This is a genomic window from Pseudomonas sp. TH31, from assembly GCF_016650815.1.
Classification (GTDB): domain Bacteria; phylum Pseudomonadota; class Gammaproteobacteria; order Pseudomonadales; family Pseudomonadaceae; genus Aquipseudomonas.
Window position 1 is genome coordinate 1 of sequence record NZ_JAEKEZ010000035.1, and the last position, 57,011, is coordinate 57,011.

Here is a 57,011-nt window from a genome sequence, read left to right on the forward strand (position 1 = left end):
GATTGTCTTTTCCGCTGCCGGAAAAGGTACGTTTACGGTCGATGGGTCGAGATGAACAAGGCGGATCGCTACCTGCAGGCTGGCACCTGGAAAACACCCGGCGCAGCTACCGCGCCGCGGTGGAGCACTTCGAAGTGACCTGGGGTGGATTTCTGCCGGCAACCGGGGATGGCATCGTGCGCTACCTCGCCGAGTACGCGGACAAGCACGCTATCAATACGCTGAAGCAGCGCCTGGCCGCACTGGCCCAGTGGCATATCGCGCAGGGCTTTCCTGATCCGACAAAGACGCCGACCGTTAAGCAGATGATCAAGGGCATCCGGACATTACATCCGACCCAGGAGAAACAAGCGGCCCCTCTCCTACTACTCCACCTGGAACAAGCAGTGGGCTGGCTTGAGCGGGAGGCGACCTTAGCGGCAGAGCGCGACGACTACAAAAGCGTGATGAGACATCGCCGAGACATCGCTCTGGTGCTGATCGGATTCTGGCGAGGTTTCCGAAGTGATGAACTGGCACGCTTGCAAGTCGAACACACCCAAGCGGAATCAGGGATAGGTATCACCTTCTATCTGCCCCACACAAAAGGCGATCGACAACACCTGGGGACGACATTCCACACCCCTGCCCTTAGGACGCTGTGCCCCGTTCAGGCTTACCTCAACTGGATCACCGTCGCCGGCATTGCGCGTGGGCCCGTGTTCAGAAAAGTCGATCGGTGGGGCAATCTTGCCGAGGGCGGTATCAACTCGAATAGCCTGATACCCCTGCTTCGCCGTATCTTCGAGCAGGCCGGCGTTCCGGCTGACCTCTATAGCAGTCACTCCATGCGTCGCGGATTCGCGACCTGGCATCGGCGAATGGCTGGGACATTAAGAGTTTGATGAGCTATGTCGGCTGGAAAGATGTGAAGTCAGCGTTGCGGTATGTCGATTCCGGAACGTCGTTTGGAGGATTGGCGATTCAGGCACCCAAACCAATAGAACTGGTTACAGGCTAACCACAGACTACGCCAAGACTTCCTTTGCGTTACCGATAGGCCTCTTAAGCTTACGGGCAGCTGCGACGCACCAATTGTCGATAGCGAAGTCTGCGGCCGTTCGGTCAGAGAGGTGCTCGAGCGGTATCGACATGACAAAACAGCGGTACCCTGCTACATCTTGCGAGTTAATTTCGCCCTCTGCGGGATACCGGACGGCGCACCAGATGTTTTCAATCCAGTCGAATGGCTGGGGTGCGGGAACGTCGCAAACCACCACGGAAAGTACCAATAAGCTATGCGTGTTCTCTGGGGCATCACCATCGAATTGACCAGAGTATTTATCATACCCAGTGTCGCTTCGAACCCATGCGCCGAACAGCTGATCCCCCACCACATGCTCAGCACCGCGGACGTTTCCGTTTGTGCTTTTCAGCCAGATCGCTGACAGATCATAAAAGGCAAATAGCGCAGACCACCATCCCGGCAGTTGCGGTGGTCAGCGGGGAGGAACCTTCATCGGCCAACTCCTTGGCCCGCTTCTGGTTGGATACGCCCGGTCCCTCTCTTCGGACTACCGCACATCGCTGTTACTGTTGGGGGGCTGTTGCCGGAGGTTTCGTGATTTTGATGGCAAAAACAGCCGCCGAGAAGAAAGCGGACCCAAAGCAGGTCGCGGATACTCAGCTCAGTGACCCTGAAGCTAGCCAGCGATGATCCCTCTGGCGTCCCGTGAGCTCGTACTTAAAGGTAGACCAGGACGCCTCCGTTCACCCAGTAATACTACCAAATGGTAACCACTTCGACTCAAGTCGACCTGGGAACCCAAACAAGGCTTCCAGGGGCTCCTTGGTAAAGCACTCAGAAGTTACAAACTCGGAAACGCAAATTGTGTGGCTTCACGGCTCGAGCCTTTCGGCCAGCGTTGAGTGATGGCCTTGCGCCGAGTGTAAAAACGCACGCCGTCAGGGCCGTAGGCATGCAGGTCGCCGAACAGTGAACGTTTCCAACCACCAAAACTGTGGTAAGCCACGGGAACTGGCAGTGCCACGTTAATCCCGACCATTCCAACCTCGATCTGATCAGCGAACACTCGCGCCGACTCTCCGTCGCGGGTGAAGATGCAGGTGCCATTTCCATACTCGTGGGCATTGATCAAGGCAATTCCCTGCTCCAGGCTGTCGACCCGCATCACGCACAACACCGGGCCGAAGATCTCGTCGGTATAAATGCTCATCTGCGGCGTAACCCGGTCGAAAAGACAACCGCCGAGAAAGAAGCCCTGCTCATGCCCAGGCACTTGCAGCCCGCGCCCGTCGGCCAGCAGCTCCGCACCCTCTGCCACGCCGGCGGCGACATAACCGCTAACCTTGGCCTGGTGCGCAGCGGTGACCAGCGGCCCCATGTCCAAGCCCGCAGAGGTGCCCGGCCCGATTTTCAGCGCGGCAATTTGCGGCAGCAGGCGCTGGACCAAAGCATTGGCTACTTGATCGCCGACACACACAGCCACCGAAATCGCCATGCAGCGCTCACCACAGGAACCGAACGCCGCGCCCATCAGGGCGTTGACCGCGTTGTCCAGATCCGCGTCAGGCATCACAACCGCATGGTTCTTGGCGCCGCCCAGGGCCTGTACACGTTTGCCGCGCTTGGTGCCTTCGGCATAGATGTACTCAGCGACCGGAGTCGAGCCAACAAAGCTCAGGGCCCTGACCTCCGGCGCCTGAATCAGCGTATCCACCGCCTCCTTGTCTCCGTGCACCACGTTGAGCACACCCTTGGGCAGCCCGGCCTCGTTGAACAACTGAGCGATCAGCAGGGTCGAGCTGGGGTCGCGTTCCGAGGGTTTGAGGATGAAGCAGTTGCCACAGGCGATCGCCAGCGGATACATCCACAGTGGCACCATGGCCGGGAAGTTGAACGGGGTGATCCCGGCCACCACGCCCAAGGGTTGGAAGTCCGACCAGCAATCGATGGCCGGGCCGGCATTGCGGCTGTACTCGCCCTTGAGCAGCTCCGGCGCGGCGCAGGCGTATTCGACGTTCTCGATGCCGCGCTTGAGTTCGCCCAGGGCGTCCTCCAGTGTCTTACCGTGTTCCAGACTGATCAGTTGGGCGATGCGCTCCTGGTTTCGCTCCAGCAGTTGCTTGAAGCGGAACAACACTTGGGTGCGCTTGGCTGGCGGTGTATTGCGCCACGCCGGAAAAGCCGCAGTAGCGGCGTCGATGGCCAACTGCACGGTGGCGCTGTCAGCCAGGGTCAGTTGACATAGGGTGGCACCCGTGGACGGATTGAAGACCGCAACCTGGCGTGTGCCCCCAGCCTGAAATTGGCCATTGATCAAATGTTCGATGCTCATGCTGTTTTCAACCTCGGTAGCGCGGGCGCCGTGGCGCCCGGAAAATTAACGGCTGAGAGCTGCCTGAATGGCGATCTCGACCAGGATGTTCTCGGCGGCCAGGCTCGACTCCACCGTGGCCCGGGCCGGCAGCGCATCTTCCGGCACCCAGGCGTCCCAGGCGGCGTTCATCTGGGCAAAATCCTTGACCGCGTGCTTGAGCCAAACCTGGGCAAAGAGGATCCGGCTCTTGTCACTGCCGGCCTCGGCCAGCAGCTCGTCGATGCGCGCCAGCACTTGCTGGGTCTGGCCGTGAACGTCCTGGCTGCGGTCGCTGGCCACCTGACCGGTGACGTAGACAATGCCGTTGTATTCCACAGCGTGGCTCAGGCGTTTGCCATTGGGTTGATAGCGTTTGATGGTCATGCATACCTCTCTTCAAGGGACGGTGCGGGCCGAAGCATTCGGCCGGTTTCAAGGAATCGCGGGCAAGCGAAGCCCGTGGAGGCGAAAATTCGCCTCCGCAGATCAAACTCGGGTCACAGGTTCATACAACGCGGCCCCGTGCGGGCCGCAGGTTCAACCGGTTATACGGCGCAGGCTGCGGGCCGCGCTGGAAATGGCCCGGCGGCATTGATCACCTTGGGCGCCAGCTCACGTCGGGCATCCTCCAGGCTCCAGCGACTGAACGGCACCGCCACGTTGACCGAGCCCAAAGGGTATCCGGCGGCATTCACCACCGCTGCCGAGACGCTGATATCGCCAGCGTAGTATTCCTCGTTGGCGTAGGCGTATCCCTCGTTGCGGGCCTGCTCGATCACCCCGCGCAGTTGCTCAAGGTCGGTGACGGTGTTGGCGGTATAGGCCTGGCGATTGGACTGTTCGAGTATCGAGTTGGACTCCGTCGCCGGCAGTGCCGATAGGTAAGCGCGCCCTGCCGCGGTGCAGTACATGGGCAAGCGCCGGCCCAGGGGGATATGCAGAGAGATCTGCTTGTGACTGGGAAAGCGCGCCACGTAGAGCATGTCCAGGCCGCAGGGCTCCAGGAGGTTGCAGCTCTCCTCGATATCGCGGTTGAGCTCATGCAGATAAGGGTTGGCGCGCTCTATCAGGTCGCTAGTCTGCAAATAGCCGGTGCCCAAGTCCAGGGACATGGGTGTCAACCGATAGCGCTTGGTGTCCGGTTCCTTGCACACGTAGCCCAGGGTTTCGAGGGTGAACAGCGAACGCTGCACCGTGCTTTTGTTAAGCCCGGTGGCTTCGGCGATTTCCGCCGGGCTCATGCTCGGCTGTCCGGCACGAAAGATCGCGATAATGGCCAGCCCCTTGGACAGCGCAGTGACGAACAGCGGAGATTCTTCAGGTGTGGTCATCGGGCAACAAATCCTTGATTGAGTAAGACTGCCGCGCCTGGAGCACGGGCAAAAGCCGGACAGTGTGCAGGATACTGGCTGTCGCTGTTCATTCGAAGTGGCTCAGTACGATTCCCGGCTCCACCACCGGGCAATTGCGTTGAAAACGGTCGACCGCAAATGGCTGCATGCGCTCATCCACCACGCCACTGACGAGGGCCTTGGCCAACAACTCCCCGGCCGCCGGCGCACCGGCGTGGCCATAGCACCAGCCGGCGCTCAAGTGCAAGCCGCGCAACTGCGGATGGGCGCCGAGCAAAGGCCCGAAGTCCTTGGAGATATGCACCAACCCGGCCCACTGGCGGAGGATACGCGCCGCCCCCAGTTGCGGGAACATTTCGGCATAGGCCTTGGCCGTCGCGGCCATCACCGGCACATCGGCGCCCAGGCTTACTTGCGGGCGCTCGGCGACTTCGGCGCCACCCACAACTTCGCCACGGGCTGTCTGGTGCATGTAGCAAAGACGATCAAGCAAGGCAACGGCCGGGCCGATCAGCGCGCGGGTAGGCTCCAGTGCCATGGCCTCCAGGCGCATGGGGTAGCCCTCCAGCGGTACGCCGGCCATATCCGCCAGGGCATTGCTCTGGGCACCGCCAGCCAGGACCAGGGTGTCGCAGGCAAGGTGCGGCTTTGCTTCCGCCAGAGGCACTGAAATGATGCCAAGTCCCGCCAGTCCGGCCGTTATGTAAGCGCCGCCATTTGCGCAGTTCTTCGCCACTGGGCTGATCGGCCTGACGGGCAACAACAATACGCCAGCGCTGTACGTGATGTTGTGCCTGTGCCTCACGCTGACAGGTCTGGTGATGGTGATGGTGAAGGAGACTGGCGGAGCAACCCCTCGTCTAACTCGCTGGCCGAGGGGTTGCTCCGGGCTACGAAAAAATGAGCCTCAGTTCAAATACCAACCCCAAGGTGCGCCGTTGTATCGGGTGATTTGTTTGGTTTCCAGGTAGTTGTTGTAGCCCCACTCCCCCAGTTCGCGCCCGATGCCACTCTGCTTGTAACCGCCCCAAGGTGCTTCAACGAAAGTCGGTTGCGAGCAGTTGATCCAGACGATCCCGGCGCGAAAACGTCGAGCGACCCGTTCGCAGCGTGGGATATCTCGGGACATGACCGCCGCTGCCAAACCGAACGGCGAGTCATTGGCCAGGCACACCACCGGGCCGAAGATCTCCTCGCGCCACACCGAACTGTGTTCAGGTACATCAGCAAAAATCGCCGGACTCAGGTAATAGCCCTTCTGCAGATGAGCGGGACGAGTGCCGCCCGAGACAAGTCGCGCGCCCTCTTGCTGACCGGACGCAATGGTCGCGAGGACTTTGTCCAGTTGCCCCTGGCTGACCAAAGGACCGAGTTTCACGCCATCCTCGAAGCCCTGTCCGATCTGAATCTGCTCGGAGGCTTCGATCAAACGTTCCAGCAGTGCCGGGTACAAAGCGCGCTCCACCAATACTCGCGAAGTGGCCGAACAGACCTGGCCCTGATTCCAGAATATCCCGAACAGAATCCATTCCACCGCAGCGTCGAGGTCACTGTCGGCGAAGATCACGAAGGGCGATTTACCGCCCAGCTCCAAGCTGATGTTTTTGATCTCGGCCGCTGCCGCTTGCATGATCTTGCGCCCGGTTGGCACGCTGCCGGTGAAGGCGATCTTATCCACATTCTGGTGTTCCGCCAGCGGCGCACCAGCCTCGCGACCCAAACCGCTGACGACGTTCAGCACCCCTGCCGGCAAGCCCGCCTGATCGGCAATACCCGCCAGCTCAAGGGCTGTCAGCGGCGTCAGCTCCGAGGGTTTGAGCACTACGGTGCAGCCAGCTGCCAGTGCCGGAGCGACTTTCCAGGAAGCCTACGCCCGGAAAGGTCGATGAGCATCAAAGCTAAGGGCTAATTGGATGATGGAGGCAATGCTGGATGGATCGGATGGCATCGCCGGGGATAAAGAAACGATGATGCGGTAAGAAGATGAGTTCAGGAGCTCACAGGGCTGGGAGCAGAGGATGCCTTTGACAAAAAACAGGATTTTTTTGGTGTAAATGGCAAAACTCTACGCCAGAAAAAATACACTGGGTAATGTCCGTGAGGCATTGCCCCTTAACCGCAGTCCCGCTACAGCTAATCCCGCCTCGAGGCGAACGAAGCGACCACGCTATCTATCTCGGCCAGTGCGCGTGAGCAATGTTCGTAGAACAACTGGCCATCCTCGGTCAAGGCAAAGCTGCGAGTAGTACGCTGAAACAGCCTGACGCCCAGGCGTTTCTCAAGCCTTGCCACGGCATTACTTACGGCGGCGCGGGTCAAGTGAAGCTGTTCACCGGCTGCGGAAAAACTACCCGCTTCGGCGGCGATCATGAAGGTTGAAATACCAGCCAATTTGTCGCTCACCACCGCCCCTATTTTTGTAAATCCAAGGAAACCTGATGCAGAAAATCATCCTTGGCTGATGCTCAGTGCAAAGGTGAAAACGTCGCGGGCAAGTAAACCGAAGACTGCATCTCTAGCAATTGCGGCGCGGAGTTTTCAGGCGGCCACACACCATCGCTCACGGCCCGGTGCGCACCTGCAAGCGTTGTTCGAGACTCAAATACGGCCAGATATGCAGATAGCGCGGCAGCTTCCCACTCGTGGCGTAGAACGCCGCATACACAGATGAATAGCCGTCACCGGTGCGCGGCCCCACCGCCTTGCGCCAGCCAGCAAGCGTCGGAGCCAACCCCGAAGGCACCAGGTCGTATTCACGTAGCTCGTAGAACGGCCCATGAGCTCCTGGTGGTAAAGGTTCAAGGAACGGGAAAAGCCGATAGTCGTCAATCTGTTGACTCAACACGAACTCGCCGATGCCGAACGCGTCGCTGGCCAGCAGACAGCGCTCACGTTCCTGCTGGCGGATTTGGGTATCGGTAAATCCACGAAGGACTGCAATACGGTTCTGCTGGCCGATTTCGGACAGCCAACAGCCCATCAGGCTAACCCCCTCCGGCGCCTCCTCAAGGGCTTGTTGCAGACGAGGCAACGCTTGCGCCGACGTGCGCACACGCAGCGTGAAGGTGATCAGTTCGTACAGTTCCATGACCTCATCCCCGGCAGATCGATTGAGCGTGGATGTCTGCCAGCCAGTCGGGGCTTAGGTCCGCGATATCGGCGCAGCCCATCAGGCTGAGCGTACGGATGAACTCTTCGTGGAGCAGGTCCAACGCGCGACCGACACCCTGCTCTGCGGCCACGGTGACGCCATAGAGGGTGGCGCGGCCCAGCAACACCGCATCAGCCCCAAGGGCCAAGGCTTTGGCAATGTCACTGCCACGACGGATACCACTGTCGAGTAACAGCGCCATCTTGCCTTTAACCACAGGCGCGATGAGCCGTAGCGCATCCAGACTCCCGAGTGCCCCCTCAAGCTGGCGACCGCCATGGTTGCTCACCACTAATCCATCGAGCCCCAGCGTCATGGCTTTTTCGGCATCTGCCGGGTGCAGCACGCCCTTGAGCAGTAAACGCCCGGACCACTGATCGCGCAGGCGAGCGAGCATGGACCAGTCCAGGCGTGTGTCCATCTGCTCGCCAATGAACTTCATCGAACCCAGAGCATTGCGCTCAGCGGGGGCAAGTACGGTTCAAGGTTTCCCATGGACGGCAAGCCGTTCGGCCACATGACCTGACTTAGCCAGCTGGGATGGCGCAGCACATCGAGTTTGTTGCCCAGACTCAATTCGCGCGGACGAACGAAATTACGGCGGTCCCACTCACGATTACCCAGCACCATCGCGTCACTGGTCAACAGCAACGTGTCGACGCCAGCCTCATGTGCTCGAGACAGCAGACTGGCCTGTATTTCGGGGTCGCGCATGGCGTATAGCTGGAACCAGAGATTAACGTCCGGCACTTGCGCCTTGATCGCTTCCATCGATACGTTGGACACGGTACTGAGGCAAAACGGCAACCCACGTGCGGTCGCGGCCCGAGCCAGGTGAAGGTCAGCATCGCGGTGCAACATGCCGTTGTAGCCGGTAGGTCCGATCAGCATCGGTTCGGCCAGTTCACGCCCTAGCAATCGGCGCCGGATCACCGGTGGATGACACGGAACCAGCGCGCGCGAATGCAAATGTACTTCGCTAAATGACGCGCGGTTACGGGCCAGGGTCAACTCGTCCTCGGCGCCGCCAGACAAGTATTCCCAGGCAAAATGCGGTAACCGATGGCGAGCCAGTTCCGCCAGTTCGGCGATGCTGTGAACGCGACTCAGGTCCCGACCGCGGTAGAAGCTACGCATACAGACTCCTCGAAGAAAAAACCCGGCGAGCAACCGGGAAAAGGGAACAGTGAAAATAAACGGGTCAGCGACTCAGTCCTGCCACGATGGTCGGACTTTGAGCGGGTAAAGGCGCTCGAATAGTCAACAATGTCAGCGTGGTCAGGACCCCAAACAGCACCAGCATCAAGGAGACGGGCCAAACGCCGTGGTAGCTGGCGAATAGCGCGGTGGCAATCAGTGGAGCGAAACCACCGGCGAAGATTGACGCGATTTCATGCCCCATGGCCAAGCCTGTATAGCGAACATGGGTGGGAAACAGCTCCCCCATCATTGCTGGCTGGGTGCCGATCATTGCGCCATGGCTCACCGGCAAACCCAAGATCAGCGCCAGGTACACCAGCGTCGGTTCATGGGTATCGAGCATCCAAAAGAAGGGAAACGCCAGCAGGACAAGGGAAATGGAACCGAACGCATAAACAGGACGACGACCGATTCGATCAGACAACCAGCCCCAGAACAAAATGCTGAATGCTTCCAGCACCATGGCAAGCATCACACCGAGCAACAGCAATTGGGTCGACAACCCCGAGAACTTGGCATAGGCCATGGAAAACGATAAAAAGATGTAGGCGCCGCCGTTTTCTGCCAGCCGCAAGCCCATGGCTTGCAATACCGCCTTGGGATGCTCGCGCAGTACCTGAAGCGCCGGTAGATGAGGAGTTGCTTCCCTGGCTTGCCTGGCGTTATTGAAGTCACGGCTTTCCGGAAGCTTGCGCCGGATGTACAGGCCCACGCCGAAGATCGCGACGCTGGCCAGGAACGGCAAACGCCAGCCCCAACTCATGAAGTCCTCGGCAGGCAGCTTCTGCACCAGATAAAACACTGCCGCCGACAACACAAAACCTCCCGACACCCCGAGCTGGCTCCACGCCGCGTAGAAACCGGTACGGTTAGGCGGCGCGTTTTCGCTGAGCATCAGCACGCCACCACCCCACTCGCCTCCCGTGGCGATACCTTGCACCAGACGCAAAATGACCAGGCACAGTGGCGCTAGATAACCCGCCTGTTCGAATGTCGGCAGCAGGCCGATCAGAAAAGTAGCAATGCCCATCATCGCCAGCGTGATTACTAGCGCCTGCTTGCGCCCATGGCGATCACCGATGTGGCCAAACACGATGCCACCCAGCGGACGCGCGACAAAGCCGACGGCAAAGCCGGCAAATGCGCCCATCGTAGCAATGACCGGATCCGTACCGGCTGGAAAAAACAGCGGGCCGAAGACCAGAGCGGCCGCGGTACCGTAGAGAAAAAAGTCATACCACTCCAGAGCATTGCCGATCACCGAAGCGAAGACAATTCGACCCAGAGGGGGCGAAGCTTGAGTCGTACCAGCCATAGAACACTCCTGCACCGCACGAAACCCTCCGTGCGATGGCTTGCACCAGTAGCGGATAAGGACAAGGCACCATTCACATGGACCTTGTCCGATGGGCCTTACCAGATTTTCCAGGTGTAGGTTGTGATCAGACGGTTCTCGTCGAAATCATTGCCATAACGCTGCTTGACCATGTAGTTCTTCCATTCCAGCCCCAAGCCCTTGAGCGCCCCGCTCTGCACCACATACCGCAGTGCCAGGTCCCGTTCGTTCTCGGTCTCGTCGGTCAGCGTGTCACCGCGCTTGATGTCAGTCCCCTTGATGTATCGGGTATTGAACGTCAGACCGGGGACCCCCATCGCAGCGAAGTCATAACCGTAACCCACACCCCATGAGCGCTCCTGAGGACGCATGAACGGCTGGTTGGCCCAGTTCAGCAGGTAAAACTGCGGGATATAACCGTTAAGCGTGGGAAATATGCTCTCGCCGAACATGCGCTGATAAACCACGGTGGCACGGTGCGGGCCCTTGGTCAGGGTCAGCCCGGTAGACAGAGCGCGGTTATCGATATCGCCGTCGAGAGCCTCGCCATCTTCCTTGTTGTCGAACCAGCGCACGTCGGCACGCAGGCCGTAGCCATTGCCCAAGTCGGAGGTGTGCGCGAGACCGTAGTACTGCTGACGGTAAATATCGTGCACAACACCGTAGAAGTAAGTGGCCTGAAGTTGCGGGGTGGCATTCCAGACAGCCCCACCGAAATCCATCCCCTTGTCACTGTCCAGGCTGTCCTTGGTGCCGAATTTGTAGAACTTCTCGTGATCGGACGATTCCCGGGTGACGGCTGACCAGAAACGGCCACCCGTCAGAGTCAGGTTGTCAATTTCCTTCGACTCAACGACGGCGCCCTGAAAAATGGTGTCCAGCTGACGGCTTGGATCATGCCAGGCAACCGGTAACTCGGGACGCATGTCACCGATTTTCAGCTCGGTCTTGGAGTACTTCATCTTGAAAGTAGCTCCGGCCCGACTGTAATCCTTGCTCGTCATTCCTTTGTCGGCATCGTAGGGCAACGAACCATCATTGCCGGTAGAGTCCAGGCGCAAGGCATACTGCGCGTCCACATCCAGCCCGAACGCCACCGGCGTGTCGGTGTAACCCGATGTGAACTGCAAATCAAAACCCTGGGACCAGTTACCTACCTGCGGAACTGGCGCCCCGCTCTTGGTGAAGTTGCGGTCGAGGTAAAAGTTACGCATATCAACCTTCAGATGACTGTCATCCAATAGATCGGCATACGCCACCACCGGGGAAGCCACGGCTCCCACCAGGCCCAAATACGTAAAGCTGCGCGCAAAAGATGAGTACTGCATGTGACGCCCCCATTCATCCCGGTCAAGCCGGGGTATTCGGTATGAGCAGATCAACAAATCGGTAACTCGGCAGTGAATTCGCGGTGTGCATTCTGAGGCACGTCTATCCGCGAAAAATGGGCACGGGAGTGCCCGTTCGCCTGGTTTTGAAACCAGGTTCTGGGTATGTAAAACGAGTCTTAACGCAGGGTTTTAGAGGTCTCACCAAGGCGGTGATAAGCGCGATTAAAGTACACAAGCCCCTCCTGCTCACCGCCCTGCCTGATCGCCAGGATTTCGCAATAGAAGATGCTGTGCGAACCGACTTCATGAACCTGTGCGATCCGGCAATCGAAGTTCACCAAGCCTTCATCCATCGCGGGTGCACCGCTCTCCAGGATTGACCAGGCGGTTGTGGCAAATCGCTCGTCCATGCTCAGGTTTTTGTCGGCAAACGCACCGGACAGGGCCTGATGACTGGCGGCCAGAACGTTGACGCACACCGCCCCGTTGGATTTGAAATGCACATTGGAATGCGAAGCACGATTCATGCACACCAATAGCGTGGGCGGTGAATCGGTGACGCTGCAGACCGCCGAGGCGGTGAAACCAAAGCGGCCGGCAGGGCCATCCGTGGTGATGACTGATACGGCCCCGCCGAGCAGGGCCATGGCGTTACGAAATCCGTTAATATCGACCATTGCCATTACTCCTCAGATGTCCAGAACCAGTTTTTGGGATTTCGCACGTGAGCAGCAGACCAGAATCTGGTCGTTGTCGGCCTTCTCGTCGTCCGTCAGGTAGACGTCGCGATGATCCGGTTCGCCCTCGATCACGTCGCACACGCAGGTACCGCACACACCTTGCTCGCAGGAAATCTCGATCTTGATACCCACACCCGCCAGCGCCTCAAGGATGGTCTGCCCCGCTGCGACCTGAACGGTCTTGCCACTACGGGCGGCCACGACTTCAAAGCTCTCGCCACTGACATCGACCTTCACCTGGAAATACTCGCGGTGGATCTGCGCGTCGGCGTAACCGGATTTCAGCGCCGTGGCGATGACCCAATCCATGAACCCGGCAGGGCCGCAGGTGTAGATATGCACACCGGCTTTGGGAGTGCCGAGCACCGCATTCAGGTCGAGCTTCTGCGCCACCGCCTCGTCATCAAAATGGACGCTGACCCGCGAGGCGTAATCGGCATTCTGCAACTCATCGAGGAATGCCGTACTGCAGCGGGAGCGGGCGCAATAGTGCAACTCGAAATCCTGCCCATCGGCCTGCAACGCATAGGCCATGGCAATCATCGGGGTAATACCGATGCCGCCGCCGATCAGGATCGAACGAGTGACCTGGGAGGCCAGCGGAAAATGATTACGCGGCGTACTGATGGTCACCTCGGTGCCTTCAAGGAGTACCTCATGCACGCCGGTCGAACCGCCGCGGGACGCCGGATCCTTGAGCACACCCAGGCGATAAACCGCGGCATTGGATGGATCACCGCACAGGGAATACTGACGGATAAGGCCTGGAGCGACATGGATGTCGACATGCGCGCCGGCCTCGAACACCGGCAACGGGCCTCCGTCCGGGCGCGTCAGGTCGAGTACGACGACGCCATCGCCCTGGATTTGGCGTTTGCTTACGATGACTTTCAACAATTCTTCATTCATGACCGGTGTACCGTTGTAGATCGAGTGGGCCCCGACGGCTGCCCTCACGCGAGGGAAAGGGGCGTGCTTAACGCATGAACAAACCGCCGTTCACATCCCATGTGGCACCGGTGGTGAAATAGGCTTCGGGGCGCGCCAACTGGACAATCAGATCGCCGAGGAACCCGGCATCGCCCAGGCGCTTGACCGGGATGTTGCCGATCAGGCTTTCCATGCGTTCGGCGGGTACCGCCGCCCTAACGGCCGATGATTCGATCGGGCCTGGTGCGATGGCGTTAACCGTCACCCCCTGGGCCGCGAACTCCTTGGCGAAGATCTTGGTCAGGGTGACGATGCCACCTTTGGACGCGGCGTAATGCGCTCCAGTGGCGGTGCCGCCGTTTTGTCCGGCCAGCGAGGCCATGTTGATGATCCGGCCATAACCGGCACCAGCCATATGCGCACCGACCACCTGGCAGCCGACGAAGACACTGCGTAAATTCAGGCTGACGACAGCGTCGAACTCTTCAGGGCTGATCTGCATCAGCGGTGTGGTCATGGTGACCGCTGCATTGTTGACCAGCACATGCAGCGCGCCCCATTGTTCGAGCACCTGCGCGAGTGCCGCTTCGAAGTCGGTTTTGATACCGACATCGAGCTTGATCGCGACAGTGTTCTCCCCGGTGCTGTCCAGTTGAGCGGCGGCCATCGTGGCCGCCTCCAGTGAACGGTCGGTGACCACCACTTTGTAGCCCGCCTGCAACAGTCGGGCGCAAAGGGTGTAGCCCAGCCCTTGCGCGGCGCCGGTGACCAGTGCGATATGGTTCATGTGACGCCCCCCTTACAGGATGTAGCCGATACCGGCCAAGGTATCGTCGGAGTTAATCAGCCGGATCAGCTTGCGTTGGATCTTGAAGCTCTCGTCGTAGCGTTCCAGCTCATAAACGATGTCGGCGCTGTAGTGCTTGAGCGCGTCCTTACGGAACTCCCGCAGGTTCTGCGCACAGCGCACCGTGACTTGAATACCGTCGTCGTACAGCACGCGAAAGCGCGACAGCGTCCGAATGGTGCGTGGCAGCGGAGTGGTGGAAATCGACTCACCGCCAGTCAGGCGCTGCACCCTTAGCTCGCGCATATGGTGGTCGTCGTAGGCATAATTGAGCGAGTTCTCGAAGTCCTGCTCTTTCGGGTCGATCGGGATGATGTACGTCCCTTTTGCGGCCCACAGCGCCAGCCATGCGTCATATTCGGAATGGTCGAGCATGTCGCCTTCTTGCCAGATGAAGGCGGTCACTTCTTGCAGCAAATGCAGGTTCATACGGTCTTCTCCACGCCTCAGGCTTTGCTCGGGGCCGACATCATTTTTTTCCACTGCTGATACGCCGCGCGCATGCCGGTCTCGGCGCTCACGTCGCTGAGCAGTCCGTCATCGGTAGCTGTCTCTCCAGGCAGCCCACGGTTGAGCATGATCCACAGGTTTTCACCGGCGCTCGCGCCCTTCTGCACCCGCTCCCAGGCCTCAGAATCGTCCGGTGTGCCAAAGCCCATCGGCCCCTGGAAGTGCTCGTGCAAGCGCAGGCGATAACGGTTCGCCACCGCCGGGCCGCCATCCATGGTGATCACCGAGTGATGGATCTCGGTTTCGGTCACCGAGATCGGCTGCAACACACGGAAGAACGCCATCGAGCACGCAACGTTGGGGAACAGGTTGAGGTTGAAGCCCGAGCCACCCACGGCCCGCACGATGCGTCTCACCTGGTGTTCCTCGATACCTTCGTCCCGCAATTCGGCAGCCAGGGCTTCAAAGCGCTCAGGTATCGGTTTGTCCAGGTCGGCTTCCAGGTCCACCAGGTCAGGGATCATCACCATCACGCTGTGACCATTGCCCAGGTCTTCGACGTAACCGGGCCCTTCGACGAAATCGAACAAGGCCAGCGTCTCTTCATCCACAGACGACAGGAATGATTTGTGCACCAGTGGGAAGTGGTAGGCGTCGGTGGTGTTTTCCAACTGGATTTTCCAGTTGCCCGGAAGCGGAAACGATGCTCGCCCGGCACCTTGATCGGGTAGCCGGCGCCCTGCTTCATGAACAGGTCCATCCACTTCTTCGCCGGGCCGAGGAAGTCCACCAACGGCTCGATATCGTCCTTGAAGGTGGCGAACAGCATGCCGGCGTACTCCTCGACACGCAGGCTCACCAGCGGGAACTCGGCCTTATCCAGGCAATCGCCGTAGCTCTCCGGGTGCGGTACGCCGCGCAACGAACCATCGAGTGCGTAGCTCCAGCCGTGATACGGGCAAACGAAACTGTTGGTCTTACCTTTCTTGTGCTCACAAACAGTAGCGCCACGGTGGCGGCAACGGTTGAGCAGCACATGTACCTGTTTTTTTCGATCACGCACCACGATCACTGGCTGCTTGCCGATGTAGGTACTTTTGTAGCTACCGGCGTCCGGAATCTCACTGGTGTGAGCCACCCAGACCCAGGTGCTGTAGAAAATCTTTTCCAGCTCGACATCGAACAGCTTGGCGTCGGTGTACAGCGAGGTATGGACGCGGTCGGCCTGGACCAGTTCTTCGGGACTGACGTCCAGGTTCACGGTTTCGATCAGATTGCTCACGGTGTCTCCTCGTCGACTTCTTGGCCGACTTCAACAGTCATTGCGCGGGTGTGTTGGGTACCGGTAAACGGGCGTCGCTGTTCCATGCCTGCACGGGGCGGCCGAACAGGTTTTCGGTCTGGAAATGTGCCATGCGCCACTGTCCCTCTTCCTCAGCGAAACGCACGGTCAGGCGCGCGGCGTTGAGGTGCGAAGCGCCACTGGCAAAGGTCGAGGTCTGCAGCATCACCCAGCTTCCCGACGCACCTTGCCCATCCACCACGATCAACTCGCTGGTGAGAAAGTGCACATTGAGGACGAAATGCGCGGGCGGTTTCATGTACGTGGCAAACATCGCGCCGATCGCCTCGCGGCCGCGGTAGCCACCGAAACTGTCAGCGTATTTGGCTCCCTTGCCCTCCCATACCGCTTCGCGAGTGAACAGGCCGGCCAGTTCCTCCAGCGGCGTGTCGACATCGAGAACATCGCACAGCGCCATGTAGCGATTCATGCAGGCACGCACGGCGTGTTCAACTTCGAAGCGGTGTAGACGCTGGTGCAATTGGGCCAATGAGACGGGGCTGGACATGCTGGCGGACCTCAACGCTGAATGATCAGTTCGCGACCGGTACGGGCCTCGACCTTGGCGTATTTCCACAGCTTGTAAGTACCGTCGCCCACCGGCGTGCTGCGGAACAGATTGCAGGCCGCGTGCACGGTTTCAATGTCGGGGATATCCGCCAGCAAATAGGTGGTCCAGGGATAGCCAGTGGAAGGGCCGACCATGCTCTGGTCATCGTCCATGTTGCCGAACACCTTGACACCCGACAGGTCATGGATGCCGTTCCACATCTCGCTGAATGCAGCCCAGACCTGCAGTTGTTCGTCGCGCGGCGCGTCGAAAAAGTTCTGGTTGATGCCCATGCAGAACAGCACGCGCAGTGGTTTTTTTTCGCTCATGTTTCGCTCCTCGAAGGGTTACAGGTAACCAGGCAATGGCGGCTTGCCAAAGAACATGGCGCCCGCGTTCTGGTAAGTGACGTCACCCATGAAGGCATGCTGAGTCACCACTTGGGCGTCATTGACGCATCGAGCCAGAGGGCTGTCGTTGCAGACACCACTCATGCCCGACAGCATTTGCGCGGTGCGCGCCACGTCGGCGGCAACCCGTGTAGCGTGGGTCGATGAGAGTCGCAGCAGATTGGTCACCTGAGCAGGCACGGCGTCGCCTGCCAGCACATGACCCCAAGCCTGCTCGATGGATTCGTAGAAAAAAGCGCGGGCGGAGCGCAAGGCGGCCTCGGCCTTGGCGATCTCGACTTGGGCCAGAGGCCTGTCGGCCAATGCTGGAGCGCCGGTCACGGAAATCCGCCCGCTGGCCATGCCGCTCAACTCATCCAGTGCGGCGCGTGCCACACCGAGGCCGACCACTGACAAAACCTGCGTAGCGAACGAGGAGCGATGGATAGCGGAAAAACGCTTCATCCAGGGTCGGAGCGCCGCCACGTACAAAGGTCCAGTCCTCGGGCACGACCACATCCTCGACCACCAGGTCATGACTGCCGGTGCCCAACAGGCCAACGGTGTCCCAGGTTTCTTCGATGCGAGCCTCGCTACGCGGCATCACGGCCAGACGCGGCAGATCGAGCTTGTCGCCATTCCTCGGCGCGATACCGACCCCCAGCAACGTGGCGCCCATGGAGCCACTGGAATACTTCCAGCGACCATTGACCTTGAAGCCCCCTCTACCCGTTCGGCTGGCTGTGGCGGAAAGATCCCGCCAGCGAACACCACGTCCGGGCCATCGGCATACACCTGGGCGATGGTCGACAACGGCAGCGCCGCGAGATAGACCGGGCTCATACCAAAGCTGGCGACCCAACCGGCGGAGCCATCGGCCTGGGAAATGCGCTCAATCAAGCGACAGAAATCACCCGGTGAAGCTTCATCGCCGCCGAACCGTTTCGGGACCAGGGAGCGATAGATGCCGTGGAACTTGAACGCGTCGATCACATCCTGGGAAATGTGTCGTTGGCGATCAAACTCGCCTTGACGGGCGCGTGTGCGAACGTCGTTTAGCATCGCCTCGAAACGTTCATCGTTGGTTTGGGGTGCGACAGCATCCAGGGCCGTCGCCTTAAGCGGATTCATGACTGGCTCCATGATCAAGTGCGGTTCGAATACAGGCGTTGCAACAACAACCCGGCGACGGCGAGCAAATGCTCATCGGCGCCTTTGGCGGCCACCAGTTGCAAGCCGACCGGCAACCCTTGTGCACTGCCCAGAGGAATGGTCAGCGCGGGGTGTCCGGAGAGGTTGAAAGGACGCACCAGGGCGGTCATGCCCAAAACGGCGCGGGTATTGGAAGCGTCGGCGATAGCCAAGGGAAGTCCGGCATGGTAGGCAGCGCCAGCACGTCGAAGTGCTTCAGCGCTTCATCGACTTCGGCGGTAAAACGCGCCCTCACCTGCTCCGCTTCGGCCAGGGCCTGATCGGTGGTTTCACCGGCCGCAGCCAGCCGGTCGGCGATGTCGGCACCGACCCGTCCGGTGTCCAGCAAGTGCCCACACGCGACGAATGTTTCACGGTTGATCACCACCATACCGGCGTCATAAGCGCTGACCATGTTTGGCAACGGCGCTTCATACAGAGGTAACCCACTGTTAACCAGCGCAGCGGTGACCACACGCTGTACAGCCTCATTGGCCTGCACCGGCACCACACCGATACGGGCATCGATGAGGGTCGGCAAGCGGGCGAAAGTCGGATCGATGGCCCGCATTGCGGTCACCAGCATCGACAGGCTGTTGGCGAACGGCCCGACACAGTCGAGGCTCGATTTCTCGGGCATTACGCCGTTGCGGCTGACTCTGCCGAACGTCGGCTTGAAGCCGAACACACCGCAGCAGCACGCTGGAATACGCACCGAACCACCGGTGTCGGTGCCCAGGGAGAAATCAGCCAGGCCCGCCGCGACCGCCGCAGCCGAACCACTGGAAGAACCGCCAGGAATACGCCCGGGAAAGCGTGGGTTGGCTGCGGTGCCGGTCCAGAGATTGATGCCCGTGGTGCCGTAGGCCAGCTCATGGAGGCTGGTCTTGCCAATGAGGCGGCAGCCGTTGACGAGCAATGCTTCAACCACCGCGGCGTGGTGCAGAGCAGGTTCGGCATCTTGAAGGGCGCGACTGGAAGCACGGGTCGGCACACCCGCTACGTCGATGGTGTCCTTCACCATCACTGTGGGGCTATTGCCGCCAAGGGAAACTTGCTCGACCACGATCGTCATATCGGATTCACCTGTAACGAGAGCCTGAAAGACGCCGGGTGGCGCCATTGCGTAAATCCAAGATGACGAATTATTACGTGAAATGTCAATTGAATTTGGCGATATTTTTTGTTGTCGAAATTGGTGCAATTTTCCAGTAAACGCACCGAAGTCGAGCATTTTCAAAAAGACTCAGCCGAGGCGATTAATCTTCTTATGTTGATGTTTTATATAGTTTATTTAGTTATCAATTAATAAAAACGGATCCAATAAAGCCGTCTGATCACGATTTAAAATCGGAATTATCAAGGCTGCTAAAATTATTTTTTAGTTGTTTTTTTGAGATTTTTTAAACGATTTTTTATCGAAAAAATGCATGCTTTTTTCAACGTAAAGCGTTGAATTTGCTGGCGGCATCGCCTTTCAAAACGGCCAGCTACAACGCCACGAAATAACCGGTCAAAGGCCTTTTTCCAGCGAGCTCCGAGCTGGTGCAGGCAAATTCTCTGGCATGCAATCTGCAAATCTGCCCTTTGCCAGCCCGCCAGAGAGCGGCCGGCTTACCGAATCAGCCTTGCCCCGGAGATCGATCGACATGCTCTTCAAGAAAGCTCTGCCTGCTGTGATGTTCGGTGCGCTTTGCGCCACCTGCGTTGTGCCCCAAGCGGCCTTCGCCGAAGTCAAGATTGGGGTGATCACCTCCGCAACCGGCCCGATTGCGCTGGTCGGCATCCCCCAGAAAAACAGCGTGTCACTGATGCCGACGAAGATCGGCGATCAGACCGTGCGCTACATTTCGCTCGACGATGGCAGCGACCCGACCGCATCGGTCAAGGCCTTCAAAAAGCTGATAGACGAAGAGCACGTGGACGCGATCATCGGCCCGAGCGGCTCGCCCAACGCCATGGGAGTCATCCAGTTCGCCGCCGAATCGGGCACACCCATGCTCGCCCCGGTGGGCACCGCCGCTGTGGTGCTGCCCATGACCGAGCAGAAAAATGGGTATTCAAGACCACTCAAAACGACGACCTGATTGCCCAGGCGCTGGTGGAGAACATGGTCAAGCGCGGGATCAAGACCCTGGGCTTCGTCGGAACCGCAGACCCTTATGGGGAAAACTGGGCAAAGGTGATGGCGGTGCAATGCGAGAAGCATGGCATCAAGATTGTTGCCAGTGAGCGTTTCCAGCGCCAGGACACGTCCGTGACGGGGCAAAGCCTGAAACTGTTGATGGCCAAACCCGATGCGGTGCTCGTGGCCGCCCCCGGCAGCTCATCGGTGATGCCACAAACCACTCTGTTCGACCAGGGTTACAAAGGGCAGATGTATCAGACTCACGGAGCGGCGATGGATGCCTTCCTGCAATTGGGCGGCAAGAAAGTCGAAGGCACCATTCTCGCCGCGAGCCTGATGCTGGTGCTCCCGGAAATGCCTGACAACCACCCTTCCAAGCCCGTTGCCCGGCAATACATCGACGCCTATACCAAAGCTTATGGCTCTGCACCGGCGACCTTCGGCGCCAACGTCTATGACGCCGGCCTGCTGCTGGAAAAAGCCATTCCCGTCGCTGAACAGAAGGCCCAGCCCGGTACACCCGAGTTTCGCGCCGCCCTGCGCCTGGCGCTGGAAAACACTCACGAGATGTCGGGTACCCAAGGCGTTTACAACATGACGCCCGAGGATCACAGCGGCTTCGATGAGCGTGGCCGTGAGCTGATCACGGTCAAGGACGGTCACTGGACCTTGCTCAAGTAACCAAAGACGGCTGACAGGGCAGGTGCTGCTCACCCGTTGCACTTGCCGCGTCAATACACCCGCTCAGCCTACAGAAGAGAGTGCTCATGAATTTCCAGATAGCCATGCTGCTGGGCCAGGACGGCGTCACCAACGGTGCCATCTATGCCCTGTTGGCGCTGTCGATCCTGCTGGTGTTTACCGTCACCAGAATCCTATTGATCCCCCAGGGCGAGTTCGTCACCTATGGCGCCCTGACCATGGCCGCCATTCAGTCCGGTCATCCAACGCCTCTGGCTTGGTTGCTGCTGGTCCTCACGCTGATCGAATGCACCCTGGACCTGATTGCCCGCTGGCGCTCAGGTAAAGGCTTGCGCATCGATCGACAAATGATCGTGAAATGCACCTATGCCATTGCGCTGATCATAGCCATGCGTAACCTGCCTCTTGCCACGTTGCCGGTCGCGATCCAGGCGCTGTTGACCTTGTGCCTGGTGGTTCCGTTAGGGCCACGTCTGTATCGACTGTTCTTCCAGCCGATCGCCGGAGCCTCCGCGCTGGTGCTGCTGATCGTCTCGATTGCCGTGCATGTGGCGATGGTCGGGGTCGGGTTGCTGATGTTCGGCCCGGAAGGTGCACGCACCACGCCGTTTTCCCAGGCAGGTTTCGAAATCGGTCCGGTGACCCTGAACAGCCAGACCTTGTGGGTGCTGGTCATGTCGGTGACGCTGATCTTCGCCCTGTTCCTGTTCTTCGGTCGCAGCCTGTATGGCAAAGCCTTGCAAGCCACTGCGGTTAACCGCACCGGCGCTCGCCTGATGGGTATCTCGCCGGACATGGCCGGCAAGACAACGTTCGCACTGGCGACCTTTATCGGTTGCCTCTCGGGAATTCTCATCGCCCCGATCACCACGCTGTACTTCGATTCAGGCTTCCTCATCAGCCTGAAGGGCTTCGTCGGCGCCATCATTGGCGGGCTGGTCAGTTATCCGCTGGCAGCTCTCGGCGCGCTGGTTGTCGGCCTGGTCGAGGCGTTTTCAATGTTCTGGGCCAGCAACTATAAGGAGGTCATCGTCTTCACGCTGATCATCCCCTTCCTGCTGTGGCGCTCGCTCAAAAGCCATCACGTGGAGGAAGAGGAATGAAACCACGCTATTTGATTTTACTGTTCGTTGCCGCACTGACCTTGGCACCGCTGTTGCTGCCGACTTTTCAGGTCACTTTGCTCAACTACATCGGACTGTATGCCTTGGTGGTGCTCGGCTTGGTGTTGCTGACCGGTGTGGGCGGCATGACCAGTTTCGGCCAAGCCGCTTTCGTCGGGCTCGGGGCCTACACCACCGCTTACTTGACCACCACCACGCAACTCCCTGCGTGGTTGGCCTGGGTCGGCACTTCACCGTGGCTGGCGTTGCTGGTCGGCATCGTCCTCACAGGGCTTGTGGCCCTAATACTCGGTGCGCTGACCCTCAAGTTGTCCGGCCACTATTTGCCGTTGGGCACTATCGCCTGGGGCATTTCGCTGTACTACCTGTTCGGTACGCTAGACGGCCTAGGTGGCCAGGGCGGTATCACCGATCTCCCGCCCATCACGGTGCTGGGTTTGAGTCTGGACAAGGAAGAGAAAGTCTTTTACTTGATCTGGGCCATCTTGCTGGTGGCGATGCTGATCACGCATAACCTGCTGGACTCCCGTGAAGGCCGGGCGATTCGCGCACTCAAAGGTGGTCAGTTGATGGCCGAATCAATGGGCGTGGACACCTTCCGCGCCAAGCTGGTGATCTTCCTGATCTCCGCCGTATTCGCAGCGCTGTCCGGCTGGCTCTACGCCCACACTCAACGCTTCGTCAACCCGACACCATTCGGTTTAAACATGGGTATCGACTATCTTTTCATGGCGCTGATCGGCGGGGTCGGCAGTGTCTGGGGCGCCCTGCTCGGCGCTGGCGTGCTCACCCTGCTCAAGCAATGGCTGCAGGATTGGCTGCCGTCGCTGGTGGGTAGTCAAGGCAATTATGAAACCATCGTCTTCGGTTTGTTGATCATCTTGCTAATGCAACGAGTGCCGGGTGGTCTTTGGCCATTGCTGGCCAAACGACTGCCGCTGTCCGGCAAGACGCCACGCGCACCGCTTAAAACCGAGGTCGAGGCCCAGCCTCTGCCCCAGCGAGCACCGCCGAAAAAGGCGACCTGATCCTCGAAGCGCGGAAAGTAACTCGACGCTTTGGCGGACTGGTGGCCAATCAGGACATGAATCTGACGCTGCGAGCGGGCGAAATCCTCGCCCTGATCGGTCCGAACGGCGCAGGCAAAAGCACGCTGTTCAACCAATTGTCCGGTGTCGACAGACCGACCTCCGGCGACGTCATCTTCATGGGCGAACGCATCAACGGCGTGCCATCACGACGGATCGCCCGCATGGGCATGAGCCGCACCTTCCAGCACGTCAAGTTGCTGCCCGGCATGAGCGCCCTGGAGAACGTCGCCATCGGCGCGCACCTACGTGGCAGCAGCGGCATCCTGGCCAGCACGCTGCATACCGAACGCACTGAAGAAGCCCGTCTGCTGAGCGAAGCACGGCGTCAACTGGAGCGTGTCGGTCTGGGGGACTATCTCTACGAAGAAGCCGGAAGTCTGGCCCTGGGGCAGCAACGTATCCTCGAGATCGCCCGTGCCTTGTGCGCCGACCCTGTCCTGTTGCTGCTCGACGAACCCGCTGCCGGCCTGCGCCTAAAAGAAAAACAGGCCCTCGCCGACCTGCTACGTAAGTTGCGCGACGAAGGCATGGCGATCCTCCTGGTGGAGCACGACATGGACTTCGTCATGGGCCTGGTCGATCGCATTACCGTCATGGAATTCGGCCAGAAGATTGCCGAAGGCCTGCCCGACGCCATCCAAAGTAACCCGGCGGTACTTCAAGCCTACCTCGGCGGAGCGGAGTGAACTCTATGCCCAACTCAGTGAACAAGCCGTTACTGGAAATCAAAGACCTCAGCGTGTGCTACGGCAAGGTCGAGGCGCTGACTCAAGCGAACCTGACGGTTGGTGAAGGCCAGATCGTCACAGTGATCGGCCCCAACGGTGCCGGCAAGACCACTCTGCTCTCGGCGATCATGGGCGTGCTCGGTTCCAAGGGGCAGGTGCGTTTCGACGGCACCCTGGAGGCCGTGCCGGAAGTCGAAATCCTGGTGGGGCGAGGTCTGGGCCTGGTGCCGGAAAAACGCGAACTGTTTTCCAGCATGAGCGTGGAGGACAACCTCAAGCTGGGTGGTTTCATGCGTTACCGCAAGGGTGATCGCTATCAGGATTCAAGCCTGATGGAAATCTACAGCCTGTTTCCACGTCTGCTTGAACGTCGCAAGCAAGCAGCGGCGACGCTGTCGGGTGGAGAACGGCAGATGCTCGCCGTCGGTCGCGCACTGATGGGCAAGCCGAAATTGCTGATGCTCGACGAACCGAGTCTGGGCCTCGCACCACTGGTCACCCGAGAAATTTTCCGCATCATCACTGACCTGCGCCGTCAGGGCGTTTCAATCCTGCTGGTCGAACAGAACGCCCGCGCGGCCTTGCGTGTTGCCGATTATGCCTACGTACTTGAGACAGGGCAGATCGCCATGCAGGGCCCAGCGGCCGAACTGGCCGACGACCCCCGAATGGTCGAGGCCTATCTGGGAGCCGCCAGCAAACATCAGGAAATGCTAGCCAGTTAAGGAACATCCCAATGCTTGTAACCACAACTATTCGAGTGTGCGTCGTTGGCGCTGGCGCCATTGGCTGCACCCTGGCCGCGCGCATTGCCGCCAGCGGCCAGCCAGTCAGCGTCCTGGCCAGGGGAAAAACACTGGAGGCGATCAGCGACGGTGGCATCGTCCTGCATGACCTGGACGGCGAACATCATGTTCAGGTGCACGCCGACCGTGACTGCGCCCGGCTGGGCGAGCAGGACGTGATCTTTCTGTGCACCAAAGCCCAGGCCCTGACCAGTCTGCTGCCGACCCTTAGCCCATTACTGGGACCAGAAACGGTGGTAGTGCCCGTCGTCAACGGCGTGCCGTGGTGGTACTTCCATGGCGAGGCTGGACGTTTCGCCGTGAGACGGGTCTGTTCGGTAGACCCGGATGGCGTGCTCAATGATGCGCTGGATCTGCAACGCATTCTCGGCAGCGTGGTGTTCATCACTGCCGAAACCGAACTGCCTGGCGTCGTCCGCTCCGGCAACCCGCACCTGATGATCCTCGGTGAACCCGACAACAGCTTGAGCGAGCGCCTGGAAAAGGTCCGCGTGCTGCTTGAGTGCGCCGGTATCAACGCCCGCGCCACGGATCGGATTCGCGACTCGCTGTGGACCAAGATCATTGCCAATCTGACTTCAAACCCGCTGTCGGTGGTCACTGGTGCAACCCTGGAACAGATCTACAGCCACCCGGACCTGCGTCAGACCGTGCGCAAGATTCTCGACGAAGCGCTGCTCACCGCCGCGGCCTATGGCGCCAGGGTTGACTATGACCCGCAATCGCTGATGGAGATGGGCGCCGGCAAGGGACCAGTACGTACTTCCATGCTTCAGGACTATGGCCAGGGCCGGCCTCTGGAACTGCTCGCCATCGGCGACGCCGTGATCGAACTGGCCAGCATGCAGGGCCTGAGCATGCCCGTCACCCAGCACATCATTAATCTGGCGCGTTTTCGCGCCGAATCTCTCCTGTCTAGATCGAGGTTTTCATGAACACTGTCGAACTCACTCAGACCGCCCATTACAGCGACGAAGAATGGGCTCTGCGGGTCAAGCTCGCCCACTGCTATCACCTGGTGGATTGGTTCGGCTGGACCGAAGCGATCTTCAACCATATCTCCGCGCGCCTGCCCGGGCCTGCCCATCACTACCTGGTGAACCCGTTCGGCCTGAACTACACCGAGGTCACGCCATGGAACCTGCTCAAAGTCGACCTGCATGGCAAGAAGCTCGAAGCTTCCGACTATGACGGCAACCCGGCCGGTTTCGCTTTGCACAGTGCGGTGCACGGCGCTCGAGATGACATCCAGTGCGTGATCCACACCCACACCATCCCGATCTCGGCGGTCGTGCAGAAAAAAACCGGCTTCACTCATCACGATTTCTATGGTGCGCAACTGTATGGGCGCGTCGGCTATCACACCTTTGAAGGCATTACGCTGTTCGATGATGAAAAGCAACGCATGATCCAGAGCCTCGGTGACAAACACATTCTGGTGCTGCGCAACCACGGCATTGCCGTGGGTGAAAGCAGCATTGAAAAAGCCTTATTTCTGCTCTGGACCGTGCAACGAGCGGCCGAGAACCAATGTGCAGCAGGTGCCTTGGGCGGGGAAGATAATCCGTTGCCCGAAGACATCAGTGCCAAGTGTGCCGACCTCACCGCCATGCTCATCCGTGAGAGCGGTTTTGCTGACAAATTCTTCCAGGCGATGGTGCGCAAGATGACCAGCGAACGCGGCCTGGGCTGGTAAGGACCGCTTCCGTGCCCGATTCGACGATAACTATCGTCATCGGGCACAACGAACCAGCGATTCAATTATCGATAAGGTGGATGTCTCAATTACGGGAAAAGTCTATTATTGCGCGTCGTTTCATAACCAGAGCGCACGATGAGCACCCCGAAAAAACTCCGCAGCCGCTACGACCCCGCCAGTGAGAACTTCACCAAAGAGGAATTCCCGTTCTATTGGTTGGCGATGGCTCACGGCCGCTATACCCAAAGCATGGAAAAGGCCCTCAAGAAGCTCGACCTCGACATTCCGCGCTGGCGCGTCCTGTTTATCCTCAAGGAAAACGGTGAGTCGAGTATCTCCGAGATCTCCACTCACGCCATCGCCAAACTGTCGACGGTGACCAAAATCGTCTACCGCATGAAAGATGACGGCCTTATCGACACGTCTCCCAGCACCGAAGACGGCCGAGTGACTCAAGTCCGCATTACGGCGGCCGGCCGCGCGGCCATCGAACGTATTCAGGATGGTACCCGGGATCTTTTCAAACGAAGTTTCAACGGGCTGACCGACGCCCAGATCCAACGCCTCAACCGTCTGCTGGAAACGGTGTTCAACAATCTAGAGGACAATTGAGAGTGCTGACAGATTTCATTGTTTAGGGCGTAGTGGGCAGGGATGGCCTGAAATTCTCGGCATGACCCCGCCACCCAAAAATGACGGCAAGGCCGAGAAGTGACCCGGGGCTAACCATCCATCGCCAGATCACTTGGATGATGAGCCATCGCAAAACCTCCATAGGCGAGCATTGCGGTATCCCAATTCACATCCAAATGGGACGCCATCACCCGAAGATCACACCTGTGCCGCTGCACCGGGCTCGCATCAAAAATCACTGCGGCCCCCATTTGCTCCACCAGCCGTTGAACGGCCTGAACACACAAACGAACCAGGTACGCACGATCTCGCTTAAGGGTGACCAACTCTTGCGCCGACAGTGACCGGTCTGCCACGCCAGCGCTATGCAGTAAAAAGGCAATCGCCTACTGTAAAGGTGCCTGACACAACTCAGTTGCGCCGCACTTTCCGCGACCCGCTCCAGCAGTATCGGATGGGTCTTTGCGGCTGCGCCCTCCTTCGTGCCCGCACGATTTTGCAGCGCTGCGACGCACTCATCAAAGGCGCCCTCCGCACAGCCAAGCACCGGGCCGATATGCAGGCTGTCCAGATACGAAATGAACTCCACACCAAACAGGCAGCCGTCAGGATTGTGCCTGACACCAACCGGCGCTGGCCCGAAACACTGGGATTGCGAGGTCACCCAAGCATCTGCCACAAAGACATCATCAAGCCGAAGGTCTTTTGACCCGGTGCCGCACATTCCAGCGACATGCCAGACATCGTCGACCCGAACCTCACCGACTTTGAGTGTGAACATCAGCACAGGGTCGAGCGAAGTCTCTCGAGGGGACTTGCTGGAAATCAAGTCTATTTTTATTTGATTATTTGCTCTATGGCACAATATTTGCGTTTTTCTAGACGGACAAAACAGATAAATATCGGTGTTATCCAAGATCGAATGTCCGTAAACGTGTTCCACACAGTCATTACAGGACACATTCCCAAACAACCGTGGCATCCATAAAAGGTTGGTTTGAAATTGATAAAAAACAGCCCCCCGCTTAATCATCAGCGCCCTTTGCGGGCTCTGCCTACTCAGCTCACTCGCCAGTGCGGAAGAACGCACCCTGCGTGTCTACAACTGGTTCGACTACATCACCCCCAAGGCCCTGAAAGACTTCAAGGCCGAGAACAGCCAGGTCAAGCTGGTCTACGACATCTTCGACACCAACGAGGCGCTGGAGGCCAAGCTGCTGACCGGCAACTCCGGCTACGACCTGGTGGTGCCGTCCAACGTGTTCCTCGCCAAGCAGATCGAAGCCGGCGTGTTCCAGCCGCTGGACCGCAGCAAGCTGGCGAACTGGAACCACCTCGATCCCAAGCTGATGAAGCTGATCGAGGCCAATGACCCCGGCAACAAATTCGCCGTGCCGTACATGTACGGCACCATCCTGATCGGCTTCAACCCGGACAAGGTCAAGGCTGCGCTGGGTGCCAACGCGCCGGTCGACAGCTGGGACCTGATCTTCAAGGAAGAAAACATCAGCAAGCTCAAGCAGTGCGGCGTTGCCCTGCTCGACTCGCCGTCGGAGATCCTGCCGCTGGCCCTGCAACACCTCGGCCTGGACCCGAACAGCAAGAATCCGGCGGACTACGACAAGGCTGAAGCACTGTTGATGAAGATCCGTCCGTACATCACTTACTTCCACTCGTCCAAGTACATGGCCGACATCGCCAACGGTGACATCTGTGTCGCAGTCGGTTATTCCGGCAGCTTCTCCCAGGCTGCCAACCGCGCCAAGGAAGCCAAGAACGGTGTCGTCGTTGATATGCGCCTGCCGAAAGAAGGCGCGCCGATCTGGTTCGACATGCTCGCGATCCCCAAGGGCGCGAAAAATCCGCAAGACGCCTACACCTTCATCAACTACCTGCTGCAACCGCAGGTGATTGCACCGGTCAGTGATTTCGTTGGCTACCCGAACCCGAACAAGGACGCCACGGATCTGGTCGATCCGGCGATCCGCAACAACCCGAACCTGTATCCGACCGAGTCGGCGATGAGCACGCTCTACACCCTGCAACCGCTGCCGCGTGATGCCGAACGTGCGCGGACCGGGCCTGGACCAAGATCAAGTCCGGGACCTGATAGCCAACCTCGCTGCGCTGAAGACCCGGCCTGCTGCTTAATGCCGGTCAGCTAAGCGAAAACGCTATCTGTAGCAGCTGGCGCAGCCTGCGTTCGGTTCGGGCCGCGTTCGGACGCAGCCGTCGTGAAATCAGGGCACGCGGTGCTTCAGGAAGATCGCGCGCTCAGGTTTGACGACGGCTGCGTCCGAACGCGGCCCGAACCGAACGCAGGCTTCGCCAGCCGCTACACCAGGTGTGTTTCATCCCAGTGGTACTAATTGAACCAGGCGGAACGCAAGCGCCTCAGCGCCGATTCGATGTCAGCCTCTGGCACGGCGGCGAATCCCAGAACCAGCCCGGCGCGCTGATCCGGCGGCCTGGTTGAATCCGGTAGCCAGTAGCTGCTCAACCCGTTGATTTCAACTTCGACGCTGGCGGCTTTTTCGATGAGTTGCTGTTCGCGCGCCACGTTCTCGACCGGGACCGTCAAATGCAGTCCGGCCGCCACACTGGGCAGGCTGCCCACACCGGGAATATCCGTCGGCCAACCGGCCATCAGTGTATTGCGGCGACTCAAGGCTGCCCGGCGCATGCGCCGGATATGTCGCTGAAAATGCCCGCCCGCCATGAACTCGGCCATCACCGCTTGAGTGCTGACCTCCGAGTGCCGCACATCCACGGCACGCCTTTGAGAGAACGCATCCACCAGCCCTGGCGGCAACACCAGATAGCCCAAACGCAACGCCGGGAACGCCACTTTGCCGAACGTGCCGACGTACAACACGCGCCCCTGGCGATCCAGCGCTGCCAATGGCGCCAGCGGAGCGCCGCTGTAGCGGTACTCACCGTCGTAGTCGTCTTCTACGATCCAGCCGTTGGTGCGTTCGGCCCATGCCAATAATTCCAGGCGCCGCGCCAGGCTCATGATCACTCCGGTCGGGTATTGATGGGATGGAGTGACATAGGTCAGTCGGCAATCACTCAACCCCGCCAGTTCCGAGCAGTTGATGCCTTCGCTGTCCACCGACACACCGTGCAATCGGCCGCCGGCCACGGCAAAGGCGTGACCAGCCGCTCGATACCCCGGATTCTCGATTGCCACGCCGTCGCCCGGCTCTACCAGCAGCTGTGCACAAAGGCTAATTCCTTGCTGTGCGCCACTGGTGATCACAATTTGCTCAGCCGTGCACTGCATGCCCCGGAACTGCGCAGGTACGCGGCAACCATCCCGCGCAAACGCGCATCGCCCGCCGGGTCGCCGTAGCACAGCTGCTGTAAATCCGGTTTGCGCCAGAAAGCCGCATTCAGCTTGGCCCACACCTCGAACGGAAACAGATCGAATGCCGGTACCCCCACCCGAAAAGCCTTGGGAGGGCCACTCGGCGGCATGGCCAAATGGTTCTTTTCAACCCGCTCCAGCGCACCATTGTGGATAACTTTACTGGATGAAATCACAGGTAAATCCAGCCAATTTGTGGATAAGGCTGTGGATAACCCTGTTGAAAACCCTGTGGATAGTTTTGTGGATAGTTTTTTTGCCGGTAACGCGGCTTGAGGCAATTGCGCGACATAAGTCCCATCACCCACCCGCCCTTCGATAAACCCTTCGGCATAGAGCTGATCGTAGGCGCGGACCACACTATTACGGGAAATCGATAACGCAGCCGCGAGATCACGACTGGCCGGCAACCGTGTGCCGCTGGCCAGTCGCCCGTCGAGCACCCGAACCCGCAAAGCCTGATAGAGCTGACGACTCAACCCCTGGCGGCGATCGAGTTCGATGCCGGCCGGGTTGAAGGACAAGGACAGTGGTTCGCTGGTCATCGCCTGCACCTGAAGAATGGACCTATGAAATTTGTCAGTAATGGCTCTTACAACAGACCAATAGCCTGCCTAGGATGCAGACATTCGCCAAGGGAAATTTCCATGTACACGCCAAGCGCTTTTGCCATCGACGATTTGCATGAACTGCATCAGCAGATACTCGCCACCCGCCTCGCCGTGCTGGTGACCCATGGCGAACAAGGCCTGCAAGCCAGTCATATCCCGCTGCTGCTGGACGCCGAGCAAGGCCCCAATGGCACCCTTTACGGGCACCTGGCCAAGGCCAATCCACAATGGCAGGAACTGCAAAACGGTGCCGAGGCGCTGGTAATCTTTGCCGGTGCCGACGCTTACGTCAGCCCGGGTTTTACCCGAGCAAAGCCGAGCACGGCAAAGTCGTGCCGACCTGGAACTACGTAGCGGTGCACGCTTACGGCAAGGCTGAAGTGTTCAGTGATGCCCATCGCCTGCGCAATCTGGTGAGTGCCCTGACTGACCGCCACGAAGCGAGCCGCGCCAAGCCATGGAAAGTCAACGACGCTCCCGCCGACTACATCGACGGCATGCTCAAGGCGATCGTCGGTTTCGCCTTGCCGATCCAGCGTCTGGAAGGCAAACGCAAACTGAGCCAGAACCGCAATGCCGCCGACATCGCCGGTGTGCGCGAAGGGTTGGCTGCCAGCCCCGACATGCAGGACCAGGCCCTCGCCCATTTGATGCGTTAAGGAATGAACATGAGTCAGATCCAGATTCGCCAGGTCAGCGCCGACGACCACGCCGCGTGGTGGCCGTTGTGGCAGGCCTACTTGAGCTTCTACAACAGCGAATTGCCCGAGGCCGTCAGCCAAAGCACCTGGCAGCGCATGCTGGACCCAAGCGAAACCACCCACTCGGCCCTGGCCTGGGCCGATGGCAAAGCCGTGGGGATGGTGAATTTCATCTACCATCGCTCGAACTGGAGCATCGAAAATTCCTGCTACCTGCAAGACTTGCTGGTCGTCCCCGAAACCCGAGGCACCGGCGTCGGTCGGCAGTTGATCGAATTCGTCTACGCCACCGCCAAGGCGGACGGTTGCTGCAAGGTTCACTGGTTGACCCACGAAACCAACGCCACCGCGATCCAGCTCTACGAGCGCATCGCCGAGCGCCCCGGCCTCATCCAGTTTCGCAAAGCCCTTTAAGGTTCAAGGAGAACAACAATGACAACTTCACTCGCGGACTGGAAAGGCGTCCCGGCCCCCTCGGCGCAACTGATCGAAGGGCGCTTCATTCGCCTGGAAAAACTCGACCCGGCGCGCCACGCAGATGGCTTGTTCAAAGCCCTGCAAGGCCCCGGCGCTGATCCAAAACTCTGGGATTACTTGCCTTACGGTCCTTTCCCGGAGCGCAGTGTTTTCAATGATTGGCTGAACAACCATGCAGCCAACAGCGACCCGTATTTCTTCGCGGTGATCGACCGTACCAGCGGTGAGGTGCAAGGCATGCTCAGCCTGATGTCGATTGTTCCGGCCCAGGGTCGGATCGAAATCGGCCACGTGACGTTCGGCGCACCGATGCAGCGTTCGCCGAAAAGTACCGAGGCGGTTTACCTGCTGGCCAAAGAATCGTTCGCCATGGGGTACCGGCGTCTGGAGTGGAAGTGCAACAACGGCAACGCCCGCTCCAAGTATGCGGCCGAGCGTTTGGGCTTCAGCTTTGAAGGCGTGTTCCGCCAGCACATGGTCGTGAAGGGACAGAACCGCGATACCGCGTGGTACTCGATTCTGGATTCGGAATGGCCGGTGGTTGGGGCTGGGTTTGAGCGGTGGCTTTCGGATGAAAACCAGACGGAATCCGGGCAGGTGAAAACCTTGGCGGAGTGCCGCACCTAAAAGCAGCAAAAGCAAAAGATCGCAGCCTTCGGCAGCTCCTACAGAGTGATGTGTACACCCGTAGGAGCTGCCGAAGGCTGCGATCTTTTGATCTTTCTTTTAAGCCAGTTTCTGGGCAAGCACCGCAATATGCTCCGGCCCAATCCCGCAGCACCCGCCCAAATGACTGGCCCCACGCTTCTGCCAATCGGCGGCCCAGTGTAGATAACCCGGTGGGTCCAGATCCTCGCGCAACGGGTCGAGCCCGTCGTTGGCCGTCGCCTCTTTCGGTTGCGGCGGGAAGGCATTGGCGTACGCGCCGATATGAATATTCACCCCCAAGCGCTCGAACGTTTGCCGCGCCACATCTATCGCCGCGCCGATCACTTCCGGCTGGCTGCAGTTGAACAGCAACGTCTCGACGCCCAGCTCAGCCGCCACTGCCGCCGCCTCGGCCACCGGCTCACCGGAACGCAAACGCGGCACCTCGTCGGTGTCTTCATCCTTCAAGGTAAACGACAGCCAGAACGGCTTGCCGTCCTTTGGCAGACCGGCGTGGATCGCCCGCGCCTCGACGATTGAGCTCTGGGTTTCCGCCAGCCACAAGTCAACGTGCGGCGCGAGTCCCTTCACCAGTGGCGTCAGCAATTCAGTGACACGATCAGCGTTGAACAAGTCAGGACGGTAAGAACCAAAAAGCGGCGGCAATGACCCGGCCACGCGTACCGGTTTGCCAGCCGCCTCGACTGCACGCCGCGCCAACTCACCGGCCAATGCCGCGAGAGCCTGACCTTCAGCGGCAAAACGCTCTTCGCCAATATGGAACGGCACCACCGCGTAGCTGTTGCTGGTGATGACGTTCGCACCGCTCTCGATGTAAGCCGCGTGCACCGCCTCTACCGCTTGCGGTGCTTCGCTCAAGGCCAGTGCCGACCATTCGGGCTGGCGGAACGGCGCACCTGCGCGCTGCAGCTCTCGGCCCATGCCGCCATCCAAAATCACTGTGCTTGCTGCGCTCATATGCTTTTCACTCATATGCTTATGAAAATAACTCACTACCAGAGTAGTTCTTATAACTATTTAATACGCACCATTCGGTTAATAACAACCATTTTTTATCAGGGATCGACTGTGAAATTCCAACCGCTACTGGCCCTGGGCCTGACGATTCTGGCTGCCTCCACCCAAGCCTTCGGCGGCGCCACGCTCGATCGCGTCGAGCAAAAGAAAGAACTGGTGGGCGTGTTGATGGAGAGTTATCCACCATTCTCGTTCCTCAATGACCAGAACCAGCTCGACGGTTTCGACGTCGATGTGGCGAAAGCCGTGGCTGAGAAACTCGGGGTGAAACTGCGCCTCGAAACGCCGTCCTGGGACGTGATTGCCGCCGGTCGCTGGAGCGGTCGCTACGACATTTGCATCTGCTCCATGACCCCGAGCAAGGCCCGCGCCGAAGTCTTCGACTTCCCGGTGGAGTACTACGCTTCGCCGGCGGTGATCGTGGTCAACGCCAAGGATGATCGCATTCACAACGCCAAGGACCTGAGCGGCAAGAAAGTCGGACTCACCAGCGCTTCCAGCTACGAAAGCTACCTGAACAAAAACCTGGTGATCGAAGGCGCCGAAGACACGAAATTGCAGTACCCGTTCGAGGACGTGCAGATCGCCCCGTATGACACCGACAATGTCGCCTTCCAGGACCTGGGCCTGGGTGCCGGTGTTCGACTGGACGCGATCCTCACCAACCTGGTGACCGCGCAACCGCGCCTGAACGAAGACCAGCGCTTCAAACTGGCCGGCGACCCGCTCTACTCGGAGCCAAACTCGGTGGCTATCGAAAAGGGCGACGCGCAGTGGGACGACAAAGTGCGGGCAGTCTTCGCCCAGCTGAAACAGGACGGCACGCTGAGCAAGCTCTCGCAAAAATGGATCGGCGCCGATATCAGCCAATGACTTCTTTCCCGACACCTCCCCAGCCACCGCAACCGGTGGCTGAGTCGCGGCTGCAACGGCTCTTCGGTTTCCGCACGCGTCTGTACCTGACCTGGGCGGCGATGCTCGGCTTGTTCGCCAGTTTCTTCCTGAGCTTCGACCTGAAGTTCTCGATCATCCTCGACAAACTTCCGAACCTCGTCGGCCTGCACCTGGCGCCCAACGGCTTTCTGCAAGGCGCGGCGCTGACGTTGTTTCTGTGCCTGTGCTCGATCGTCGCCTCGTCACTGCTGGGGTTCATCACCGCCCTGGCGCGGCTGTCGAAAAGCGCCGTGGCGTTCGGGGTTGCGAGTTTCTATGCCTCGTTCTTTCGCGGCACGCCGCTGCTGATCCAGATCCTGTTGATCTACCTCGGCCTGCCGCAGCTGGGCGTCGTGCCGGGCGCCATCGCGGCCGGGGTCATCGCCCTGTCGCTGAACTACGGCGCCTACCTGAGCGAAATCTTCCGCGCCGGCATCCTCGGCGTCCCCCACGGCCAACGGGAAGCGTCACTGGCGCTGGGCATGCGCGAAACCGTGATCTTCTGGCGCGTCACCCTGCCCCAAGCCATGCGCACCATCATCCCGCCGACCACCAACCAATTCATCTCCATGCTCAAGGACTCGTCGCTGATCTCGGTGATGGGGGTTTGGGAAGTGATGTTTCTGGCGCAGTCGTATGGGCGGTCGAGCTATCGCTACATCGAGATGCTAACGACCGCAGCGGTGATTTATTGGGTGATGTCGATTGGATTGGAGCTGGTTCAGGCAAGGATGGAGCGGCACTACGGGAAGGCGTATTTGCATAACCGATAACCCCCTTTATTCGTGGTGACTTGGTAACAGTGACTCGGCTAAAAACACGCAAAAAAGGGGAGCACATGCCCCCCGAGGTTTAAAGCGCTGTATCGAGGCCGTTATCTCAGCCTTCGATCTCAATCAGGATTTCGCCCGGATTTACCCGGTCGCCCTTGGCCACGTGGATGGCGATGACCTTGCCGGCGATGGCCGCCTGGACTTCGGTTTCCATCTTCATTGCTTCGGTGATCAGCACGGCTTGCCCGGCTTTCACGGTGTCGCCTTCCTTAACGAGCACATCGACGATGTTGCCCGGCATGGTGGTGCTGACGTGACCCGGTGCCGTGGCTTGCTTGCGCTTACTGCTGCCGCCGCTGACGAATTCGTTAAGCGGTTCGAACACCACTTCTTCCGGCATGCCGTCGATGGTCAGGTAGAAGTGACGCTTGCCTTCAGCCTTGACGCCGACACCGGTGATGTCGACGCGGTAGGTTTCGCCGTGGACGTCGATGACGAACTCGGTCGGTACGCCTTCGCCGCCGACCGAGGCCACGCTGCCGGTTTCAGGAATCGGCAACAGTACTTCCGGGGTCAAGGTGCCGGCGTTGCGTTCTTCGAGAAACTTGCGACCGATGTCCGGGAACATGGCGTAGGTCAGCACGTCTTCTTCAGACTTGGCGACAGCACCGATTTCGGCACGCAGCTTGGTCATTTCCGGCTTGAGCAGGTCGGCCGGACGAACGTCGATCACCTCTTCGCTGCCGATGGCCTGGCGACGCAGTTTCTCGTTCACCGTGCCCGGCGCTTTGCCGTAGCCGCCTTGCAGGTAAAGTTTCACTTCGTTGGTGATGGTTTTATAGCGCTCGCCGGCCAGCACATTGAAGAACGCCTGGGTGCCGACAATCTGCGAGGTCGGGGTCACCAGCGGCGGGAAGCCGAGGTCTTCACGAACCCGCGGGATTTCCGCCAGCACTTCGCTCATGCGGTTCAGCGCGCCCTGCTCTTTCAACTGGTTTGCGAGGTTGGAAATCATCCCGCCCGGCACCTGGTTGACTTGAACACGGGTATCGACAGCGGTGAACTCACTTTCGAACTGGTGGTACTTCTTGCGTACGGCGTAGAAGTACAAGCCGATCTCTTGCAGCAGTTCCAGGTTCAAACCGGTGTCGAACTCGCTGCCTTTAAGGGCGGCGACCATCGATTCGGTGCCCGGGTGGCTGGTGCCCCAGGCGAAGCTGGAGATCGCGGTGTCGATGTGATCGGCACCGTTTTCGATGGCCTTGAGTTGGCACATCGCGGCCAGACCCGCAGTATCGTGGGAGTGGATGAACACCGGCAACGATTGCTCGCTTTTCAGTGCCTTGACCAGTTCGCCAGTGGCGTAAGGGGTCAGCAGGCCGGCCATGTCCTTGATCGCCACCGAGTCGCAACCCATGGCCTCCATTTGCTTGGCTTGCGCCACGAACGCCCCAATGGTGTGCACCGGGCTGGTGGTGTAAGCGATGGTGCCCTGGGCATGTTTGCCGGCGGCTTTCACCGCTTCGATGGCCACGCGCAGGTTACGCACGTCGTTCATCGCGTCGAAAATGCGGAACACGTCGATGCCGTTGACCGCTGCTTTAGCGACGAAGGCTTTGACCACGTCGTCGCTGTAATGGCGGTAACCCAGCAGGTTCTGGCCACGCAGGAGCATTTGCAAGCGCGTGTTAGGCAACGCCGCGCGCAGTTGGCGCAGGCGCTCCCACGGGTCTTCTTTAAGGAAGCGTACGCAGGCGTCGAAGGTCGCGCCGCCCCAGCACTCCAGCGACCAGTAGCCGACTTTGTCGAGCTTGTCGCAGATCGGCAGCATGTCTTCGGTGCGCATGCGGGTGGCGAGCAGCGATTGGTGGGCGTCGCGCAGGATGGTGTCGGTTACGAAGATTTTTTTACTCATTGTTCTATTCCTCACAGGCCTGCGTGGGCGGCGATGGCGGCAGCGATGGCCAGGGCCAGCTCTTCGGGTTTGCGCTTGATCGAGTAGTTGGTCAGTTCAGGGTGGCTTTCAACGAAGCTGGTGTTGAACTGGCCGCTACGGAATTCCGGGTTGCGCAGGATTTCCTGGTAGTACGCGGCGGTGGTCTTGACCCCTTGCAGACGCATGTCGTCGAGGGCGCGCAAGCCACGGTCCATCGCCTCTTCCCAGGTCAACGCCCACACCACCAGTTTCAGGCACATGGAGTCGTAGAACGGCGGAATGGTGTAGCCGGTGTAGATCGCCGTGTCGGTCCGCACGCCGGGGCCACCGGGTGCGTAGTAACGGGTGATCTTGCCGAAGCTCGGCAGGAAGTTGTTTTTCGGGTCTTCGGCGTTGATCCGGAATTGCAGCGCGAAACCACGGTGCTGGATGTCTTCCTGTTTCACCGAAAGCGGCAGGCCGGACGCGATGCGGATCTGCTCACGCACAATGTCGATACCGGTGATTTCTTCGGTGATGGTGTGTTCCACCTGCACCTGGGTGTTCATCTCCATGAAGTACACCTCACCCTCGGCGAGCAGGAACTCCACGGTACCGGCGTTCTCGTAACCCACAGCCTTGGCCGCACGCACCGACAGGTCGCCGATGTAGGCGCGCTGCTCCGGGGTCAGTTGCGGGCTCGGGGCAATCTCGATCAGCTTCTGGTTACGGCGCTGGATCGAGCAATCACGCTCGAACAGATGCACGACGTTGCCAAAGCTGTCGCCGAGGATCTGCGCTTCGATGTGCTTCGGATTGACGATGCATTTTTCCAGGAACACTTCCGCCGAACCAAAGGCCTTGGTTGCTTCGGAAATAACCCGTGGAAAAGCTTGTTCGAGATCTTCGCGGCTGTCGCAGCGACGGATACCACGACCACCACCACCGGAGGTGGCCTTGAGCATGACCGGATAACCGATACGGTCGCCTTCGACCAAGGCTTCGGCGATGTCCGCGACGTTGCCTTCGGTGCCCGGCGTGACCGGCACACCGGCCTTGATCATGCTGCGACGTGCTTCTGTCTTGTCGCCCATGCGGCGAATGACTTCAGCCGATGGACCAATAAACTTGATGCCGCGCTCTGCGCAGATATCTGCCAGTTCAGCGTTTTCCGAGAGAAATCCGTAGCCGGGATGCAACGCATCACAACCGGTTTCCACCGCCAGGTTCACCAATTTTCGCGCATTCAGATAACCGGCCAGTGGCTCGGCACCAATGCTGTGGGCCTCATCCGCACGCTTGACATGCAAGGCATGGCGGTCGGCGTCGGAATAGATCGCGACCGAGCGAATGCCCATCTCGGCGCAGGCACGCACGATGCGTACGGCAATCTCACCACGGTTGGCGATCAGGATCTTTGTTATCACTTGGAGGTTCCCTTGAGCCGGTGGTACCCACGACCTGCTAGACCAGGTCGACGCGTGACTAAATGTTTCAATTTAGTCGCAGCCCCACACTAGCCCCCATGAGGGATTAACAAAAATGATTAATAATTGGGTCAGGCATAAGTAAAGACTTATAGTTGATTCACCGGCCCGTGGTGAGAGCACCTATAAAATGCGTAAGTCCTTGATGCGTATGACATTACGTCAATTACAGATCTTCAATGAAGTCTGTGATTTGAGGTCCTACAGCCGCGCGGCTGATGAAATGTCCCTTACACAACCTGCCGTGAGCCTACAGATTCGTCAACTCGAGGAGCTGATTGGCCAGCCTTTGTTCGATTACGTCGGCAAAAAACTCTACATGACCGAGGCGGCCGAAGCCCTTCAACGCGCCAGCCGGGACATTTTCGGGCGCCTGGAAAACCTCGACATGCAGCTATCGGACATGCAGGGCTCGCTGCAGGGCCAACTGAAACTCGCGGTGGAGTCCAGTGCCAAGTATTTCGTGCCGCACTTGTTTGCCGCGTTCAAGCGCCAGCACCCGGAAGTGAACCTGCACCTGACCGTCGTGAATCGCGGCCAGGTCATCCGGCGCCTGTCGGACAACCGCGATGACCTGGTCATCATGTCGATGGTGCCGCAGGACATGGGCCTGGAGTTCCTGCCGTTCCTTAATAATCCGATCGTGGCCGTGGCGCCACCGGATCATCCGCTGTGCCACATGGGGCCACTGCGCTTGCAGGATCTGGAGCCTTACACGCTGCTGATGCGCGAACCAGGGTCCGGTACGCGGATGGCGTGCGAAGAGTATTTCAAAGAGAAGCGCGTGCACTTCACACAGACCCAGGAGGTCGCGTCGGCTGAAGCCCAGCGTGAGTGCGTACTGGCCGGCCTGGGCGTCGCGCTGTTGACGCGCCACGCCCTGAACCTGGAGTTGGCGACCGGCGGACTCATTGAGCTGCCGGTCGAAGAGCTGCCGCTGTATCGCAGCTGGTGCCTGGTGCAGGCCAAGGCTAAACGCCTGTCACCGGTGGCTCACGCGTTCCTTGCGTTTATCCGCAGCGAGCGGGTGCAGATCAGCGCGCTGGTTGAGCGTTTCGACGGGAAGCTACGGGAGCTGCCTGCCAATAGTTAAGTTCCAGCTCATCAGGAAAATCGCCAATCTCGGCTAGAAGCTGACGACGTTCGCAGCGATCTTCGATAGCGCGGCGAAATTCCATGCGACGCTGGTCTTCTTGCTGACGACGGGTTTTCAGGGCGCTGTTGCGTTCTTCGTAGGGCTGGGCCATTTCGAGTCTCCCAAGGCGAGTACGGGAGTTACACGATGAACGCGGGGGATGACGGTTTGGCGGCGGGCGGGTTACAGGGATGTGAATATTGGCGGGTTATGCAGGCAGCCCAAAAGCAAAGATCGTCCGAACGCGGGCCGCGTTCGGACGATCTTTTGATCTTAGTCGTCCAGCGCTTTCACCGACTTGGGCGACAGCCGCAGGCTACGAAGGCTGCGCTTGACGCTCTTGAGGTGGTTAACCAGGCTCGGCCCACGTGCCATGGCCACGCCCATGGCCAATACGTCGATCACCACCAGGTGAGCGATCCGCGAGGTCAACGGCGTGTAGATTTCGGTATCTTCGTGCACGTCAATCGCCAGGTTGACGGTCGACAGCTCGGCCAGCGGCGTCTGGCTCGGGCACAGGGTGATCAACGAGGCGCCGCTTTCACGCACCAGGTTGGCCGTGATCAACAAATCCTTGGAACGCCCGGACTGGGAAATACAGATTGCCACGTCGGTCGGCTTCAACGTTACCGCCGACATTGCCTGCATATGCGGGTCGGAATAGGCCGCTGCAGTCAGCAGCAATCGGAAGAATTTGTGCTGGGCGTCAGCCGCCACTGCACCCGACGCGCCAAAGCCATAGAACTCGACGCGCTGGGCCTGAGACATGAGCGACACCGCCCGCTGCAACTCGACCGGATCAAGCTTCTCGCGAACCTCCATCAACGTGTGCAACGTGGTGTCGAAGATTTTCAGGCTGTAGTCAGCGACCGAATCGTCTTCATGAATCGCGAACTGCCCGAAGCTCGCTCCGGCCGCCAGGCTCTGTGCCAGCTTCAGCTTCAAGTCCTGGAAACCGGAACAACCGATGGCGCGGCAAAAGCGCACGATGGTCGGCTCGCTGATGCCCACACTGTGGGCCAGGTCGGCCATGGAGCTGTGCATCACCGCCGCAGGATCAAGTAGCACATGGTCGGCGACCTTGAGCTCCGACTTGCGTAACAGGTGGCGTGACTGGGCGATGTGTTGCAGCAGATTCAAAGGGGTCGACTCTTTGTTATTGGCAGGTGCCGGGGATGTAGCACGCTTGTAGTTATACTACATGAATCGGCTTTTTGCCTGCTCAATGCGTAACTCGATGTCCCCATTCCACACGTCATACACCCCATGTAGCACCTTTGGCCCTCGTAGCAGCTGGCGCAGCCTGCGTTTGGTTCGGACCGCGTTCGGACGCAGCAGTCGTAAACCTGAGCAGCGGATTTTCCTGTTAAACCACGTAACGCCCATTCACGACTGCTTCGTCCGAACGCGGCCCGAACCAAACGCAGCCTTCGGCAGCGGCTACAGGAGATTCGTGTCGTGACGCAGGAGCTCAGCCAGATCGGCGGCTTCCACCGGCCGACTGATCAAATAACCCTGCACTTCATCGCAGTGCTCGGCCTTCAAAAACGCCAGTTGCTCTTCTCGCTCCACACCTTCAGCCACGACCTTCAGCGACAAGCCGTGAGCCATCGCGATGATCGCCCGGGTGATCGCCGCATCCTCACCGCCCTCCCCCACCCCACGGATAAACGCCTGATCGATCTTCACGTAATCCACCGGAATGCGCTTGAGGTAGCTCAGCGACGAATACCCGGTGCCAAAATCGTCGATCGCCAGCTTTACGCCCAGATCGCGCAACTGCTGGAAGGTCGCGATGATGTGTTCGACGCTGTCCAGCAACTGGCTTTCGGTGAGTTCCAGTTCCAGGTAATGCGGCGCCAGGCCTGTCTCCTCAAGCACCTGACGCACCAGGCTGACCAGTTTGCCCTGACGCAACTGATGCACCGACAGATTGACCGACACGCGGATCGGCTCAAGCCCCTGTCGCTGCCACTCGCAGGCTTGCCAGCAGGCCTGACGCAACACGAACTCGCCAATCGGGCCAATCAGCCCGATTTCCTCGGCCAGCCCGATGAAATCCCCCGGCGGCACCCGGCCCATGGTCGGATGGTCCCAGCGCACCAGGGCTTCGGCAGCATTCAGCCGGCCGGAGGCGAGGCACAGCTTCGGCTGGTAAAACACCTTTAGCTGCTTTTCTTCGATGGCTTTGCGCAGTTGGTTTTCCAGCTGAAAACGCTCAAGGGTGCTGGCTTGCAGGCTGTCGGTGTAGAACTGGAAGTTGTTGCCGCCCAAATGTTTGGCATGTTGCATGGCCATGTTCGACTGACTGACCAACGCGGAAATTTCTCGCGCGTTGTCCGGCAACATGCTGATGCCCATGGACGCGCTGACCACCAGCTCATGGCCGTCGATCGTTATTGGCAAGCGCAGCTTGGTCGACAAGCGAGTCGCCACCCGTGCCAGGCTCGACAGGTTGCCGTAGGCATCGAATAGCACGGCGAACTCATCGCCGGAGAGCCGTGCAATGGTGTCCGCCTCGGGCAACGCATTGACCAGTCGCCGAGCCATTTTCTGCAACAACTGGTCGGCAACTTCATGGCCAAGACTGTCATTGAGCAACTTGAAACGATCGAGATTGATGTGCAGCAGTGCCAGACTGCGCCGGCCGCCCTGACGCACTCGCAGATGGGCCTCGCGCAACCGTTCGCGGAACAGCGAGCGGTTGGCCAGGCCCGTGAGTTCGTCGTAACGGGTCAGGTAGCGCATGCGTTCTTCGGATTCGCGCCGGGCGGAAAGATCGGCGAAGAAGCCGACAATATGACTGACCTTTCCCCGGGAGTCGCGCACAGCATTCAGTTGCAGCCACTGCGGATAGAGCTCGCCGTTCTTGCGGGTTTCCACCAGCTCGCCTTGCCAACTGCCCTGTTGCTCCAGCGCCTGATGAATGGTCGTGTAGTGCCGGCGGGCATCCCGGCTGCAAGGCAACTCGACGACATTACGTCCGAGCATGTCTTCGATGTCGTAGCCAGTCACCCGGCTGAAGGCTTGGTTAATGGCGATCAGCGCGTAATTCGGGTCGAAGATCACAATGCCTTCGCTGGCCGCTTCGAACACCGTCGCCGCCAGTTGCCGTTGCTCCTCCTGGACTTTGCTGGCACTGATGTCGCGGCGGGTGCCAACCATACGGATCACCCGGCCATTTTCACTTCGCTCCACCGCCCGGCCACGGTCTTCGATCCAGACCCAATGGCCGTCGCCATGCCGCACGCGGTATTCGATCTGATAATCCTCGGTGCGACCCTTCAAGTGCTCGACCAGCGCGCGTTTGAGGGACGGTACGTCGTCAGGGTGCAGCCGCGGCCGCAGATGGCTGAGCATGGCAGTCACGTACTCCGGCGCCAGGCCGAACAGTTCCTGAATCTGGGTGTGATGGACCTCATCGGTTTGCAGGTTCCAGTCCCACAGCCCCAGTTCGCTGGCCTTCAGTGCCAACGCTAGACGGGCTTCGCTCTTGCTCAAGGCTTGGGTGGCGGCGCTGAGCTCATGACCGCGCTCGGCAACGCGATTTTCCAGTTCGACCTGGGCTTCACGCAATTCGTCTTCGGCGCGGCGGCGCTGGTCGATTTCCTTGGCCAGTTCATGATTGAGTTGGTCGCCCTGGCTTTGAGCGAGCTGCAAATGCTCGATCAACGCCTGATTCTGGAAGCGCCGCAACAAGCCGCGATCAATCAGCCGATTGACCTGCCAGGCCACCACGCTCAACGCCCCCAGCAGAATCAGCCCGAACCAGCCCCACCCATGCTGTTGTTCATCGCCGCCCCAAAACATATAGCCAATGGCCGGCAGCAGACAGGGTAGGGTAAAGGAGAGAAACGCCGGCAGGCTGACCGCGTAGGCCACGCTGGCCGAGAGTGCCGCAGCGCCGATCAGGCCGAACACCCAGGCTTGCTGGATAAACGTGTCGGCGGGCACCAGGGCAATGCCGGCACCAGCAAGGGTCAGGCCCGTCATGGCCGAGCCCAGCAAAAACATACGAATCCAGATCGGATGGGCCTGACGATTGGGAATCGCCGAATCAAAGGCTGCCACTTGGATCACGCGCAGCGCCACCAGCGACAACAACCAGACCAGCCAGATGCTGACCAGGAAATAGCGCTGCGGGCTCCAGAGCAAACCGGCGCAGACCAGACCGTTGATCAGCATGAACAGCGTCGGCAACAGCGAGCCCTGGTAAAGCAGGCGCGTGCGTTCGACCGCCATTTCCATGGCGTACTGTTTGCGGATGACCCGGGCTCCACAGAAGGGCCCGACAGGTCGGTGCTGAGGGTCATAGGCAATTTTCTTGTTCTTATAATGAGCGTGGTGAGCCCGAATTGTGCACGGAGCATACACAAGCAATGGCCGGGACCAAACTGCCCCGGATCATAAAATCGACAAAATTCCGCTCTCCGGTTACCCCCTCAAAACCCTGGGAACGAGCCCCGCCCACGCCTGCAGCCAGTGACCGACCGGTCGTCCTCCCTTCATCTTTCATCGGCTAAATCAAAGCGGGGTTTGCCCGGTGTGGCGCTGCCCCCTAGAATGCCCCGATGCGCGATGATCTCTCCCTTCTGCTGAACTCCCTCAACGATGCCCAACGCCAGGCCGTAGCTGCCTCCGTGGGTCGTCAGTTGGTCCTGGCCGGTGCTGGTTCCGGTAAAACCCGAGTGCTGGTGCACCGTATCGCCTGGTTGATCCAGGTCGAAAACGCCTCGCCCCACTCGATCCTGTCGGTGACTTTCACCAACAAGGCCGCTGCCGAGATGCGTCATCGCATCGAGCAGTTGATGGGTATCAACCCGGCCGGCATGTGGGTCGGCACCTTCCACGGCCTGGCGCACCGCTTGCTGCGGGCGCACTGGCAGGAAGCCGGGCTGAGCCAGACTTTCCAGATTCTCGACAGCGACGACCAGCAGCGGCTGGTCAAGCGGGTGATCCGCGAGCTGGGCCTGGATGAGCAACGGTGGCCGGTCCGTCAGGCCCAGTGGTTCATCAACGGGCAGAAAGACGAAGGCCTGCGTCCGCAACACATTCAAGCCAGTGGCGACCTGTTCCTGGCGACCATGCGCAGCATTTATGAAGCCTACGAGGCCGCGTGCCTGCGCGCCGGCGTTATCGACTTCTCCGAACTGCTGTTGCGTGCCCTCGACCTGTGGCGCGATAACCGGGTTTGCTGGCGCATTATCAAAAGCGCTTCCGGCACATTCTGGTGGACGAGTTCCAGGACACCAACGCCGTGCAGTACGCCTGGTTGCGGCTGCTGGCCAAGGGCGGCGACAGCCTGATGGTGGTCGGCGACGACGACCAGTCGATCTACGGCTGGCGCGGGGCGAAAATCGAGAACATCTATCAGTACTCCGACGACTTCCCGGATGCTGAAACCATTCGTCTGGAGCAGAACTACCGTTCCACCGCCGGCATCCTCAAGGCTGCCAACGCCCTGATCGCCAACAACACCGGGCGCATGGGAAAAGAGCTGTGGACCGATGGCGGCGAAGGCGAAGCGATCAACCTGTATGCCGCATTCAACGAACACGATGAAGCACGCTACGTGGTGGAAACCATCGAAAGCGCGCTGAAAACCGGCTTGGCTCGCAGCGATATCGCGATTTTGTACCGCTCCAACGCCCAATCGCGCGTGTTGGAAGAAGCCTTGCTGCGCGAGCGCATTCCGTACCGCATCTATGGCGGTCAGCGCTTCTTCGAACGGGCGGAAATCAAAAACGCCATGGCCTACCTGCGTTTGCTGGAAGGTCGTGGCAACGATGCAGCGCTGGAGCGGGTGATCAACGTACCGGCCCGCGGCATTGGCGAAAAAACTGTCGAAGCGATTCGCGACCACGCGCGTCATAGCGATGTGTCGATGTGGGAAGCCATGCGTTTGCTGGTTGCCAACAAAGGCCTGACCGGTCGTGCTGCGGGCGCCTTGGGTGGATTTATCGAGCTGATCGAGAACCTCGCCGCCAAGTGCATGGACATGCCACTGCACCTGATGACCCAGACGGTCATCGAGCAGTCCGGGCTGATCGCTTATCACGAAGCGGAAAAAGGCGAGAAGGGCCAGGCCCGGGTAGAAAACCTTGAGGAACTGGTCAGCGCTGCGCGCAATTTCGAGAACGCCGAAGAAGAAGACGAGGACCTGACGCCTCTAGCGGCGTTCCTCGGCCACGCGTCCCTGGAAGCCGGCGACACTCAGGCCGACGAGCACGAAGACAGCATTCAACTGATGACCCTGCACAGCGCCAAAGGCCTTGAGTTCCCTTACGTGTTCCTGGTGGGCATGGAAGAAGGTCTGTTCCCGCACAAGATGAGCCTGGAAGAACCCGGCCGTCTTGAAGAGGAACGCCGCCTGGCCTACGTCGGCATCACTCGGGCCATGCAGAACCTGGTCATGACCTACGCTGAAACGCGACGCCTGTACGGCAGCGAGACCTACAACAAGGTCTCGCGTTTCGTACGTGAAGTGCCAAAAGGCCTGATTCAGGAAGTGCGGCTGTCCAACAGCGTCAGCCGTCCGTTCGGCGGTGGCCAGCAGCAGAGTTCCAGCAGTTTGTTTGGCGGCAGCGAAATCCCGGACACCGGCTTCAGCCTCGGCCAGGCCGTTCGGCATTCGGTGTTTGGCGACGGCGTGATCCTGAACTTCGAAGGCGCCGGGGCCCAGGCTCGGGTGCAGGTGAATTTTGGCGAAGGCAGCAAGTGGCTGATGCTTGGCTATGCCAAGCTGGAAGCCATATAAGGCTAAAAAGATCGCAGGCTTCGCCAGCTCCTACGGGGTTCGCATATACCTGTAGGAGCTGCCGAAGGCTGCGATCTTTTCCAAGGCCACCTCTCTTCTCTTGAAGGACGACAATGCTCATGGGCTCAGGCTTCTTTTCTTCCTGGACATTCTGGGCCCTGTTGTCAGCGGCATTCGCCGCCATGACGGCGATTTTCGCGAAGATCGGCATCGAAAACGTCAACTCCGACTTCGCCACCCTCCTGCGCACCATTGTGGTGTTGGTCAGCCTGGCCTTGATTTTGTACGCCACGGGCCAATATCAGTCATTAGGATCGATCTCTGCCAAGAGTTACCTGTTCCTGCTGCTATCGGGACTGGCAACCGGTGCCTCATGGATTTGCTACTTCCGCGCGCTGAAACTCGGCCCGGCCTCGCTGGTCGCTCCGGTGGACAAGCTCAGCGTGGTACTGGTGGCCGTCCTCGGCGTGATCCTGCTGGACGAGAAGCTCGACCTGCGCCAATGGGGCGGTATCGGTCTGATCACAGCCGGAGTGGTCATGCTGGCGTTGCGACGCTGAGCAAACTTCCGGCAGAACCTATCCACTTTTCCTACAGACAAAAGTACATGGCCTTCTTGCCCCGACTTAGCTGAACGCAACCTGTCAGGCAAAAGCCCGAAACACTCTGCCGCTAGCCAGTGTCACTTCAGCTGTGCAACATGGCGCGCGTGCCATCCACAAATGGGAATTCCCTTTATGAAACGTTTTCTTAGCATCGCCATGGCGCTGTGCATCGGCCTGACGATGAGCCTCGACGCCAACGCCAAGCGCTTTGGTGGCGGCAAAAGCGTCGGCGCTGCGCCGACCCACCAAACCAGCCAAATGGCCCCTTCTTCCGCCGCGGGCGGCGCTGCGGCGACCGCTGGTGCTGCCGGTGCCGCGGGCGCTGCGGCCAAGGCCGGCGGTGCTTCGCGCTGGCTCGGTCCTCTGGCCGGTATCGCTGCCGGTGGCCTGCTGGCCTCCATGTTCATGGGTGGCGGCTTCCAGGGCATGCAAATCTTCGACATCCTGATCATGGCGGTCATCGCCTTCCTGATCTTCCGCTTCATCGCCGCCCGTCGCCGCAAGCAACAGGAGCACCTGGCTCCGGCTGGCGCGCCGATGCAGCGTGAAGTGTTCGAGAACCAGCCTGCCGGCGGTTCGATCTTCGGCGGTTCGGCTGCACCTGCTGCCGCTCGTCCGGTGATCAATGCTCCGGCCTGGTTCAATGAACAGAGCTTCATCGAAGCAGCCCGCAACCACTTCCAGTCCCTTCAGCAGCACTGGGACGCCAATGAAATGGACAAGATTGCCGAGTTCGTGACCCCGCAAATGCTGGAGTTCCTCAAGCGCGAGCGTGCCGATCTGGGCGAAAGCTTCCAGTCCACCTACATTGATAACCTCCAGGTACAACTGGACGGCGTGGATGATCGGGCGGACAAGACTATCGCCACCCTGACCTTCAGTGGTGTGTCGAAGACTTCGCGTTTCGACCAGGGCGAAGTGTTCAGCGAAAGCTGGAACATGGAACGTCCGCAGGGCGAAAACCAGCCTTGGCTGGTCGCCGGTATCCGCCAGAACGGCTGAACCGACGCGCGTTAAACCTGTCGCAATATTGGCGCAATCAAAACCCCGGCCTCGGCCGGGGTTTTCTATTTCGCGGTTGCATCTATAGCGAGCTACTGTATAAACCGCCCCAACTAAACCGCGCCATCAAGCAAGAGGATCCCGGACGTGGAAGAAATCATCGAACAACTGCGTGAAGCCAACGAACCGGTACCGGTCCCCTTGGAGTTGCCCGACGAAGATCAGATCGTGGAAATCGAAGAACAACTGTTCATCGACATTCCGTTTGTCTTCAGAGAATTTTTGCTGACCGTCAGTGATGTGGTCTACGGTAGCCTGGAGCCGGTGACTGTCACCGACCCGCAATCCCACACCTACCTGCCGGACGTTGCCGCCAACGCCTGGGACGCTGGCGTTGATCGCAGCATGATCCCGATCTGCCAGGACGGTGACGACTACTACCTGGTTGAAGAAGACGGCACCGTGGTGCTGTGGCAGGCCGAAGAAGAGCTGATCGCCGAAGAAACCTGGGAATCGGTGTGGCACTGGGCGCGGGACGTCTGGCTGGAAAGCTGATCGAGCCTGACCTCTACCCGTAGCAGCTGCCGAAGGCTGCTACAGGGCAACGTTAATGCCCGGACGGGTCCTTGTGGTTGTCCAGGGTTTCCAGCAATGCCACCTGCATGCGTGTGTGCACCCGGATGAACCAGCGCCAGAGCAGCGCCGCCACGGCGGCCGCGACGACGGCGATCAGTACCAGCAACTTGTTGGTCGGCAGAATACTGGCCGACAAGGCTGCCAGCAGCAGGAAAATCACCAGCAGCGAGAGGATCGGGATCACTTCGGCGATCACCCGACGTACTCGCTGCGTGTGGCGGCCCGCCATCTCTGGCTTCACACCCATTTCTGCCAATAGCATCGACAGTGCCTTGAGCTTGCGATAGGCCGCGATCAGGAACGGCAGCGACAACAGCAACGCCCCACCCCAGATCAACGCTTTCTGCCAACTCGGGTCACTGATCCAGCCTTGCAGGTAGGCCGACATGCGCTCGGCGAAAAACGCGCCCGAGAAGAAAATCGCGATCACCAGCGCCAAATTTACGCCTACCTGCAACAGAATCCGCCGAATCATCGACGCCAGCAGCGCGCCCTCGCCGTGTGGCTGAATGCTGCGCAGCCATTCGCCATACATCCCCAGCACGCGGCTCAGGCGCCGCGGCATGACCGCCGCCAGCTTGATCGACAGTGGGTCGGCCGCGCGGATCAGGTATGGCGTCAACAGCGTGGTCAGGACCGAGACCGCCACGGCCACCGGATAAAGGAAGTTGCTGGTGACCTGCAAGGTCATGCCCAGCGCGGCGATGATGAAGGAAAATTCGCCAATCTGCGAAAGCCCCATCCCGACCCGCAGTGAAGTGCGTCCGTCATTACCGGCGATAAAGGCGCCGAGGCCACAGGACAACATCTTGCCCAGCACCACCGCCACGGTGATTACCGCAATTGGCCAGGCGTATTGCAGCAGGATCATAGGGTCGAGCATAAGCCCGATGGCGACGAAGAAGATCGCGCTGAACAGATCACGAACCGGCTCGATCAGTCGCTCAATCTTCAACAACTGCCGGGACTCGGCCATGATCGCGCCAATCAGGAAGGCCCCGAGGACCATGCTGTATTCAAGCTTGACCACCAGTAGGCAAAAGCCGAAACACAGGCCCAGCACGGTGATCAGCAGCATTTCATTGCTTTCGAATTTGGCCACGTAGGCCAACAGCCGCGGCACCAACAAGATGCCGATGACCAGTGCAACGATCATGAACAGCGAGAGCTTGCCGACGGTCGAGAACACTTCGCCGGAACTGACCGTACCGCTGACTGCGATACTCGACAGCAAGGCGATGATGCCGATGCCGAGGATGTCTTCGACAATCAGCACACCGAAGATCAACTGGGCGAAGCGCTCGTTCTTCATCTTCAAGTCGTTGAGGGCCTTGACGATGATGGTGGTCGAGGAAATCGCCAGGATCGCCCCCAGGAACAGCGAATCCATGGTATTCCAGTCAAACCAGCGACCGATTTCGTAGCCGATCCAGATCATCAGCACGATTTCCAGGAACGCCGCGATAAACGCCGTGGCTCCGACCTTGAACAGCTTGCGCAGGCTGAACTCCAGGCCCAGGCAAAACATCAGGAAAATCACCCCCAGCTCGGCGAGGGTCTTGATGGTTTGTTCATCGTGGATCAGGCCGAACGGCGGCGTGTGCGGGCCGATAATGAAACCGGCGACGATATAACCGAGAACCACCGGTTGTTTGAAACGATGAAAGAGCACGGTCACCACGCCCGCGACCAACATGATCACTGCCAAATCCTGAATGAAGCTGATGGCATGCATGGTATGGCGCTCCTTGAGTGTTAGTGCTCAAACGACAGACGCAGGAAAGGTCTGTTGAACCAGAGTAAAAATCTGCTTATGGCGTAGGAATTGCCTTTGGGATGGGCTTTTGAAGGGTAACACCGCGACTTCCGGCAGAAAGGCGGTGCAATATATGGAAACAGATCGATCAAGGCGTGACGGCAGCCCCCTGCCTGGCGTCCCGATACTGTTGGTTTTGAAAAGCCGACCATGCACCCGCAGAGGTGCGCTCCCGAAAACCTGCCTTGACCCGTGAGAACGCTATGGAACCCGGAAACGCCCAACTGTCGATGACGGTATTGATGACCCCCGACATGGCCAACTTCTCTGGCAATGTCCACGGCGGCACCCTGCTCAAATACCTCGACGAAGTGGCCTACGCCTGCGCCAGCCGTTATGCCGGCCGCTACGTGGTGACCCTGTCGGTGGATCAGGTGATTTTCCGCGAGCCGATCCATGTCGGCGAGTTGGTGACATTCCTGGCATCGGTCAACTACACCGGCAACACCTCGATGGAGGTGGGCATCAAGGTGGTGACCGAGAACATCCGCGAACGCTCGGTGCGCCACACCAATAGCTGTTTCTTTACCATGGTCGCGGTGGATGACCAGCGCAAACCGGCCGTCGTCCCGCCGCTGCAACCGCAGAACAGCGAAGACAAGCGCCGCTTCATGCAGGCCCAGCAGCGCCGACAGATTCGCCAGGAGCTGGAAAAGCGTTATCAGGAAATCAAGGGCGACGCTTAAAGCAAAAGATCGCAGCCTGCGGCAGCTCCTACGGAGTACGCATTGCCCTGTAGGAGCTGCCGCAGGCTGCGATCTTTTCCGCCGCGCTTGCGTTACAAACTGATCGGCGTCGCCTCAAACCGCACTCGCGGATGGGCGATCCGGTCCTGCGCCCGTACCAGCTCCAGCTCATAGCTGGCGCACGCCTGAGTTTCCAGCAGCACCTCATGCACCGCTGCTGCGGTGAACTCGAACGCCGCCACCAGGCTGTCGCCCAGCAGCACGCGAGCCAGGAACAGCCCGGACGTCAGGTCGCCCACGCCCACCGGCTGCCGCGGGAACGCCAACAATGGCCGACGCAGGTGCCAACTCCCTTCAGCCGTCACCAGCAGCATCTCGAAAACCTCCTCCGGTTTGCCGGGATAGTCCAGATGCTTGACCAGCACAGCCTTCGGCCCACGCGCCAACAGCGCCCTGGCCATGGCCAGGCAATCGAACAACGACTGCGGCTTGCGCCCCGAGAAGCTGTCCAGCTCCAGCTGATTCGGGCACATGAAGTCGGCTACGGCCGCCGCTTCCTCCAGCAGGAAGTCACTGACCTCGACCGGCACGCTGCAGCCCTTCTCCGGGTGCCCCATCACCGGATCGCACAGATACAGCGCCTTGGGGTTGATCGACTTGATCCGCGCCACGCCCGTAAGGATCGCCCGGCCCTGAGCCGCACTGCCGAGGTAGCCCGACAAAACGGCATCGCAGTTGCCCAGCTCACCAATCGCCGCGATGCCTTCCACCAGTTCGGGAATCTGATGCGGCGGCAGTATTTCACCCGCCCACTGCCCGTATTGCGTGTGGTTGGAGAACTGCACGGTATTGAGCGGCCAGACATTCACCCCGACCCGCTGCATCGGGAAAACCGCGGCGCTGTTGCCAGCATGGCCGAACACCACGTGGGACTGGATGGCGAGCAGATGGGGCGTACGTTTCATGCGGTGAGTTTTCCGTAAAACGAATGAAATTCGAGCCGCGCAGTATGCGACTAAACACAGCCTGTACGACAGACCAGCGACGCAGTTAAGCTGGCACTATCTTGTTGGAGCACCCTGTTGATGCTGACCCTCGGAAATATCTTCGTGCTGATGCTGCTCGCCACCGGCGGCGCCTGGCTGTGGCACAACCACGGCTTGCGCGAACGTGCGCTGGAGCGGGTCAAACAGCATTGCGCCAAACTCCAGATCGAACTGCTGGACGGCAACGTGGCGTTGAGAAAAATCGGTTTTATCAAAGATGCGAACGGACGTCGACGCTTGGCGCGTGTGTATAACTTTGAATTCACCGTAACCGGCGAGACCCGTCATAACGGGACCATTACCCAATTCGGCGCCCACAGCGCGCAGATCGAACTGGCGCCCTACCCGATGCCGTTTGACGACACCCCGGCGGTGGTTGATGTGGTGAGGCCTCGCGCGGAAGTCATTGAGCTGAGCCAATGGCGGCAGGAACACACGAAGTGGCGGCCATAGATCAAAAGATCGCCGCCTTCGGCAGCTCCTACATTTGAAAAGCGATCCCCTGTAGGAGCTGCCGAAGGCGGCGATCTTTAGATCTTCAACCCATCCGACAGTCGGCCAAACTTCTTTGCAGCGATTCAACATCTTGAGGCTCACTGAAGATCAGCTCAATCCGCGAATCCTGACGCCATTCGCTCGGCTGCCAATCCAGCACCGAGTTATCCACCGCATTCGCTGAAACCCAACCATCGACGCTGTGGATAACCAGCTTCGCCCGCCGCCAGGCAAGGCTTTCAAGCCAGTTGCCAACAAGTGCGGCATCGAATGTCTGGCTTGGATGCCAACGCCAGCCAATGCTCCAGCCACCCTCCTGCACCTGACTCAAGCAAATCGGCAGCGCGGCATCGCTCCAGATAGCCGGCATTTGCGCCAATCCCTTGGGGACGATGAAGTTATCCACACCTGCGAAAGCCCGACTCCCAAGCCCCGGTAACTCGCTCAACGGCATGACCGCTTGCTGCGTCCAGAACATCGGACGATCCGGCAACTGCGCCACAATCCGCTGACGATCATCCTCTTCAAGGCCTTCTGACTTGTTCAGCAGCAACAAACCCGCGCTGTTCAACGCCTCCTGTTGCGCCGCCGGCAGCGGTTTCCCGGCGGCGAGCGCCTGGGCGTCAAGCACCAGAACACACGGCTGGACCACCAGCACGCCTTGCCAAGGCGACTCGCTCAATTGCCGGAGCAACTGAGCTGGATGCCCCAACCCCGAGGGTTCGATAAACAACCGATCCGGCCGCGCCTTGCGCAACAACCGGCCGAGGCCGATCTGAAACGGCGCGCCATTCACGCAACACAAACAACCCCCGGCCACTTCACCCAGTGCGATACCATCGGCGTCCTGGGTCAGCAGCGCGGCGTCGAGGCCGATCTGGCCGAACTCATTGATCAGCACCGCCCAGCGCTCGTTCGCCGGGCGCTGCGCCAGCAGGTGCTTGATCAGGCTGGTCTTGCCGGCGCCCAAGGGACCGGCAATGACGTGAGTGGGGATGTTCTGCAACATGGTCGAAGTTTTCTGAGGAGGTAAGGGATGCGGTTGATGGGATTGTCGTTGTTGCTGGCGCTGATATCGGGCGAGGTGTTGGCCCAGGCGTGCGTGGTACATAGCACGGCGGAACGGCTCGACGTGAAAGTCTGCCAACAGAACCGCAACATCCCGGAAAAACTCTTCGCCGATGGTTTTTGCCAGCCGAACCTTCCCGGGCAAAAAGTCGACGTGCAGTACGTCGCCCAATGTCCCAGCGGCGCCTTCGGCGTGTGCAGCAATGCCCAAGTCGCCAATATGCCCTACCGCCAGGATATTCACTATTACGGCGTGGCCACCGATGCGGCGTATTTGAAGCCGTTTTGCGAGGCACAGAGCCAGGGAAACTGGCTAAAACCCTGAGCCACTAGCTCAGCCAGTCGAGCGTCAGGATTAACCGGCGCTCACCCAACGCCAGTTGTGGCGAGCGGTGGATCAGGCCGAAGCCTTCATTACCATGCCACTTCTCCCCTTTGAACAGCGCCACGTCACCACTGCTGACTTGCTGGATCGACGACTGGGGTTCTGCCTCGGGTTTGCCCAGTTTCCGGCGATCCATCGCCCCTTCTTTCAGCCATTGGCTGCCAATGCCTGCATACGTGGTGATCAGCCGTACCGGCACATGGTCAACGTGAAAGCGTGGGCACATGGCAGTGTCCAGCACGCGCAAACGCAGGCCGATGCGCCTGGCGCCGAGCAAACAGGCAAAAGCGCTGACCAGCCAGGAGACGTCGGCAATGAAGCCTTCGTAGCCTTCAAGATCGCGGAAGCTTGAGGCCAGTCCGTTGAGGTTGGGCTCGGCGTCTTCGTTAGCGATTTCCAGGGACAGCGACTCCGCCAGCGGTTCGTTCAGGGACAGAAGTAAACTGGCGAAATCCGCGATGTGTAACGGGAGTTGGCGCTGCCAGACGGCGAGATTGGCGTCGTCGTGGAGAATGTTGGCCAGGACTTTTGGGGTTGTTCCGTGATGCTGACGTATTGGCCGTACGGACGCCTTCGCGAGCAGGCTCGCTCCCACAGGGTTGAGTACGAGCATCAGGCAGCCTCTTCGTGCCAGGGGCCGAATGGGTCCGCCAACTGGCGCCAGCCTTCAATGCCTTGGGCCATTTCATCGTCGGTGAGCAGGCAGCTATCGAGTTCGCCAGTGAGTTGCGCGAAGTCGATGTTCTGGCCAATGAACACCAGTTCCTGACGGCAATCGCCAGTGGTCGCAGTCCAGTTCTCCATGATCCCGGCGGTACTTTCTTCGTCCTGCGGCCATTGGGTTTTTGGCACAAAACGCCACCAGCGTCCGGCGAAACCGTGGCGCATCAAGCCACCGGCCTGGGACCAACTCCCGGCGTCCATGTGCTTGCTGGCCAGCCAGAAAAAGCCTTTGGAGCGCAGCAGCTTGCCATTCACCCAAGGGCGGTCGATAAAGCTGAAAAACCGTTGTGGGTGGAACGGACGACGCGCGCGATAGGCCGTCGAAGCGATGCCGTACTCTTCAGTTTCCGGCACGTGTTCGCCGCGCAACTCCTGCAACCAGCCCGGAGCCTGGGCGGCTTTTTCGAAGTCAAAGCGTCCGGTATTGAGGATTGTGTTCAAAGGGATTTCTCCCATGACCATCGGGATGATTTGCGCTTGGGAGTTGAGCCGTTCAAGGATCGCAATCAATTCCTGGCGCGCGCTGCTGCTGATCAAATCGATCTTGCTGATCACAATCACGTCGGCGAATTCGATCTGCTCGATCAGCAGGTCGGTGATCGAGCGCTCATCCTCCTCGCCCAGGGTTTCGCCACGGGACGCCAGGCTCTCGGCAGCCTGGTAATCGAGCAGGAAGTTCATGCCGTCGACCACGGTGACCATGGTGTCGAGCCGGGCGATGTCGGCCAGGCTTTGGCCTTCTTCGTCGCGGAAGGTAAAGGTTTCCGCCACCGGCAGTGGTTCGGAAATGCCGGTAGATTCGATCAACAGGTAATCAAAACGACCGTCCTTGGCGAGCTTGCTGACTTCTTCCAGCAAATCTTCGCGCAAGGTGCAGCAGATGCAGCCGTTGCTCATTTCCACGAGTTTCTCTTCGGCACGGTTCAGGCTGACGTCGCGCTGAACTTCGCTGCCATCGATGTTGATCTCGCTCATATCGTTGACGATCACGGCGACCCGCAGGTTTTCGCGGTTACGTAGTACGTAATTAAGCAACGTACTCTTGCCGGCGCCGAGAAAGCCCGACAGGACGGTCACGGGGAGACGATTGGGCATCAGGTATTCCTCACAGGATGTGGCCGGTCAAATCGCCCGTTGATGGCGTTCGCGCAGCTCTTCACGTTCTTTGGCTTCGATACACAGGGTGGCGGTGGGCCGCAGCAGCAAGCGCTTGAGGCCGATCGGCTCGCCGGTTTCGCGACACCAGCCGTATTCACCGCGGGCCAGGTGTTCGAGGGCTTCGTCAATCTTGTCCAGGAGCTTCTTTTCCCGCTCCAGCAGGCGCAGTTGCCATTGGCGCCGTTCTTCGGTGCTGCCGACGTCGGCGGGATCGCTGCCAGGTTCCTGTTCGCGCAACATGTCGAACTCTCCGGCAATGCGCGCTTGCAGCTCGCAGCGTTGAGCAAGCAACAAGTCACGGAAGAAACCTTGCTGGGCGTCGTTCATGTAATCGGCGGCGGGTTGGGCCAGGAGGTCTTGTTCAGTCATGGGAGGATCACAAGGGCGGGGCGTATTTCAATGTTATAGTATAACAACACAAATAAACCACTCCCCTCTTGTTCGCCACGACAAAGGGCACGATGCTT

Annotated in this window: 48 protein-coding genes and 11 pseudogenes; 24 read left to right on the forward strand and 35 right to left on the reverse strand. The window is 59.5% G+C overall.

Annotated elements, in window-relative coordinates:
• Positions 1-884, forward strand: a pseudogene (locus JFV26_RS29950) (hypothetical protein); the annotation flags it as partial.
• 963 nt (positions 885-1,847) lie between these two features.
• Here JFV26_RS29950 and JFV26_RS29955 read toward each other — a convergent pair.
• The 20 genes and pseudogenes from JFV26_RS29955 to JFV26_RS30050 form a co-directional block, all read right to left on the reverse strand.
• Entirely contained in the window at positions 1,848-3,338 is a 1,491-nt protein-coding gene (locus JFV26_RS29955) for a CoA-acylating methylmalonate-semialdehyde dehydrogenase (RefSeq protein WP_201197261.1), read from the reverse strand.
• A 45-nt stretch (positions 3,339-3,383) separates the two neighbouring features.
• Positions 3,384-3,743: a RidA family protein gene (locus tag JFV26_RS29960; protein WP_201197262.1), complete on the reverse strand. Its 360-nt coding sequence runs from the start codon at positions 3,741-3,743 to the stop codon at positions 3,384-3,386.
• 161 nt (positions 3,744-3,904) lie between these two features.
• Complete coding sequence (locus JFV26_RS29965) at positions 3,905-4,690, reverse strand: IclR family transcriptional regulator (RefSeq protein WP_201197263.1); 786 nt, start codon at positions 4,688-4,690, stop codon at positions 3,905-3,907.
• 88 nt (positions 4,691-4,778) lie between these two features.
• Positions 4,779-5,378 carry an FAD-dependent oxidoreductase gene (locus JFV26_RS29970; RefSeq protein ID WP_342215497.1) on the reverse strand — a complete coding sequence of 200 codons (600 nt, stop codon included), beginning with the start codon at positions 5,376-5,378 and terminating at the stop codon, positions 4,779-4,781.
• Positions 5,379-5,618: 240 nt separating this feature from the next.
• Positions 5,619-6,578, reverse strand: a pseudogene (locus JFV26_RS29975) (aldehyde dehydrogenase family protein); the annotation flags it as partial.
• A 266-nt stretch (positions 6,579-6,844) separates the two neighbouring features.
• On the reverse strand, positions 6,845-7,081 hold the full coding sequence (locus tag JFV26_RS29980; protein WP_207204085.1) for a LysR family transcriptional regulator: 237 nt from the start codon (positions 7,079-7,081) through the stop codon (positions 6,845-6,847).
• A gap of 95 nt (positions 7,082-7,176) precedes the next feature.
• Positions 7,177-7,799: pseudogene (locus JFV26_RS29985) on the reverse strand (NIPSNAP family protein).
• 4 nt (positions 7,800-7,803) lie between these two features.
• A complete protein-coding gene (locus JFV26_RS34280; protein ID WP_274610391.1) occupies positions 7,804-8,304 on the reverse strand; it encodes an alpha-hydroxy acid oxidase in 501 nt (166 codons plus the stop codon).
• Positions 8,301-8,999 carry an alpha-hydroxy acid oxidase gene (locus tag JFV26_RS34285; RefSeq protein WP_274610392.1) on the reverse strand — a complete coding sequence of 233 codons (699 nt, stop codon included), beginning with the start codon at positions 8,997-8,999 and terminating at the stop codon, positions 8,301-8,303. Before JFV26_RS34285 ends, JFV26_RS34280 begins: the two co-directional genes overlap by 4 nt.
• Positions 9,000-9,063: 64 nt before the next feature.
• Positions 9,064-10,377, reverse strand: a complete 1,314-nt coding sequence (locus JFV26_RS29995; RefSeq protein ID WP_201197265.1) for an MFS transporter — start codon at positions 10,375-10,377, stop codon at positions 9,064-9,066.
• Between the two features lie 98 nt (positions 10,378-10,475).
• Positions 10,476-11,726 carry an OprD family outer membrane porin gene (locus JFV26_RS30000; protein ID WP_201197266.1) on the reverse strand — a complete coding sequence of 417 codons (1,251 nt, stop codon included), beginning with the start codon at positions 11,724-11,726 and terminating at the stop codon, positions 10,476-10,478.
• Positions 11,727-11,905: 179 nt separating this feature from the next.
• On the reverse strand, positions 11,906-12,406 hold the full coding sequence (locus JFV26_RS30005; RefSeq protein WP_201197282.1) for a flavin reductase: 501 nt from the start codon (positions 12,404-12,406) through the stop codon (positions 11,906-11,908).
• A 12-nt stretch (positions 12,407-12,418) separates the two neighbouring features.
• Positions 12,419-13,378 carry a PDR/VanB family oxidoreductase gene (locus JFV26_RS30010; protein ID WP_201197267.1) on the reverse strand — a complete coding sequence of 320 codons (960 nt, stop codon included), beginning with the start codon at positions 13,376-13,378 and terminating at the stop codon, positions 12,419-12,421.
• A 67-nt stretch (positions 13,379-13,445) separates the two neighbouring features.
• Positions 13,446-14,186 (reverse strand): SDR family NAD(P)-dependent oxidoreductase, encoded by a 741-nt coding sequence (locus JFV26_RS30015; protein ID WP_201197268.1) that lies wholly within the window; start codon positions 14,184-14,186, stop codon positions 13,446-13,448.
• A gap of 12 nt (positions 14,187-14,198) precedes the next feature.
• Complete coding sequence (locus JFV26_RS30020; protein ID WP_201197269.1) at positions 14,199-14,675, reverse strand: aromatic-ring-hydroxylating dioxygenase subunit beta; 477 nt, start codon at positions 14,673-14,675, stop codon at positions 14,199-14,201.
• A gap of 17 nt (positions 14,676-14,692) precedes the next feature.
• Positions 14,693-15,978: pseudogene (locus JFV26_RS30025) on the reverse strand (aromatic ring-hydroxylating oxygenase subunit alpha).
• Positions 15,979-16,015: 37 nt separating this feature from the next.
• Complete coding sequence (locus JFV26_RS30030; protein ID WP_201197270.1) at positions 16,016-16,546, reverse strand: nuclear transport factor 2 family protein; 531 nt, start codon at positions 16,544-16,546, stop codon at positions 16,016-16,018.
• 11 nt (positions 16,547-16,557) lie between these two features.
• Positions 16,558-16,917, reverse strand: coding sequence for an IacB protein (locus tag JFV26_RS30035; RefSeq protein WP_201197271.1), 360 nt, complete (start codon positions 16,915-16,917; stop codon positions 16,558-16,560).
• Positions 16,918-16,935: 18 nt separating this feature from the next.
• A pseudogene (gene iacA, locus JFV26_RS30040) lies at positions 16,936-18,108 on the reverse strand (indole-3-acetate monooxygenase).
• 14 nt (positions 18,109-18,122) lie between these two features.
• Positions 18,123-19,243 (reverse strand): annotated as a pseudogene (locus tag JFV26_RS30050) (amidase).
• 574 nt (positions 19,244-19,817) lie between these two features.
• On the opposite strand from JFV26_RS30050, the gene JFV26_RS34290 reads away from it, so the two are divergent.
• The 9 genes from JFV26_RS34290 to JFV26_RS30085 all read left to right on the forward strand — a co-directional run bounded on the left by JFV26_RS34290 (position 19,818) and on the right by JFV26_RS30085 (position 27,058).
• Positions 19,818-20,255 carry an ABC transporter substrate-binding protein gene (locus tag JFV26_RS34290; RefSeq protein ID WP_274610393.1) on the forward strand — a complete coding sequence of 146 codons (438 nt, stop codon included), beginning with the start codon at positions 19,818-19,820 and terminating at the stop codon, positions 20,253-20,255.
• A 14-nt stretch (positions 20,256-20,269) separates the two neighbouring features.
• A complete protein-coding gene (locus JFV26_RS34295; RefSeq protein ID WP_342215498.1) occupies positions 20,270-20,977 on the forward strand; it encodes an ABC transporter substrate-binding protein in 708 nt (235 codons plus the stop codon).
• 86 nt (positions 20,978-21,063) lie between these two features.
• Positions 21,064-22,101 carry a branched-chain amino acid ABC transporter permease gene (locus JFV26_RS30060; protein WP_201197274.1) on the forward strand — a complete coding sequence of 346 codons (1,038 nt, stop codon included), beginning with the start codon at positions 21,064-21,066 and terminating at the stop codon, positions 22,099-22,101.
• The gene (locus JFV26_RS33910; protein ID WP_242487949.1) at positions 22,098-23,150 is read left to right on the forward strand and encodes a branched-chain amino acid ABC transporter permease; all 1,053 of its coding nucleotides are present in this window, start codon (positions 22,098-22,100) and stop codon (positions 23,148-23,150) included. The genes JFV26_RS30060 and JFV26_RS33910 overlap by 4 nt, the downstream gene beginning before the upstream one ends.
• Before the next feature lie 56 nt (positions 23,151-23,206).
• Positions 23,207-23,899 (forward strand): ABC transporter ATP-binding protein, encoded by a 693-nt coding sequence (locus JFV26_RS33915; RefSeq protein ID WP_242487950.1) that lies wholly within the window; start codon positions 23,207-23,209, stop codon positions 23,897-23,899.
• Between the two features lie 5 nt (positions 23,900-23,904).
• Positions 23,905-24,666, forward strand: coding sequence for an ABC transporter ATP-binding protein (locus JFV26_RS30070; protein WP_201197275.1), 762 nt, complete (start codon positions 23,905-23,907; stop codon positions 24,664-24,666).
• Between the two features lie 11 nt (positions 24,667-24,677).
• Positions 24,678-25,682, forward strand: a complete 1,005-nt coding sequence (locus JFV26_RS30075; protein WP_201197276.1) for a ketopantoate reductase family protein — start codon at positions 24,678-24,680, stop codon at positions 25,680-25,682.
• Positions 25,679-26,443 (forward strand): class II aldolase/adducin family protein, encoded by a 765-nt coding sequence (locus JFV26_RS30080; RefSeq protein ID WP_201197277.1) that lies wholly within the window; start codon positions 25,679-25,681, stop codon positions 26,441-26,443. The genes JFV26_RS30075 and JFV26_RS30080 overlap by 4 nt, the downstream gene beginning before the upstream one ends.
• Before the next feature lie 138 nt (positions 26,444-26,581).
• Positions 26,582-27,058, forward strand: a complete 477-nt coding sequence (locus JFV26_RS30085; protein WP_201197278.1) for a MarR family winged helix-turn-helix transcriptional regulator — start codon at positions 26,582-26,584, stop codon at positions 27,056-27,058.
• Between the two features lie 110 nt (positions 27,059-27,168).
• On the opposite strand, the gene JFV26_RS35080 is transcribed toward JFV26_RS30085, so the two are convergent.
• Positions 27,169-27,405, reverse strand: a complete 237-nt coding sequence (locus JFV26_RS35080) for a hypothetical protein (protein WP_201197279.1) — start codon at positions 27,403-27,405, stop codon at positions 27,169-27,171.
• On the reverse strand, positions 27,315-27,995 hold the full coding sequence (locus JFV26_RS30095; RefSeq protein WP_201197280.1) for a hypothetical protein: 681 nt from the start codon (positions 27,993-27,995) through the stop codon (positions 27,315-27,317). Before JFV26_RS30095 ends, JFV26_RS35080 begins: the two co-directional genes overlap by 91 nt.
• Positions 27,996-28,107: 112 nt before the next feature.
• Between JFV26_RS30095 and JFV26_RS30100 the strand changes: the two are divergent.
• Positions 28,108-29,189: pseudogene (locus tag JFV26_RS30100) on the forward strand (polyamine ABC transporter substrate-binding protein).
• 255 nt (positions 29,190-29,444) lie between these two features.
• Here JFV26_RS30100 and pdxR read toward each other — a convergent pair.
• Positions 29,445-30,994: pseudogene (pdxR, locus tag JFV26_RS30105) on the reverse strand (MocR-like pyridoxine biosynthesis transcription factor PdxR).
• Between the two features lie 102 nt (positions 30,995-31,096).
• Here pdxR and JFV26_RS30110 point away from each other — a divergent pair.
• The 3 genes and pseudogenes from JFV26_RS30110 to JFV26_RS30120 all read left to right on the forward strand — a co-directional run bounded on the left by JFV26_RS30110 (position 31,097) and on the right by JFV26_RS30120 (position 32,865).
• Positions 31,097-31,719 (forward strand): annotated as a pseudogene (locus JFV26_RS30110) (FMN-binding negative transcriptional regulator).
• 9 nt (positions 31,720-31,728) lie between these two features.
• Entirely contained in the window at positions 31,729-32,175 is a 447-nt protein-coding gene (locus JFV26_RS30115; RefSeq protein WP_201190602.1) for a GNAT family N-acetyltransferase, read from the forward strand.
• Positions 32,176-32,193: 18 nt separating this feature from the next.
• On the forward strand, positions 32,194-32,865 hold the full coding sequence (locus JFV26_RS30120) for a GNAT family N-acetyltransferase (RefSeq protein WP_201190604.1): 672 nt from the start codon (positions 32,194-32,196) through the stop codon (positions 32,863-32,865).
• 99 nt (positions 32,866-32,964) lie between these two features.
• Here the strand turns inward: JFV26_RS30120 and JFV26_RS30125 are convergent, their stop codons facing one another.
• Positions 32,965-33,864: a homocysteine S-methyltransferase family protein gene (locus JFV26_RS30125; protein ID WP_201190606.1), complete on the reverse strand. Its 900-nt coding sequence runs from the start codon at positions 33,862-33,864 to the stop codon at positions 32,965-32,967.
• 111 nt (positions 33,865-33,975) lie between these two features.
• Between JFV26_RS30125 and JFV26_RS30130 the strand changes: the two genes are divergently transcribed.
• Together JFV26_RS30130 and JFV26_RS30135 are read left to right on the forward strand one after the other, a co-directional pair.
• Entirely contained in the window at positions 33,976-34,797 is an 822-nt protein-coding gene (locus JFV26_RS30130; RefSeq protein WP_201190608.1) for a transporter substrate-binding domain-containing protein, read from the forward strand.
• Positions 34,794-35,630 (forward strand): amino acid ABC transporter permease, encoded by an 837-nt coding sequence (locus tag JFV26_RS30135; protein ID WP_201190609.1) that lies wholly within the window; start codon positions 34,794-34,796, stop codon positions 35,628-35,630. The genes JFV26_RS30130 and JFV26_RS30135 overlap by 4 nt, the downstream gene beginning before the upstream one ends.
• Positions 35,631-35,736: 106 nt before the next feature.
• Here the strand turns inward: JFV26_RS30135 and oadA are convergent, their stop codons facing one another.
• Both oadA and JFV26_RS30145 read right to left on the reverse strand, forming a co-directional pair.
• Complete coding sequence (gene oadA / locus JFV26_RS30140; protein ID WP_201190616.1) at positions 35,737-37,545, reverse strand: sodium-extruding oxaloacetate decarboxylase subunit alpha; 1,809 nt, start codon at positions 37,543-37,545, stop codon at positions 35,737-35,739.
• An 11-nt stretch (positions 37,546-37,556) separates the two neighbouring features.
• Complete coding sequence (locus JFV26_RS30145) at positions 37,557-38,972, reverse strand: acetyl-CoA carboxylase biotin carboxylase subunit (RefSeq protein WP_201190618.1); 1,416 nt, start codon at positions 38,970-38,972, stop codon at positions 37,557-37,559.
• 190 nt (positions 38,973-39,162) lie between these two features.
• Between JFV26_RS30145 and JFV26_RS30150 the strand changes: the two genes are divergently transcribed.
• Positions 39,163-40,125, forward strand: coding sequence for a LysR family transcriptional regulator (locus JFV26_RS30150; RefSeq protein ID WP_201190620.1), 963 nt, complete (start codon positions 39,163-39,165; stop codon positions 40,123-40,125).
• Here JFV26_RS30150 and JFV26_RS30155 read toward each other — a convergent pair.
• The 3 genes and pseudogenes from JFV26_RS30155 to JFV26_RS30165 all read right to left on the reverse strand — a co-directional run bounded on the left by JFV26_RS30155 (position 40,067) and on the right by JFV26_RS30165 (position 44,480).
• On the reverse strand, positions 40,067-40,279 hold the full coding sequence (locus tag JFV26_RS30155) for a PA3496 family putative envelope integrity protein (protein ID WP_201190622.1): 213 nt from the start codon (positions 40,277-40,279) through the stop codon (positions 40,067-40,069). The two genes, JFV26_RS30150 and JFV26_RS30155, sit on opposite strands and share 59 nt — an antisense overlap.
• A 161-nt stretch (positions 40,280-40,440) precedes the next feature.
• Entirely contained in the window at positions 40,441-41,307 is an 867-nt protein-coding gene (hexR, locus tag JFV26_RS30160) for a transcriptional regulator HexR (RefSeq protein WP_008027445.1), read from the reverse strand.
• 300 nt (positions 41,308-41,607) lie between these two features.
• A pseudogene (locus tag JFV26_RS30165) lies at positions 41,608-44,480 on the reverse strand (EAL domain-containing protein).
• Positions 44,481-44,738: 258 nt separating this feature from the next.
• Here JFV26_RS30165 and uvrD point away from each other — a divergent pair.
• The 4 genes and pseudogenes from uvrD to JFV26_RS30185 all read left to right on the forward strand — a co-directional run bounded on the left by uvrD (position 44,739) and on the right by JFV26_RS30185 (position 49,086).
• A pseudogene (uvrD, locus tag JFV26_RS30170) lies at positions 44,739-46,924 on the forward strand (DNA helicase II).
• Between the two features lie 119 nt (positions 46,925-47,043).
• Positions 47,044-47,484 (forward strand): EamA family transporter, encoded by a 441-nt coding sequence (locus JFV26_RS30175; protein ID WP_201190686.1) that lies wholly within the window; start codon positions 47,044-47,046, stop codon positions 47,482-47,484.
• Between the two features lie 177 nt (positions 47,485-47,661).
• A complete protein-coding gene (locus JFV26_RS30180) occupies positions 47,662-48,531 on the forward strand; it encodes a Tim44 domain-containing protein (RefSeq protein ID WP_201190624.1) in 870 nt (289 codons plus the stop codon).
• Positions 48,532-48,678: 147 nt separating this feature from the next.
• A complete protein-coding gene (locus tag JFV26_RS30185) occupies positions 48,679-49,086 on the forward strand; it encodes an SMI1/KNR4 family protein (RefSeq protein ID WP_007943369.1) in 408 nt (135 codons plus the stop codon).
• 52 nt (positions 49,087-49,138) lie between these two features.
• On the opposite strand, the gene JFV26_RS30190 is transcribed toward JFV26_RS30185, so the two are convergent.
• Entirely contained in the window at positions 49,139-50,902 is a 1,764-nt protein-coding gene (locus JFV26_RS30190; RefSeq protein ID WP_201190626.1) for a cation:proton antiporter, read from the reverse strand.
• Between the two features lie 284 nt (positions 50,903-51,186).
• Between JFV26_RS30190 and JFV26_RS30195 the strand changes: the two genes are divergently transcribed.
• Positions 51,187-51,669 carry an acyl-CoA thioesterase gene (locus JFV26_RS30195; protein ID WP_034149366.1) on the forward strand — a complete coding sequence of 161 codons (483 nt, stop codon included), beginning with the start codon at positions 51,187-51,189 and terminating at the stop codon, positions 51,667-51,669.
• Between the two features lie 92 nt (positions 51,670-51,761).
• On the opposite strand, the gene pdxY is transcribed toward JFV26_RS30195, so the two are convergent.
• Positions 51,762-52,634, reverse strand: a complete 873-nt coding sequence (pdxY, locus tag JFV26_RS30200) for a pyridoxal kinase PdxY (RefSeq protein ID WP_201190628.1) — start codon at positions 52,632-52,634, stop codon at positions 51,762-51,764.
• Between the two features lie 120 nt (positions 52,635-52,754).
• Between pdxY and JFV26_RS30205 the strand changes: the two genes are divergently transcribed.
• Positions 52,755-53,168 carry a DUF3301 domain-containing protein gene (locus JFV26_RS30205; protein ID WP_201197281.1) on the forward strand — a complete coding sequence of 138 codons (414 nt, stop codon included), beginning with the start codon at positions 52,755-52,757 and terminating at the stop codon, positions 53,166-53,168.
• Between the two features lie 85 nt (positions 53,169-53,253).
• Here the strand turns inward: JFV26_RS30205 and JFV26_RS30210 are convergent, their stop codons facing one another.
• Positions 53,254-54,219, reverse strand: coding sequence for a CobW family GTP-binding protein (locus tag JFV26_RS30210; protein ID WP_201190630.1), 966 nt, complete (start codon positions 54,217-54,219; stop codon positions 53,254-53,256).
• A 27-nt stretch (positions 54,220-54,246) separates the two neighbouring features.
• Here JFV26_RS30210 and JFV26_RS30215 point away from each other — a divergent pair, with 27 nt between their 5' ends.
• Entirely contained in the window at positions 54,247-54,603 is a 357-nt protein-coding gene (locus JFV26_RS30215; RefSeq protein ID WP_201190632.1) for an NADH:ubiquinone oxidoreductase, read from the forward strand.
• Between the two features lie 4 nt (positions 54,604-54,607).
• On the opposite strand, the gene JFV26_RS30220 is transcribed toward JFV26_RS30215, so the two are convergent.
• Genes JFV26_RS30220 through dksA form a run of 3 tightly spaced genes read right to left on the reverse strand, consistent with a single transcriptional unit; the run spans position 54,608 to position 56,913 of the window.
• Positions 54,608-55,276: a DUF1826 domain-containing protein gene (locus JFV26_RS30220; RefSeq protein WP_201190634.1), complete on the reverse strand. Its 669-nt coding sequence runs from the start codon at positions 55,274-55,276 to the stop codon at positions 54,608-54,610.
• Positions 55,276-56,481, reverse strand: a complete 1,206-nt coding sequence (gene zigA, locus JFV26_RS30225) for a zinc metallochaperone GTPase ZigA (protein WP_201190635.1) — start codon at positions 56,479-56,481, stop codon at positions 55,276-55,278. Before zigA ends, JFV26_RS30220 begins: the two co-directional genes overlap by 1 nt.
• 27 nt (positions 56,482-56,508) lie before the next feature.
• Positions 56,509-56,913: an RNA polymerase-binding protein DksA gene (dksA, locus tag JFV26_RS30230; protein WP_201190637.1), complete on the reverse strand. Its 405-nt coding sequence runs from the start codon at positions 56,911-56,913 to the stop codon at positions 56,509-56,511.
• Between the last annotated feature and the right edge of the window lie 98 nt (positions 56,914-57,011).

What these genes read in the sequence shown, in the direction of transcription:
- JFV26_RS30210 (WP_201190630.1), bottom strand. Translation starts at nt 54,219, where the DNA reads ATGTTGCAGAACATCCCCACTCACGTCATTGCCGGTCCCTTGGGCGCC.
- JFV26_RS30195 (WP_034149366.1), top strand. Translation starts at nt 51,187, where the DNA reads ATGGAACCCGGAAACGCCCAACTGTCGATGACGGTATTGATGACCCCC.
- oadA (WP_201190616.1), bottom strand. Translation starts at nt 37,545, where the DNA reads ATGAGTAAAAAAATCTTCGTAACCGACACCATCCTGCGCGACGCCCAC.
- JFV26_RS30155 (WP_201190622.1), bottom strand. Translation starts at nt 40,279, where the DNA reads ATGGCCCAGCCCTACGAAGAACGCAACAGCGCCCTGAAAACCCGTCGT.
- JFV26_RS30010 (WP_201197267.1), bottom strand. Translation starts at nt 13,378, where the DNA reads ATGAATGAAGAATTGTTGAAAGTCATCGTAAGCAAACGCCAAATCCAG.
- JFV26_RS30005 (WP_201197282.1), bottom strand. Translation starts at nt 12,406, where the DNA reads ATGGTCGATATTAACGGATTTCGTAACGCCATGGCCCTGCTCGGCGGG.
- JFV26_RS30205 (WP_201197281.1), top strand. Translation starts at nt 52,755, where the DNA reads ATGCTGACCCTCGGAAATATCTTCGTGCTGATGCTGCTCGCCACCGGC.
- JFV26_RS30125 (WP_201190606.1), bottom strand. Translation starts at nt 33,864, where the DNA reads ATGAGCGCAGCAAGCACAGTGATTTTGGATGGCGGCATGGGCCGAGAG.
- JFV26_RS29960 (WP_201197262.1), bottom strand. Translation starts at nt 3,743, where the DNA reads ATGACCATCAAACGCTATCAACCCAATGGCAAACGCCTGAGCCACGCT.
- JFV26_RS29955 (WP_201197261.1), bottom strand. Translation starts at nt 3,338, where the DNA reads ATGAGCATCGAACATTTGATCAATGGCCAATTTCAGGCTGGGGGCACA.
- JFV26_RS30115 (WP_201190602.1), top strand. Translation starts at nt 31,729, where the DNA reads ATGAGTCAGATCCAGATTCGCCAGGTCAGCGCCGACGACCACGCCGCG.
- zigA (WP_201190635.1), bottom strand. Translation starts at nt 56,481, where the DNA reads ATGCCCAATCGTCTCCCCGTGACCGTCCTGTCGGGCTTTCTCGGCGCC.
- JFV26_RS33915 (WP_242487950.1), top strand. Translation starts at nt 23,207, where the DNA reads ATGAATCTGACGCTGCGAGCGGGCGAAATCCTCGCCCTGATCGGTCCG.
- JFV26_RS30180 (WP_201190624.1), top strand. Translation starts at nt 47,662, where the DNA reads ATGAAACGTTTTCTTAGCATCGCCATGGCGCTGTGCATCGGCCTGACG.
- JFV26_RS30135 (WP_201190609.1), top strand. Translation starts at nt 34,794, where the DNA reads ATGACTTCTTTCCCGACACCTCCCCAGCCACCGCAACCGGTGGCTGAG.
- JFV26_RS33910 (WP_242487949.1), top strand. Translation starts at nt 22,098, where the DNA reads ATGAAACCACGCTATTTGATTTTACTGTTCGTTGCCGCACTGACCTTG.
- JFV26_RS34285 (WP_274610392.1), bottom strand. Translation starts at nt 8,999, where the DNA reads ATGCGTAGCTTCTACCGCGGTCGGGACCTGAGTCGCGTTCACAGCATC.
- dksA (WP_201190637.1), bottom strand. Translation starts at nt 56,913, where the DNA reads ATGACTGAACAAGACCTCCTGGCCCAACCCGCCGCCGATTACATGAAC.
- JFV26_RS30020 (WP_201197269.1), bottom strand. Translation starts at nt 14,675, where the DNA reads ATGAACCTGCATTTGCTGCAAGAAGTGACCGCCTTCATCTGGCAAGAA.
- JFV26_RS30060 (WP_201197274.1), top strand. Translation starts at nt 21,064, where the DNA reads ATGAATTTCCAGATAGCCATGCTGCTGGGCCAGGACGGCGTCACCAAC.
- JFV26_RS30030 (WP_201197270.1), bottom strand. Translation starts at nt 16,546, where the DNA reads ATGTCCAGCCCCGTCTCATTGGCCCAATTGCACCAGCGTCTACACCGC.
- JFV26_RS29965 (WP_201197263.1), bottom strand. Translation starts at nt 4,690, where the DNA reads ATGACCACACCTGAAGAATCTCCGCTGTTCGTCACTGCGCTGTCCAAG.
- JFV26_RS30175 (WP_201190686.1), top strand. Translation starts at nt 47,044, where the DNA reads ATGGGCTCAGGCTTCTTTTCTTCCTGGACATTCTGGGCCCTGTTGTCA.
- JFV26_RS29980 (WP_207204085.1), bottom strand. Translation starts at nt 7,081, where the DNA reads ATGATCGCCGCCGAAGCGGGTAGTTTTTCCGCAGCCGGTGAACAGCTT.
- JFV26_RS30000 (WP_201197266.1), bottom strand. Translation starts at nt 11,726, where the DNA reads ATGCAGTACTCATCTTTTGCGCGCAGCTTTACGTATTTGGGCCTGGTG.
- JFV26_RS30120 (WP_201190604.1), top strand. Translation starts at nt 32,194, where the DNA reads ATGACAACTTCACTCGCGGACTGGAAAGGCGTCCCGGCCCCCTCGGCG.
- JFV26_RS30150 (WP_201190620.1), top strand. Translation starts at nt 39,163, where the DNA reads ATGCGTAAGTCCTTGATGCGTATGACATTACGTCAATTACAGATCTTC.
- JFV26_RS30190 (WP_201190626.1), bottom strand. Translation starts at nt 50,902, where the DNA reads ATGCATGCCATCAGCTTCATTCAGGATTTGGCAGTGATCATGTTGGTC.
- JFV26_RS30220 (WP_201190634.1), bottom strand. Translation starts at nt 55,276, where the DNA reads ATGCTCGTACTCAACCCTGTGGGAGCGAGCCTGCTCGCGAAGGCGTCC.
- JFV26_RS30215 (WP_201190632.1), top strand. Translation starts at nt 54,247, where the DNA reads ATGCGGTTGATGGGATTGTCGTTGTTGCTGGCGCTGATATCGGGCGAG.
- JFV26_RS34290 (WP_274610393.1), top strand. Translation starts at nt 19,818, where the DNA reads ATGCTCTTCAAGAAAGCTCTGCCTGCTGTGATGTTCGGTGCGCTTTGC.
- JFV26_RS30075 (WP_201197276.1), top strand. Translation starts at nt 24,678, where the DNA reads ATGCTTGTAACCACAACTATTCGAGTGTGCGTCGTTGGCGCTGGCGCC.
- JFV26_RS30085 (WP_201197278.1), top strand. Translation starts at nt 26,582, where the DNA reads ATGAGCACCCCGAAAAAACTCCGCAGCCGCTACGACCCCGCCAGTGAG.
- JFV26_RS30070 (WP_201197275.1), top strand. Translation starts at nt 23,905, where the DNA reads ATGCCCAACTCAGTGAACAAGCCGTTACTGGAAATCAAAGACCTCAGC.
- JFV26_RS30080 (WP_201197277.1), top strand. Translation starts at nt 25,679, where the DNA reads ATGAACACTGTCGAACTCACTCAGACCGCCCATTACAGCGACGAAGAA.
- JFV26_RS30015 (WP_201197268.1), bottom strand. Translation starts at nt 14,186, where the DNA reads ATGAACCATATCGCACTGGTCACCGGCGCCGCGCAAGGGCTGGGCTAC.
- JFV26_RS29995 (WP_201197265.1), bottom strand. Translation starts at nt 10,377, where the DNA reads ATGGCTGGTACGACTCAAGCTTCGCCCCCTCTGGGTCGAATTGTCTTC.
- pdxY (WP_201190628.1), bottom strand. Translation starts at nt 52,634, where the DNA reads ATGAAACGTACGCCCCATCTGCTCGCCATCCAGTCCCACGTGGTGTTC.
- JFV26_RS30035 (WP_201197271.1), bottom strand. Translation starts at nt 16,917, where the DNA reads ATGAGCGAAAAAAAACCACTGCGCGTGCTGTTCTGCATGGGCATCAAC.
- JFV26_RS34280 (WP_274610391.1), bottom strand. Translation starts at nt 8,304, where the DNA reads ATGAAGTTCATTGGCGAGCAGATGGACACACGCCTGGACTGGTCCATG.